The organism is Rhodococcus sp. 06-1460-1B (assembly GCF_002258475.1).
Classification (GTDB): Bacteria; Actinomycetota; Actinomycetes; order Mycobacteriales; family Mycobacteriaceae; genus Rhodococcoides; species Rhodococcoides fascians.
The window spans coordinates 1-57671 of sequence record NZ_NOYS01000036.1 but is presented as its reverse complement, the minus strand read 5'-3'; the positions used below and the strand labels follow the sequence as shown (position 1 = coordinate 57671).

Here is a 57671-nt window from a genome sequence, read left to right as displayed (position 1 = left end):
CCAGTCGCACCCGGTGGCCGGCACCAGCCGGGACACGACCGAAGAACCACCGAGCCGATCAGCGGCGTCGGACACCCCGGCGTTCGGATCCGGGCGATCGATCCACCCGCAGAGTGGGCACAGCCGTGACGACGAGCGCGAACACCAGACCGGCAGCGACGAGGAGCACCACGATGCGCCGGTCGAGAAGTGAGGATCCGACCGCACCGAACGCGAGCACACCGACCCAGAGGTAGATCACCAGGACCACCCGTCGATGCGAGTGGCCGATCTGCAGGAGTCGGTGATGGAGATGCATCTTGTCGGGGCTGAACGGACTTCGCCCGGCCCGAGTGCGGCGAACGACGGCGAGCAATAGATCGAGTATCGGAATGAGCATCACGGCACCGACCAACAGGAGCGGCGACAACAGACCCAGCAGATCGCGTGGACCGTAGGCCGTCAACGGAATGCGCCCCGAGGCACTCGTCGAGATCGTGGCCAGCGTCAGCCCGATCAACATGGACCCCGAATCGCCCATGAAGATGCGCGCCGGTTGGAAATTGTGCGGCAGAAATCCCAGGCAGGCACCGGCCAGCGCCGCCGCGATCAAGGCAGGTGGGTAGACGCCGACGTCGCCCCCCTGTTCCTGCAGCAGGCCCACCGAAAAGATGCAGATCGCGACCGACGAAATGAGGCCGAGTCCGGCTGCGAGCCCGTCGAGGCCGTCGACGAAGTTCATCGCGTTGACGATGACGACGGTGATCAGAACGGTCACCAGTCCGGCCTGAAGCTGGTCGAGCACCAAGGTGCTGCCCGGTTGGCCGGGCTCGCCGCCCCAGGGCTGGTAGAGCACAACCCAGCTCACACCCATGATGACCAGGACGCCGGCCGCCGTCACCTGGCCGACGAACTTCGTCAATGCGTCCAGACCCCAACGGTCGTCGATGACGCCGACCAGCACGATCACGAAGCCTGCGACCAGCGCAGCCGGAATGTCGCGGTTGTAGGCGACATCGAATCCGCGGGCCAACGCGGGCAGCTGCGAGGCGAACAGCAGCGCGGCGAGCATGCCGGCGTAGATGCCCACTCCCCCGAGTCGCGGGGTGGCCTGCACGTGGACGTCACGATCACGAGGAATGGCGACGGCACCGAACTTGATCGCGGCCACTCGAACGCCGCCGGTGGCGAAGAACGTGACGACAGCGGCCGTCAGGAAAACAAGCAGCAGCTCGCGGATCGGAACGCCTGCGCCCAGATTCGACTGGGCAAGCACCTCGACGCTCATGCGGAACGGACGGGCATGTCAGGACGCTCCTGGGACCAGGCTTTCGGCGGTGACACCGAGAACCTCGGCAATCTGCTCCGTGGGAATGGCACCGACCCGCAGGATTCGTGCGTGCTCACCGGTCAGGTCCACGATGGTGGAGGCCACCGCGTGGTCGGCCGGCCCCCCGTCGAGATAAACCGCTGCAGATCCACCGAGTTGTTCTCGCGCCTGCGTCACCGTGGTGGCGGGCGGACTTCCCGAAATATTTGCACTGGACACCGCCAGCGGACCTACTTCACGAAGGAGCTCGAGCGCGACCGGGTGCAGCGGCATCCGCAGCATGACGGTTCCCTGAGCATCACCCAGATCCCACGCCAGCGACGGTGCCTGCTGGACCACGATGCTCAATGCGCCGGGCCAGAAGGCTCGAATCAGATCTCGGGTCCGCGGCCGGACGCTCTGCACCAGGCCGTCGATCGTGTTCCACGAACCGACAAGGACCGGGACTGGCATATCGCGTCCCCGCCCCTTGGCGCGCAGCAGGTCGGTGACCGCGCTGCCGTCGAACGCATCGGCGGCGATCCCGTAGAGCGTGTCGGTGGGCATCACGACGAGTCGACCGGATTTGAGGGCACCGCGCGCTGCGGTCAATCCGGCAGCCCGCGCATCGGCTTCACGGCAGTCGTAGACGGTACTCACTCCGCCTATCCTTCCACCTTCGGTAACGAAGTGATGTCAGGTGCCGCCGGCTTGCCGCCCTGCCGCTCAGGCAGAGGGCGGCGTCGCCCGTGCCGCCACGACGAAGCGGGGTCGGCCGGCCAGGTCCGGATGCTCGGTGACCTGGGTGAAGACTCGTCGCCGAGACAACAGGGCAGCGACGCCCTGCCCGTTCGAGTCGTCGTGTTCGATGGCGACTCCGCCGCCGACACGCAGCCACCGCGCGATGTTGCCGATCATCGGCTCGATGACCGACAACCCGTCCTCGCCGCCGAAGAGCGCGATGTGCGGATCGTGGTCGAGTACCTCCGGATCGAGCTCCGCCCCGTCCGGAATGTACGGCGGGTTCGCGACGATCATGTCCACCGAGCCGTCGAGGTCGGTCAACAGCTCCCGAGAAGTGACGTCTCCGTGATGCAACGTGATCGGCGAATCACCCTGGTCGGCACGCAGATCCGCGTTGCGCCGGGCCCACGCCAACGCCGACGGATCGAGCTCGACGGCGTGCACGACGGCATCCGGGCGTGCGTTCGCGATGGCCAGCGCCAGCGCGCCCGACCCCGTGCACAGGTCCAGCACCACGGGCGGGTGATGGCCGACGTTCTCGAGAAAAGCGAGCGCCCACGCCAACAGCAATTCGGTTTCAGGACGTGGAACGAACACCCCGGGGCCCACCTCGACATCGATATTTCCCAAGGACGTCGTTCCCGTGATGTATTGCAGGGGAATACGTTTCGCGCGCTGCTCGACTGTTCGGAAGTACGCCTCGACGAGCTCGGGCTCCACCAACGGCACCAACCCCAGCCGACCGCGTTCGACTCCGACGAGGTGCGCGGCGAGTAGCTCCGCATCCACCCGAGGGCTCGGCACACCGGCGGCCTCGAGCATCGACGTCGCTTCGAGGATGGCTAGGCGTAACGGCTTGCGGCTCACTTCTACAGACTGCCACGGCGGTCCGACACCGGACTCACAGCCGCCCCAGCAGCTCCGACTTCTTTGCGAAGAACTCGTCGTCGGTCAGAAATCCCTTCGCATGCAGACCGGCGAGCGCCTCGATCGCAGCGGTGATGTCCGAGATGTCGACACCGGTGTGAGCAGGTGAACCCGACTGCGCAGACGCGAAGTTCTGTGCCGCCGGCTGCGGCTGCTGCGAGGAGGGCATGTTCTGCGGTGGCGCGTCGGCGGACCGTTGGTCGACGCGCGGCAGACTTGCCGCGGTGAACGTGCCGTACTGGCTGGTGAACTCCACCGAACCCGGACCCCCACCCTGCTGCTGTTGCACTCCGCCGATGGAGTGATCGAGGGTGTCGTACACCGCCAATTCCCCTCCCACGAGGACAGCGAGGCGACGAGATGCTGGAAACACCGCATACTGCGATCCGTTCTGGCCACCGCTCGAACTCGGCGAACCCAGATCCGACGGCCACCACGATCCCCCGCCGAAGGAAGTGCCGCCGAACGATCCCGTACCGGCATCTCTCGGCGGATAGACCTGATGCTGCGCCAACACCGCGGACAGATCGCGGCACAAACCGTCGACCCGACTCTTGAGGCCGTGATCGAACATGTTGCCCACCATCGTCATACCGCCGCGCATCCACTGCCCACTGCCGCCGAGCTCGGGAATGTTGAACTGCGCCATGGTGCCGCGGCCGTTGTTGACGGCGTCGAGCATGGTGCGGACCGCGTCGGTGGACACCCCGTAGCGGGAAGCGAGCTCGGTGACGGCGTTCTCGCCTGCTGGGGTCAAGGCCTGCTTCATCTCGGGTGTGCCTTTCATGGCGCGCGGGCGGGTCGAATCCGATCGCCAGGGTATCTCGACATTCGTTCGATCAGCAGCGCGAGAACCGAAAACGGTTGGCGCGCAGCTACTCTGCTTGCATACGTGCGTCGCGGTCGGCCTTGGCGAGCGCGTCGAGCAGTGCATCCATGTCACCGTCGAGCAGAGCGTCGAGGTTGTGCGCTTTGAATCCGATGCGGTGATCGGTGATGCGGTTCTCGGGGTAGTTGTACGTCCTGATCCGCTCCGAGCGGTCGACGGTACGCACCTGACTGGCTCGGCCGGCCGAAGCCTCTTCGTTGGCTGCTTCCTCCGCGGCCGCCTGCAGACGCGCCGCGAGCACCTGCATCGCACGCGCCTTGTTCTGCAACTGCGATCGCTCGTTCTGACAGGTGACGACGATGCCGGTGGGCAAATGGGTGATGCGGACAGCGGAGTCGGTGGTGTTGACACCCTGACCGCCCTTGCCGGACGAGCGATAGACGTCGATGCGCAGATCGGTTTCGTCGATCTGCACTTCCTCGACCTCGTCGGGCTCCGGATACACCAGAATGCCGGCCGCGGAGGTATGCACGCGTCCCTGCGATTCGGTGACCGGCACCCGCTGCACGCGATGGACGCCACCCTCGAACTTCAGCCGCGCCCAGACGCCGTCGAGCGGATCCTTGGTCTTGATCGACAACGTCGCGTCCTTGTAGCCACCCAGGTCCGAGACGTTCGCGTCGAGAACCTCGACTCGCCAGCCGCGGCGTTCGGCGTAGCGCACGTACATCCGCGCCAGGTCGGCCGCGAAGAGCGCCGACTCCTCGCCGCCCTCACCCGACTTGACCTCCATCACGATGTCGTCGCCGTCGTGCGGGTCGCGTGGTGCCAGAAGATCGGTCAGCGTCTGTTCCAGGTGCAGAACTGTTGCCTCGAGCTCGGGAATCTCTGCGGCGAACGACGAATCGTCGGCGGCGAGTTCACGTGCGGCTTCGAGGTCGTCCTGAGCGGCGGTCAACTTGGTGTGCGCCGACATGATCGGTGCCAGCTCGGCGAACCTCTTGCCTGCCCTGCGCGCTGCGGACGGGTCGTTGTGCAGGGCGGGGTCGGCCAGTTGCTGCTCGAGGCCGGAGTGTTCGGCGAGGATGTCGTCGATGGCCGAAGGCTTGTCTGTTCTCGCCATGGTGACGACTCACTCTCCGAACGGGTGAAACCGGGTGTGGACACAAAAAAGCCGACGCCCGCCCTGTAGTTCACAGGACGGGCGTCGGCGAAACAGCTAGCTGTCTGCGTCGGCCTTCTTGCCGGCGCGCTTGCCGTAGCGAGCCTCGAAGCGAGCGACGCGGCCGCCGGTGTCGAGAATCTTCTGCTTGCCGGTGTAGAAGGGGTGGCACTGCGAGCAGACCTCGACGCTGATGCGCTCTTTGTCGGTGGTGCTTCGGGTCTCGAAAGTATTGCCGCAACCACAGACGACTGTCGTCAGTGTGTAGTCGGGGTGAATTCCTGCCTTCATGGTGTCCTTACCGTTCTTTGTAATGGTCGCCGGGTCGCCTTCGCTGATCGAAGACGTGAACCGGAACCGGACTCGGCCGTTGATTATGCCAGAGCGTGTATCTGCCCTGCTAATCGTCGGTACTTCTGTGCCGACAGATGCTTACAACGCGGGCACCTGCCCTCTTGTTCCCCGGACCCTCGGACCCGGGGAACAAGGGATCAATCGTTGATGCCGCCGGGAGCGGTCTTCGAAACTTCCATCAGGAATTCGAGGTTGTTCTTGCTCTTCTTCAGGCGATCGACCAGCAGGTCGATGGCCTGATGCGAGTCGAGACCGGACAACACGCGACGCAGCTTGTGCACCACGGCCGCCTCGTCCGGAGCGAGAAGAAGCTCGTCGTGACGGGTGCTGGACGGGTTGATGTCCACCGCGGGGAACACCCGACGCTCGGCGATCTTGCGATCGAGCTTGAGCTCGGCGTTACCGGTGCCCTTGAACTCCTCGAAGATCACGGTGTCGCCGGTGGATCCGGTCTCGACCATGGCCGTGGCGATGATCGTCAGCGAACCACCGTGCTCGATGTTTCGTGCCGCGCCGAGGAATCGCTTGGGCGGGTACAGCGCGGTCGAGTCGACACCACCGGAGAGGATGCGGCCCGAAGCAGGCGAGCTGTTGTTGTACGCGCGGCCCAGACGGGTGATCGAGTCGAGCAGGACAACCACGTCCTGGCCGGCCTCGACCAGACGCTTGGCACGCTCGATCGCCAGCTCGGCGACTGCCGTGTGGTCACCCGGCGGACGGTCGAAGGTCGAGGCGATAACCTCGCCCTTGACCGAGCGCTGCATGTCGGTCACTTCCTCGGGACGCTCGTCGACGAGGATGACCATCAGGTAGCACTCGGGGTTGTTGATGGCGATCGCGTTGGCGATGGCCTGCAGAACGCTCGTCTTACCGGCCTTCGGGGGGCTGACGATCAACGCGCGCTGACCCTTACCGATGGGCATCACCAGGTCGATGATGCGCGTGGTCAGGATGTTCTGCTGGGTCTCGAGGCGCAGCCGCTGGTTGGGGTACAGCGGGGTGAGCTTGCCGAACTCCGGACGCTTGCGCGCGGCCTCGACCTCTCCCCCGTTGACGGTATCCAGACGCACCAGCGGGTTGAACTTCTGACGCTGACCCGACTGCTCACCCTCACGTGCCACCCGAACGGCACCGGTGACGGCGTCGCCGCGGCGAAGGCCGTTCTTGCGCACCAGGTTCATCGACACGTAGACGTCGTTCGGTCCGGCCAGGTAACCCGAGGTCCGAACGAACGCGTAGTTGTCGAGAACGTCGAGAATGCCGGCTACCGGCTGGAGAACATCGTCCTCGCGGATCTCGGTGTCGCGCTCGCGACCGCCGCCGCCCTCGTTGCCCTCGCCGCGGTCGCGTCCACGACGACGCTCACGGAACCGTCGACCCCTGCGACCGCGGCCTTCGCCGTCGTCGTCCTGGTTGTTGTCACGGTTGTCGCGCGGGCCGTTGTTGCGGTCCTCGTTGCGATTGTCGTTTCGGTTGTCGTTGCGGCCGTCGCCTTGATTGCGATTGCGTCCGCCACGATCGTTCTGATTGCGGTTGCCGTTCTCACGGTTGGAGTCGCGGTTCGAGTTGTCCCGGTCGCCCTGGTTGCGGCCCGCATTGTCGCGATTGCCGCCGTCCCGGTCCCCCTGGTTGCGATCGCCCTGGTTGCGATCGTTCTGGTTCCGGTCGTTCTGGTTGCGGTTGCCGTTGTCGGTGTCACGCGGTTCGCGCTCGGCACCGTCCTGGCGGTTCCGCTCGCCGCGGCTACGACGTGGGCGCTCCGCTGCGGCGTTCTCGCCGGAATCGTCCTGCTTGTCGGTGGTCTCCGCTGCAGCGGTCGACTCCGCGGTAGCGGGGGCCGATGCGGACGTGTCGCCGCTGCCGTCCAGTGGCAACTGGTCGGGCGCACCTGCGCGGCGACCCGCGGCGCGGCGGCCCCGGGTGCGACGTCCGGCCTCGGGTGCTGCGTCCGACGTGTCGGCAGCCGTCGCAGGCTCGGGAGCAGTGTCGATTGCGGGTCGTTCGTCGGCAACCGGTGCCGACGCAGCAGCGCGTCGAGCCTTGGGAGCGTCGGCCTTCGGAGCCTCGCTCTTCGGTGCGTCGCTCTTCGGTGCATCGGACTTCGGCGCAGCGGACTTGGCCGGCGCGGTGCCCGATTGGCGCTCGGTGATGGCCGCGATCAGATCGCCCTTGCGCATGCCGGAGATGCTCTTGATGCCGAGTTCGCCAGCGAGGCTGCGTAGCTCGGTGAGAACCATTCCGGACAGGCCGGCGCGACGGCGTGACGTTTCGGGCGCAGAGATGAGTTCCGTATCGGTCACGGAGGTCCTTTCCTTCCCTCGCTCGCTCGATGCGCAGCCGAGGGTTCGTTCCGCAGCTCGGCTTTCTGCCGAACTCGGATATTGCCGTTCATGTTCGACGCACTCCGCCGACGACACCATTGGTCCGAGACCGCAGCGAACTACGGGAAGGACCGAGCCAGGAGCGTCACATCACTCGGACGTTCTGAACTCCCCCGAATACAGTGACCTGATTGCCCTGACGAAACCGGCGTCTGAAGCGCACGATGTACGGACAGGGTTCACCATAGCGTCGTTGTCCTCGCTCGGCAAGAACCCTATTCGGTGTCGGTCATGCGACCGTGACTCCGTCGGCTACCTCGAGGTCGAGAACTCGCCATCCCTCGGCCAGCGCAGCGTCGCGCAGATCGGCCGGGAATTCTTCGGTGCACAGGGCCATGACGGTAGGGCCTGCTCCCGACACCACTGCGGCGATCGAGCGGGCGCGCAACGTCGCGATCCACCGGGTGGTGTCGGGCAGCGCCTGTGCCCGCTGGCCCTGATGCAGTAGATCCTCGGTGGCAGCCATCAGCAGATCCGGACGCTCGGTCAATGCGACGACGGCGAGCGCACTGCGACTGACGTTGAAGGCGGCGTCGCGGTGCGGCACCAACTCCGGCAGCAATCCCCGTGTGTGCGAGGTCGAGGAGCGCTCGGACGGCACGAGCACGACGACCTTGATGCTGGGATGGACGTCCAGGCGCACGGCGGCGTACTTGCGTGCCGTCACACTGGCATTGGGCGGTTCGCTCCACGACACGACGGCACCGCCGAGGCAACTCGCCGACGCGTTGTCGGGGTGCCCCTCGAACTCGGACGACAATTGCACCAACTGACTGTCCGACAACGACAGCGCGGGGTCCACCTTCGACGCGAGTGCATTGGCCGCGGCGAGCCCGCCGACCACGGCCGAGGCCGAGGATCCGAGACCTCTCGAATGCGGAATGACGTTGCGGCAGTGGACATTCAATCCATCTGCCCATACTCCGGCCGCTTCCAGACCCCGTTCGATGGCCCGCACGACGAGGTGCGTCGGTCCCCACGGAACGTCCGCCGACCCCTCACCGTCGACGTGGATCGACAGGCCCGACGCCGTGGTCGTGACCTCGATCTCGTCGTACAGGCCCAAAGCCATTCCGAGACTGTCGAATCCGGGGCCGATGTTGGCACTGGAGGCCGGCACACGCGCGGTCACCGTGAGCCCGATGGGAAGCGTCTTCGTCATTGCCGGAGATTCCGTCAACTCAGGCCAGCTCGAGCGCAGCCGCAACAGCGACGGGATCGACCGAAATCGGTTCCACGACAGGCATTCCCGACAGTGCGGTGTCGGGATCCTTGAGACCGTTGCCGGTCACCGTGCAGACAACGGTCAGGCCCGGCTCCAGCCAGCCTTCCTTTCGAGCCGCCAACAGTCCGGCGACGCTGGCCGCGGAGGCCGGTTCGACGAACACGCCCTCGGTCTTCGCGATCAACCGGTACGCCTCGAGGATCTCCTCGTCGGTCGCGGCCCGGAATGCTCCGTTCGATTCTTCCTTGGCATTGACGGCACCGTTCCAGGATGCGGGTGAGCCGATCCGGATTGCGGTCGCGATCGTTTCCGGGTCCTTCACGGGCGCACCGTGAACCAGAGGAGCGGCACCCGCGGCCTGCACGCCGAGCATCCGCGGCTTGCGGGTGGTGAGGCCGTCGCGGAAGTACTCGGAGTACCCGCGCCAGTACGCGGTGATGTTGCCCGCGTTGCCGACCGGCAGAGCATGGATGTCGGGTGCATCGCCGAGGGCGTCGCAGATCTCGAACGCCGCGGTCTTCTGCCCCTCGATACGCACGGGGTTGACGGAGTTGACCAGACCGATCGTCGGGAACTCGGCCGTGGTCTTGCGCGCCAGTTCGAGGCAGTCGTCGAAGTTGCCCTGGACCTGAATGATTTTCGCGCCGTGCATGACTGCCTGAGCCAGCTTGCCCATCGCGATCTTGCCCTGCGGAACCAGTACGGCACAGGACATGCCGGCCTTGGCCGCGTAGGCCGCAGCGGACGCCGAGGTGTTGCCGGTGGACGCGCACAGCACTGCTTCTTGCCCACGGGCGAGCGCGTCGGTGACGGCCATGGTCATGCCGCGGTCCTTGAACGAGCCGGTGGGGTTGAGTCCCTCGACCTTCAGGTGCACTGTGCAGCCGGTCAATTCGGACAGGTGCCCGGCGGGCAGCAGCGGGGTGCCGCCCTCGCGCAGGGTGACGGTCTTCCAGTCGGGACCGATCGCCAGACGCGACCGGTACGCCTCGATCAGACCGGGCCAGGGGGTGTGGACGCTCATACTGTGGTGCCTTCCAATCTGAGAACGCTGGCGACGTGGACGACCACGTCCAACTGCTCGAGGGATGCAACGGTGTCGGACAGTGCGGAATCGGCCGCGAGGTGCGTGACCACGACGAGCCTGGCCCCGTCACCCGCGCCGTGCTGGCGCACGGTGGAAATGCTGACGTCGCGCTTGGAGAATTCGGCGGCCACGGTAGCGAGAACGCCGGGCTTGTCGGCCACCTGCATGCTGACGTAGTACCGGGTGAGAATGTCACCCATCGGGGCCACCTTGAGCTTGGCGTACTTGGACTCGAGTGGGCCGCGGCCACCGTAGAACTTGTTGCGCGCGGCCATCACCAGGTCGCCGAGCACGGCGGACGCCGTCGGCGCGCCGCCCGCACCCTGGCCGTAGAACATCAACCGGCCTGCAGCCTCGGCCTCGACGACGACGGCGTTGAATGCGCCGTTCACCGATGCCAACGGGTGATCGAGCGGAACGAGTGCCGGGTAGACCCGGGCCGAGATGCGCTCCTTGCCCTTGGGCGTGGTGATGCGCTCGCAGATCGCCAGCAACTTGATGGTGCAGTCCAGAGACTTCGCGGTCTCGAGGTCGTCTGCAGTGATCTTGCTGATGCCCTCGCGGTAGACGTCGCCGGCCGTGACCCGAGTGTGGAACGCGATCGAGGCGAGGATGGCCGCCTTGGACGCGGCGTCGTAGCCCTCGACATCGGCGGTCGGATCGGCCTCGGCGTACCCCAGTCGCCCTGCCTCGGCGAGGGTTTCGGCGTAGTCCGCACCGGTCTCGTCCATGGCCGACAGGATGAAGTTGGTGGTGCCGTTGACGATGCCCGCGACCTTGTTGACGCGGTCGCCTGCCAACGACTGCATCAACGGCCGCACCACCGGAATGGCTCCGGCGACAGCTGCCTCGAAATACAGATCGGCGCGCGACTTCTCGGCCGCGTCGGCCAACTCTCCGGTGTATTCGGCGAGCAGGGCCTTGTTCGCAGTGATGACGGACTTGCCGTTCTCGAGCGCCGACAACACCAGCTTGCGTGGGATGTCGATACCGCCGAGCACCTCGACGACGATGTCGACGTCGTCGCGACCGACCAATTCGGCCGGGTCGTCGGTGAGCAGTTCGGCCGGTACTCCGCGATCTCCGTCGATCCGACGTACCGCGATTCCCCGAATCTCCAGTGGCGCACCGATTCTGGCCTCGAAGTCCGCTGCATTCTCGGTGAGGATCCGGACGACCTCGCTACCGACGTTTCCGAGTCCGAGTACGGCGACGCCTATCGGCTTCGATGTCATGGCTGAACCTCCAAGCTGAGCAGATCTTCGATGGTTTCCCGCCGCAGGATCAGGCGCGCACGCCCGTCCTTGACCGCGACCACAGCGGGCCGCGTCAGCAGGTTGTAGCGGCTGGACATGGAGTAGCAGTAAGCACCGGTGGCTGCGACGGCGAGCAGATCACCGGGCCCGACGTCGGCCGGCATCCACGTGTTCTTGATGACGATATCGCCGCTCTCACAGTGCTTTCCGACCACGCGAGCCATCACGGCGTCGGCGTCGCTGGTACGCGAGACCAAGCGGCAGTCGTACTCGGCCTGATACAGCGACGTACGAATGTTGTCGCTCATCCCGCCGTCGACACTGATGTACCGCCTGCGGGTGGCGTTGTCGACGGTGACGTCCTTGACGGTGCCCACCTCGTAGAGCGTCACGGTGCCCGGACCGGCGATGGCTCGACCCGGCTCGACGGCGATGGTCGGAACCGGCAATCCGGCCGCGGCCGACTCCGTCTCGACGATGCCCGCCAGCTTGGCCGCCAATTGGTCGACGGGCGGCGGATCGTCACTCGGTACGTACGAAATACCCATGCCGCCACCGAGATCGAGCGTCGAGATCTGTGAGGTCTTGTCCACGCCGAACTCGGCAACGATGTCGCGCAGCAGCCCGATGACCTTGTGCGCAGCCAGCTCGAAACCGTCGACCTCGAAGATCTGCGAGCCGATGTGACTGTGCAGCCCCACGAGACGAAGGTTGTCTGCGGCGAACACCCGACGGACGGCTTCGATCGCCGAGCCGTCGGCGAGCGAGAAGCCGAACTTCTGATCCTCGTGAGCGGTCGCGATGAACTCGTGCGTGTGTGCCTCGACGCCGACGGTGATACGAATCAGCACGTCCTGCACCACACCGGCCGAACCGGCCACGGCGTCGAGACGGTCGATCTCGATATTGGAGTCGAGAACGACGTGCTCGACTCCGGCACTCACTCCGGCCTCGAGCTCGGCCACGGATTTGTTGTTGCCGTGCATCGCAATTCGATCCGCCGGGAATCCGGCAGCGAGGGCGATGGCCAGCTCACCGCCCGAGCAGATGTCGAGCGAGAGACCCTCGTCGGCCACCCAACGAGCGATCTCGCCACACAGAAATGCCTTGGAGGCGTAGTGAACTCGTTCGGGTGCCCCGAACGCAGCGGCCATCTCGCGGCAGCGTGCGCGGAAGTCGTCCTCGTCCACGACGAACAGTGGGGTGCCGTACTGCGCCGCGAGGTCGGTGACCGACACCCCAGCGAGCCGAACCGTGCCGTCGTCGCCGCGTGCCGCGTTGCGTGGCCACACCTGTTCGGGAAGCGTCGTCATGTCCGACGCGGCGCTCGGACGCTCGGACATCGACTGCTTGGCTGGGGCATCGGCGTGCTTGGGCCCTGCCGGATGTGCGCTCACATGCGCTCCGGTGCGCTGACACCGAGCAGTTCGAGGCCGTTGGCCAGAACCTGCCGGGTTGCGTTGCCCAATGCCAGTCGTGCGGTGTTCACAGGTCCGGGCTCCTCGTCTCCTTGGGGAAGTACTCGACACGCGCCGTAGAACCGGTGGTAGGCCCCCGCCAGTTCTTCGAGGTAGCGGGCGATCCGGTGTGGTTCGCGTAGTTCGGCGGCACTGGCCACCACCCGCGGGTACTCGCCGATCGTCCTGATCAACTCGCCCTCCTGCTCGTGCGTCAGCAGGCTCAGATCGGGATCGTCGCCCGAGATCCCCATTTCGGCGGCATTACGCGCGAGCGATGCCAACCGGGCGTGGGCGTACTGGACGTAGTACACCGGGTTCTCGTTGCTGGCGCTGGCCCACAGGGCGAGGTCGATGTCGATGCTCGAGTCGACGGACGACCGGATCATGACGTAGCGCGACGCGTCGACGCCGATGGCTTCGACCAGATCGTCGAGCGTGATGACGGTGCCTGCCCGCTTGCTCATCTTCACCGCGACGCCGTCGCGAACGAGGTTGACCATCTGCCCGATCAGAACCTCGACGGTCTCGGGGTCGTCGCCGAATGCAGCGGCGGCGGCCTTAAGTCGACCGATGTAACCGTGGTGGTCTGCTCCGAGCATGTAGATGCACAGGTCGAATCCGCGCTGACGCTTGTTCTGGAAGTACGCGATGTCGCCTGCAATGTAGGCAGCATTACCGTCGCTCTTGATGACGACGCGATCCTTGTCGTCGCCGTACTCGGTGGACCGAAGCCACCATGCACCGTCTTCCTCGTACAGGCTCCCCGAGCTCTTGAGGTAGTCGACCGATTTTTCGACGGCACCGGACTCGAAGAGTGAGTTCTCGTGGAAGTAGACGTCGAAATCGACACCGAATTCGTGCAGGTTCGCCTTGATGCGGTCGAACATCAGCTGGGTACCGATCGACCGGAAGGTCTCGTCCTGCGCCTCGGGTGCCAGCGCCAGCGCTTCGGGCTCCTTCGCCAGCACCTGCTGTGCGATCTCGGCGATGTATTCGCCCGCATAGCCGTTCTCCGGTGCCGGCTCTCCCTTGGCCGCGGCGATGAGCGACCGGCTGAAGCGATCGATCTGAGCGCCGTGATCGTTGAAGTAGTACTCGCGAGTGACCTCGGCTCCGTGCGCGGTCAGGATGCGTCCGAGGGCATCGCCGACGGCAGCCCATCGGGTTCCACCGAGGTGCACCGGTCCGGTGGGGTTGGCCGAGACGAACTCGAGGTTGACCTTCTTGCCTGCCATCGAGGATCCGTTGCCGAACTCGGCACCGGCGGCCAGCACGCGGGCAACGATCTCGCCCTGCGCTGCTGCAGCCAGCCTGATGTTCAGAAAGCCGGGGCCTGCGACGTCGGCACTGGCGATCGCGGCGTCGGCCGCGAGCGCCTCGGCGAGCCAGCCGGCGAAATCACGGGGATTGGCTCCGGCCTTCTTCGCCACCTGCAGCGCCACGTTGGTGGCGTAGTCACCGTGCTCGGGATTGCGGGGACGCTCGACCGTGAGCTTCGCAGGGAGAACGGATGCGTCCAGGCCGCGGTCGGCAAGCACCTTGGCGGCGGTCGCGTGAAGCAATTCGGCAAGATCGGCGGGAGTCACAGGTAGCCATCCTATTGGCTGGTGTGCGGCATACTCGCATCCACTGCCCGTCCGAGCGCGGGGCCACCTGGCCGATGCGGTCCACACGGGCTCTGAGCACGCTCTCAGACAGAGAACGTACAGTAGGGGCGCTCTGCGCGGACGACCGTCGAGTATGGCCGTCACCAGCAGATACGTACCACCAGCGCTACCGACCACCCACTTTTCCTCGACTGAGAGAGCAACCACAGCGATGCCAACGGGTCCCGACAACGGCAGTCAGAACAAGTCGGCTGCGAAGGCAGACAAAGCCATCAGTGCAGCCAACAAGAAGTCAGCTCGCAAGAAGCAGGGCGGTGTCCCCGCCGCCAAGGGCAGACAGATTCCCTGGCTGACGGTTGCCGGTGTCGTTGTGGTCGTCGGACTGGTCGTGGGCCTCGGGGTCAACCTCTACCCCAAGTACCAGGACCGCGCCGAGGCGCAGAAATTCGCGCCCAGCGAGAGCAATCAGGATCCGTCGACGGGAATCGACGGCGTCACCATCAAGGAATACCCGGCAGCCCTGCACGTCGGGCGCGCGCAACGCGTCGCCTACGACCAGACGCCGCCGTTCGGTGGACCGCACGATGCGGTGTGGGCCACTTGCACCGGCATCGTCTACCCCGAGGCCATCCGCACCGAGAACGCTGTGCACTCCCTCGAACACGGAGCGGTCTGGGTGACGTACAACCCCGACGACCTCAACGAAGACCAGATTCAGTCCCTCGCCGACCGCGTCGACGGGGAAACGCAGATGATGATGTCGCCGTACCCGGGCCTCGACACTCCCGTCTCGCTGCAGTCCTGGGGTCACCAGCTCAAGCTCGACAGCGTCGACGACGAGCGCATCGGTCAATTCATCTCGGCTCTGCGCCTCAATCGATTCGCCTACCCGGAGGTCGGTGCCAGCTGCGCATCCGTGCCCGGAGTCGGTGACAACGCGTTCGATCCCGACAACCCGCCGCTGTTCGACGCTTCGGCCCCGGGTGCGGACGCCGTTCCGATGGACGGCGCAGGCATCACTCCCGACGCCAGCGAGACCAGCGGCGCAGGCGGAATGCCGAGCGGCCTGCCCGGCGGAGCACAGTTGCCCGGCGGAGCACAGCTGCCCAGCGATCTCCAGGTGCCCGCGAGCTGATGACCGAATCGACAGTCGACTCGGTCAACGGCGTCCCCGAGACCAAGCGGAGCCAGCGCACTGCGCTGGTCGCTTTGGCCGTGATCGCCGTACTGGCGATCGGATTCGCGCTGGGCTTCCTGGCGCAGAATCCGTTCCGCAACGGTGACAACTCCCCCGCAGCAGATTCTGTCGACGTCGGATTTGCCCAGGACATGACGGTGCACCACAACCAGGCCATCGAAATGGCCGCGGTCGCGTTGACCAACGCGCCCGATCAGGCCGTCAAGAGCCTGGCGTTCGACATGCTCACCTCGCAACAGAATCAGGTGGGCCAGATGCAGGGCTGGCTCGCGTTGTGGGACCGCGCGCCGATATCGACCGACGGCTACATGACCTGGATGACGGCCGACGACTCTCACGGCCATTCGATGGGCGGCATGTCGATGGAACCGGGATCCTCCGATCCCACCAGGGCCATGCCCGGCATGGCCAGCTCCACGGAGCTCGCCGCACTACGCCAAGCCACCGGAACCGACGTCGACGTCATGTTCTTGCAGCTGATGCTGCGTCACCACGAGGGCGGCCTGGCGATGATGGAATACGCCCAGACACACGCGCAGTCTCCTGCGGTGATCAACCTGGCGAAGTCCATGGTGGCAACGCAGACGAATGAGTCGACGCTGATGAAGCAGATGCTCGCGGCGAAGGGTGCGCAGCCGCTGCCCGAGGGGTGATTTCGACTCGCGTCGCACATGCGCTAGTCTTTCGTACAGCCCAACAGGCACGCCGGCTGAAGCCGGTGCGCCCCCGTAGCTCAGGGGATAGAGCGTTCGCCTCCGGAGCGAAAGGCCGCAGGTTCGAATCCTGCCGGGGGCACACATCTTTCACGCATGTCACTTCTCCGAGGTGACTGCTCGAACGAGACGGACTGTTCACATGTCCGAGGATCTCCCCGATATCGACACCGTCATCGACGACCTGTATTCACTGGCACCCGCCGACTTCGTGTCGCACCGATCGGCGTATGTGACCCGGTTCAAGAAGGCCGGAGACAAGTCCGGTGCCACTCGTATCGGCGGACTCCGTAAACCCACTGTCGTGGCCTGGTTGGTGAACACACTCGCTCGTCAGGACGAATCCGCGGTCGCCGAGTTGTTCGACCTCGGTGCCGAACTCGAACGGGCTCAGCAACGCGGCGACGGTCATCGACTGCGTGAGTTGTCCACCGCTCGAAGCGCTTCGATACGCGCGCTCACCGATCGAGCCGTGGCATTGGGTCGCGAACGTGGCGTGACCGTCGGCGACAACGCGGCGCGCGAGGTTTCCAACACCCTCAATGCCGCAATGGCCGATCCGGAGATCCGCGACCGGGTTCGTGCGGGCCGAACGGTGGTGGCCGAGACATACAGCGGCTTCGGCCCCGCGCTTCTCTCGCTCGTTCCGGATCCTCCTGAGACCGAGACCGAGACCGAGACCGAGGACGACGGCGAACCGGACATTGCCGATGACGCGCCCGAGTCCGCAGCGGAATCCGATGCCGAGAACGAAGCCGAGCGGCTGCGCCAGGCCGAACACGATCGCCTGGTTGCCGAACTCGACTCTGCCGAAACCGCATTCGATGCCGCACGTGATGCGGCCGACGCTGCCGACCAGGGCACGGAGCGCGCTGCGTCCGAACGACGCAGCGCGACAGCAGAAGTCGAGAGACTCGAAGCCGAGCTGGAGGCCGCGAGAGCCACAGCGAAGGCAGCGCGGGCCGCGGAGAGAAAAAGCGTCGAACAGGCAGAGTCGACGGCGGAGGCGCTCGAGGCGGCCCGGGCACGCGTGGCCGAAGCCCGGTCGGCCCTCGACGAACCGAGCTGACCTACCCTGGCGGTATGACCACGCGCTGGCAAGCCGAAAACTCCGCCGACGACTCCGCCCGGTACATCGAGCGATTCGATCGTCTGGCCGAACGCGGCGTGGATCTGCACGGTGAGGCCCGCATGGTCGACGCGGTGGTCTCCCCCGCGTCGGACATTCTCGACGCCGGCTGCGGTACGGGCAGACTCGGTGCCGAACTGGCGCGACGTGGCCACCACGTCACCGCTGTGGATCTCGATCCGATTCTGGTCGAGAAGGCGCGTAGTCACCCCGAACTCGACGTGCATCTCGCGGATCTGACCACGCTCGAGTTGAATCGCACGTTCGACGCGGTCGTCGCGGCCGGCAACGTGTTGGTCTTTCTGGAGCCCGGCACCGAACGTGCTGCGCTCGAACGCATCTGGGCACATCTGAACGACGGCGGAGTGTTCGTCACCGGCTTCGCCACCGACCGGGCATACACAGCCGACGAACTCCACGAGGATCTCACTGCCGTCGGATTTTTCGTCGAACATCGGTTCTCCACCTGGGACCTGCGGCCCTGGCGCGCCGACGCGGACTGGGCCGTCACCGTGGCACGAAAGCCTGCTCTGCTCGCTTGAGACGAAACGAGACCGGCCTGTGTCGGCAGGCCTCGGTCGAACGAAGCGAGCGCCGCGATTCCAAGTGCGGGTGTCGATTCGTTCCCGGGCGGGAAGACTGTCGCTCATGAAGGAACACATAGCGCGGTTGCGGGAGTCGTTCTGGTTCATTCCCGCCGTCCTCGGAGTTCTCGCACTCCTACTGGCGCAGGCGCTCGTCAGCCTCGATCGCTACCTACTCGACACCCGCGTGGACCTGACGGGTTCGTTGCTCTATCACGTCGGGGCGAGTGGCAGCCGGGACATCCTCGGGGCGATCGGTGGCTCGATGCTGGGGGTGGCTGCCACGTCGTTCTCTATCACCATCTCCGTCCTCGCCACGGCCAGTTCCTCGTACGGCCCCCGCCTGGTGCGAAACTTCATGGCGGACCGCGGGAATCAGGTGGTTCTGGGTATCTTCGGGGCGACGTTCCTGTACTCGCTGATGGTGCTGCGGTCGATTCGTTCGATCGAGTCCGATGGTTCGGTGTTCGTCCCGGACATCGCCGTCAATGTCGCCGTGGCGCTCGCGGTGGTCGATGTAGGCGTACTCGTCTACTTCATCCATCACATCGCGCAGTCGATTCAAGTGGCCACCCTGTCCGCGAGAGTCCGCGACGAGTTGTCGGAATCCGTCGACTCCCTCTACCCGACGGATCTTCCCGACGACGCCGCTTCGATCGACGGCATCTCGAAACCACCTGTCTACGTGACAGTCCTGGCCGAGACATCCGGGGTGATCATCGACATCGACGAGGACGCACTGCTGGGCATCGCGACCGACAACGGCACGCTGATCGAGATTCATCGGGTCCCGGGCGAGCACATCGTCTCCGGCGAGCCGCTCGTCGACATTCTCGCCGATCGCTCGGCCGACATCTCCGACGCATCGATCGACCGAGTCCGCTCTTCTTTCGACATCGGTACCAGTAGGACGCCGCGCCACGACATCGCGTTCGCCGTCGAGCAGATGACGGAAATGGCGGTCCGGGCGCTGTCCACCGGGGTCAACGATCCCTACACGGCACGTAACGCCATCGACGATCTCTCCGTCGGACTCGTTGCCCTGGTCCAACGGCCGGCACCGTCACGCGGACGGCGCGGAACCGACGGAGAGGTGCGACTGATCGTGCGGCGGGTGGCCGTCTCGATCCTGATCGACCATGCGCTCGATGCGGTGCGCATCTACGGGACCGGCAGTCCCATGGTGGTCCAGGCCGGAATTCGTCTCGCCGAGAGGGTCGGCCGCGCGGCGCGCTCCACCGACGATGTCGACGCCGTGCTGGCGCAATTGAGCCTGTTGGACGCCGCCCTGACCGTCGACGAGACCGACAGCGCGCGCACAGTCGATGCCCGCGAGCAGATTTCGCGGACTCGAGCAGCGATCACCGATCGGGTACCACTCGCGGTACTTCGCACCGTCATTCGGTAGACGCTCGAACCGGGCACCGTGGGAGGATGGTGTGTATGCCAGCACCGTCGCCGCTTCCCCTCGACCCCATTGCAGAGGCCCACCGTCAGTGGACCAAGCACGGGTGGTCCGATGCCGCCGACGGTATGGCCGCGGTCACCTCGCTGATGCGCGCGCAGCAGATCATGCTGGCCCGGGTCGAGGAAGCGCTCAAGCCGACGGGACTGACCTTTTCGCGCTACGAGTTGCTGACGTTGTTGACGTTCACCAAGAACGGCGCGTTACCTATGGCGAAGGCCAGTGCCCGACTGCAAGTGCACCCCACCAGTGTGACCAACGCGGTGGACCGCCTCGAATCGGTCGGCTACGTGCGCCGCATTCCCCATCCCAGCGATCGACGGACAACCCTGGTCGAAATCACCGAGCAGGGGCGCACGTTGGCGGTCGAAGCCACCGAGCGCCTGAACACTCTGGTGTTCGCCAAGCCCGGGCTCGCGCGCGACAAGCTCATGGCACTGGTGCGCATCCTCGCGGAACTGCGTTCGGATGCAGGCGATTTCGACAGTGATGACATCACCACATCGTTCTGAGTTCGATGGTGACTCGTCACAAGACAATGGCACAGCCGTACCGTTCGTGGTCCAATTGCACCGGGAACAGGTCGGAGTCGGTCTGCTGAAGGGCGGGGCGGGGTGCTGGTGTTGGGGGTCGGAGCGGGTGCGCACGGTGCACGCGCAATTCTGACGTATCTGGACAGCCCCCACCGCACACCCATCGTGTCGCGGACGGTGCGCCGCGCCCCCGGGCAGTCGCTGGCCACCACGATCGCCACCGGCGTCGACGCCATCCATTCCATCGCCGCGACGATGTCGCTCCCGGTCCAGTTCTCTGCCATTGCCTACCGGGTGGCCACCGATCCCGGCACGGTCGCCACCCGAGGTACCGCTCGCACGGCCTCACTCGTTCCGGAAACTGCTGCGCAAGTGAGGTTTCTACGATTCATCGGGCTGGTCCCCAATCACGGCGTCACCGTGCTGTGCGACATCGGTAGTACCGGGACCACGGTCACCGTCATCGATCTCGCGTCCACTCGCACCCTCATGACGCGGCGCACTGCCACGTTCTGCGGCGACGATCTCGATCACTCGGTGCGCCGGCTGCTCTCGTCCAACGGCGTTCGCGTCGGAATCGACGCCAGCCGGTCCATCAAGGAGCAACTGAGTGTCGATTCCGTCGTCAGCACCACGGACCCAGCCGGCACTGCACGGCATGTGCTGACACGGCGCGACTTCGACGATCTGATCGCGGGACCCGTCCGTTACGCGGGCATGCTGGTGGAGCAGACCATCGAACTGTCCGGTGCCAGACCGCAGTCCATCGTCGTGGTCGGCGGCGGCGCGAACATCACCTCGATAGCGCGGTCACTCGAACTGCGGACCGGCCTGACGACCCTGGTGCCGACGATGCCCGAGCTGGTCTCGGCCCGCGGGGCCGCCCTCCTGTCCCCCGACAGGTAGGACGGCCCCGCGAGTGGAGCCCGCGGAACGACCCGAAAGCACGAGTGGAGCCCGCGGAACGACCCGAAAGCACGCGAGTGGAACCCGCGGAACGACCCGAAAGAGCGGCCAGCACTACCGGTGCTGGAAGTTGGGCGTGCGCTTCTCGATGAAAGCCGACATGCCTTCCTTCTGATCCTCTGTGGCGAACGTCGAATGAAACACGCGGCGCTCGAACAGAACTCCCTCACGAAGGCTCGACTCGAACGATCGGTTCACTGCTTCCTTCGCCATCATGGCAACCGGTAGCGACATCTCGGCGATCGTGGTCGCGGTTGCGATGGCGTCGTCGAGGAGATCCGCGACCGGCACGATGCGCGAGACCAATCCAGCTCGCTCGGCTTCCTCGACCTTCATGTTCCGGCCGGTCAGGCACATCTCCATGGCCTTGGCCTTGCCCACCGCACGCGTCAGGCGCTGCGAGCCACCGATTCCCGGAATGACGCCGAGCTTGATCTCGGGTTGTCCGAATACCGCGGTGTCCGAGGCGATCAGAACATCGCACAGCATCGCGAGTTCGCAGCCGCCACCGAGTGCATAACCGGAGACCGCGGCGATGAGGGGCGTCCGCGCCGCGGCCAGTCGATCCCACGCCGCGAAGAAGTCGTCGAGGTACACGTCCATGTAGGACTTGGGCTGCATTTCCTTGATGTCGGCCCCGGCCGCGAAGGCCCGTTCGGATCCGGTGATCAGAATGGCACCGATCTCGGAATCTGCATCGAGTTCCTCGACCACCGACACGACCTCACGCATCAACTGAGAGTTCAGCGCGTTCAATGCTTTCGGACGGTTCAGCGTGATGATGCCGACGCGTCCCCGGCGTTCGAGCAGGATGGTTTCGTAGTCGGTCACTGAGCAGCTCCGTTCGAGCGTTCGCGGATGTCGTTGATGATGCCGGAGAAGTCCACGTCGGTTCCGCCGCCGGACGTTTCCTTGAACCGAGCGTAGAGCTCGGCTGCCCGAAGTCCGAGTACTCCCTCGACCCCGTTGTCGCGCAGTGCATTCGCAGCCAGACCCAGATCCTTGTCCATGAGGGCCGCCGCGAATCCGGGCTTGTACTCGTTGTTCGCCGGGCTCGTCGGAACCGGACCGGGCACCGGGCAATTGGTCGTCAACGCCCAGCATTGGCCGGACGCAGTCGATGCCACGTCGAAGAGCGCCTGATTGCTCAAGCCGAGCTTCTCGCCCAACACGAAGGCCTCGCTGATGGCGATCATCGATACGCCGAGAATCATGTTGTTGCAGATCTTGGCGGCCTGACCGTTGCCCGCCGGCCCGCAGTGCACGACCTTGCGGCCCATGACGTCGAGAACGGCAGCGGCGGAGGCGAAATCGTCCTCCGAACCACCGACCATGAACGTGAGCGTGCCTGCGGCCGCTCCCCCGACACCGCCCGAGACCGGAGCGTCGAGGCTACGGTGTCCGGCCTCGTGCACCACCCGGTGCGCGGCATGCGCGTCGGCGACGTCGATGGTCGACGAATCGATGAACAACGTCCCCGGTGCCGCGGCCGGAAGCAGGTCCCCGTACAGCCCGAGTACCAGTTTTCCGTTCGGCAACATCGTGATCACGATGTCGGCTCCGGCGACGGCCGCAACCGCGGACTCCACCACAGTGACGCCGTCCTTCGTGGCCTGCTCCAGCGCCGCGGGAACAAGATCGAAGCCCTGCACCGTGTACCCGGCCGCAGCCAGGTTGGCGGCCATCGGTCCACCCATGTGCCCGAGGCCGATGAATCCGATCGTCTTCTCGCTCATGACTGCTCACCTTCTGTAAGTGCTTTCGACAGACCGAGTTCGGCGTCGCCCAGGGGCGCGAAGTATCGGTCGACATCCTCGGCAGTGACATCCGCCGACGTGGCCGGCTGCCACTGGGGGTTGCGGTCCTTGTCGACGACCTGCGCCCGAATTCCCTCGACCAGATCGTGACTGCTCAGCGACGCGACCGACACGCGGTACTCCTCGTCGAGCACGGCCTCGAGGGAGGGCAGGGTCGCCGCCCGTCGCAGCGACCGCAGCGTCACCGCAAGAGACACCGGCGATTTGGACGCGATGTCCTGTGCGGCCTGCTGCGCCTCCGGCACCGGCGATGCAGCCAGAGCGTCGACGATGCCCTGAATGTCGTCACCTGCGTAGCACTCGTCGATCCATTCTTGCTGAGTCGCGACGGTGGATTCCGGAGCCGACTCGCTGAACGTGTCGACGGCCTCCCCGACGCTGACCGTCTCGAGGGCGGTGTAGAACTCCTCGAGCTTGTCCGACGGAATGTAGTGATCGGCGAATCCGACCGCGATGGCGTCGGCCGCATTCATCCGCGCCGTGGTGAGCGCGAAGTGGGTACCGGTTTCGCCGGGCGCACGCGAAAGAAGGTAGGTGCCACCGACATCGGGAATGAATCCGATGCCGACCTCGGGCATCGCGATCTTCGAACGTTCGGTCACGATGCGGGTGTTCGCGTGGGCCGAGAGCCCGACGCCACCGCCCATGACGATGCCGTCCATGATCGCGACGAAGGGCTTGGGGAAGCGGGCGATCGCGGCGTTGAGCACGTACTCGTCGCGCCAGAAGTCCTTGCTCCCGCTGCCGCCGTCCTTGGCGTCATGGTAGATCGAGACTATGTCGCCGCCCGCGCACAATCCTCGCTCGCCGGCTCCGGTCAACAGGACGACGTCGACGCTGTCGTCGGTTGCCCACTGCGCCAACGCCGGAGCTATCTGCTGCACCATCGCATGCGAGAGTGCGTTGATCGCTTTGGGGCGGTTCAGAGTGATGCGACCGATCCCGCCCGAAACCTCCAGTAGGACATCGCTCATGCTGCACCCACGATGGAGCGAGCTACGACCACGCGCATGATCTCGTTGGTACCTTCCAGAATCTGGTGGACCCGAAGGTCGCGAACGATTTTCTCGACACCGTACTCGGCGAGATAACCGTATCCGCCGAGCAATTGCAGCGCCCCGTTGGCGACCTCGAAGCCGGTATCGGTACCGAAACGTTTGGCCATCGCACACATCTCGACCTTGTCGGCTGCATTGTTCTGCAACCCGTCCGCTGCTCGCCACAGCAGAGTTCGGGCAGCTTCGAGCTCGGTCTTGAAATCCGCCAGTCGAAACTGCAGGGCCTGCGAGTCGAGCAACCTGGCGCCGAATGCGTTGCGGTCGGCGAGGTAGGACACGGCCTTGTCGAGAGCGGACTGGGCGCCGCCGATCGAGCACGCGGCGATGTTGATGCGTCCGCCGTTGAGCCCGTTCATCGCGATCCGAAATCCGTCGCCCTCGCCGCCGAGCAAGTAGGCAGCAGGAACGCGGGCACCTTCGAAGATCACCTGGCGGGTGGGTTGAGCGTTCCACCCCATCTTCTTCTCGTTCGCTCCGAACGACAGTCCCGCCGTGTCCTTCGGCACAATGAACGCCGAGATGCCGCGGGGACCCGGCGCTCCGGTGCGGGCCATGACGACGTACACCTCGGAAGTGCCTGCGCCGGAGATGAACTGCTTGACGCCGTCCAGCACGTACTCGTCACCGTCGCGGACGGCCTTGGTACCGAGCTTTGCCGCATCGGATCCAGCGCCGGGTTCGGTGAGGCAGTAGCTACCGAGCTGGTCCATCGAGCACAGCCCCGGAAGCCAGCGCTGCCGTTGCTCGTCGTCGCCGTACGTGTCGATCATCCAGGCGACCATGTTGTGGATCGAGATGTAGGCCGCGATGGACGGGTCACCGGTGGCGAGTTGCTCGAAAATGCGCACCGCGTCGACGCGGGTCAGGCCCGATCCGCCCACGTCTTCGCGAGTGTAGATGCCGCCCATCCCGAGAGCAGCAGCCTTGCGCAGCACGTCCACCGGAAAGTGCTTCTGCTGATCCCATTCGACGGCGTTCGGTGCGAGGAACTCGTCCGCGAAATCACGAGCAGTGTCGTTGATGGCACGCTCGTCCTCGTTCAACGTGAACATCGTCGATCAGTCCATGTTCGGAATGACGAAGTGATTCTGCGCAGCTGCTTCCTTGGTGCCCGACGGCCAACGCTGAGTGACGGTCTTGGTCTTGGTGTAGAAGCGGATGGAATCCGGTCCGTGCTGGTTGAGATCGCCGAATCCCGAACGCTTCCAACCACCGAACGTGTGGTACGCGATCGGCACCGGAATCGGCACGTTGACTCCCACCATGCCCACCTGGACGCGGGAGCAGAAATCGCGAGCGGTGTCGCCGTCGCGGGTGAAGATCGAGACGCCGTTGCCGTACTCGTGCTCGGACGGCAGACGCAGTGCGTCCTCGTAGTCCTTCGCGCGCACGACGATCAGGACCGGACCGAAGATCTCTTCCTTGTAGATGCGCATGTCGGTGGTCACCTTGTCGAACAGCGTTGCGCCGGCGAAGAATCCGCCCTCGTGGCCCTCGAGACTGAATCCGCGTCCATCGACGACCAACTCGGCACCCTCGTCCACACCGATCTGGGTGTAATCGTTGACGCGCTTCAACGCATCGCTACCGACGAGCGGGCCGAAGTCCGCGTTCTCGTCGTCGCTGCGGCCGATCTTCAGTTTCGCCACCCGCTCGGTCAGTTTGGCGACCAACGCGTCGGCGGTCTCCTCACCGACGGGAACCGCGACGGAAATCGCCATGCATCGCTCGCCGGCCGAACCGTATGCGGCTCCGAGCAGAGCGTCGGCGACCTCGTCGAGATCGGCATCGGGCATCACCAATGCGTGGTTCTTCGCTCCACCGAAGCACTGTGCGCGCTTGCCGTGCTGCGCCGCCGTCTCGTAGATGTACTGCGCGATGGGCGTCGATCCGACGAAGCCGATCGCCTTGACGCGATCGTCGGTGAGCAGCACGTCGACGGCGTCCTTGCCGCCGTTGACGACGTTGAAGACGCCCGGCGGCAGACCTGCCTCGAGGAACAGCTCGGCGAGCTTGAGGGGCACGGACGGATCTCGCTCGGACGGCTTGAGAATGAAGGCGTTACCGCAGGCGATGGCCGGGCCGGCCTTCCACAGCGGAATCATGGCCGGGAAGTTGAACGGGGTGATGCCGGCAACGACACCGAGCGGCTGACGCATCGAATAGACGTCGATACCGCCGCCCGCACCCTCGGTGTACTCACCCTTGAGCAGGTGCGGAACACCGACGGCGAACTCGACGACCTCGACGCCACGCTGGATGTCGCCCTTGGCGTCGGCGATGGTCTTGCCGTGCTCCGACGAGAGCAGCCGAGCGAGTTCTTCGGTGTCGCGGGTGACGAGCGCGAGGAACTTCATCAGCACCCGAGCGCGCCGCTGCGGGTTCCACTTCGCCCACTCACGCTGCGCCTGCTCGGCGTCGGCGATGGCAGCCTCGACCTCGGATACGTCGGCCAGGGGCACCCGGGCCTGCACCTCACCGGTATTGGGATCGAACACATCCCCGAACTGTCCGGAGGTGCCGGCGACATGCTTGCCGCCGATGAAGTGCGTGAGTTCGCGAGCCATGGGTGTCCGTCCTCGAGCGTGGAATTAAGTACGCTCATCCTATAGTCGGATGTCCATGTAAGTCCAGGAGCGGTCACATCCGGTCGTAGAACGCGCGCAGATCAGCGCAGGCCCGGCTGACGTCCGCCTCCGTCGAACCGTCGGAGCGAAAGATTTTGCGCAGGATCAGCGGATCGAGATCGTCCGTCGCCGGAGCGAACGACACTTTCGGAAGTTCGGGGAACGCCGCACGATCGCCAAACCAGTCGTCAGGGTCGAACTCCTCATCGCTGTCGCCGACCCCCTCGATCAACTGATCCAGATCGACACCGCGCAGTGTCAGGATCGTCCCCGCGGACGCGTCGATGTGCTCGGCGGCGATGTACATCAGCGCTGCCGCGTGTTTGCACGGCCACCCGTCGTCGGGGCACGAACAGTCGAAATCCAATTGGCCCTTGTCGTGGGGAAGCAGCACCGACGCCAGCGCCTGAGGAATCGCGTTGGACGCGAGTTCCGCCAGCATGCCGGGGTTGGATCGCACTCGGCCGACGAGCGCGGCCACCTCGCCTTCGGTGAGCGGCTCGACGCTGATCGACGCCGAGAACGGCTCGAGCTGACTGCCCTGCACCTCGCCGTAGATCTGCCCGCGTTCGACGCCGAGAGTGAGCACCTGACCCTGGCGGGCATAGGTTCGGCCCCGTGCGATCCGGCCCGGGTCGGCGAGATCTTCCATCGCGGCGACGAAGTGCCTGCCCCACCACGTCTGTCCGAAGGCACCCCGCTTGTTACGAGACTCGATGCCGCCCTTGGCTTGTCGACGCTTACCGTACTGCGAGAAGTCGGCCATCACTCCCCCACCGCATCTTCGCTGAGACGAAACAGTTCCTGCAGTTCCGCAGTGTCCATCTCGGTCACCCAGCTCTCACCGGTGCCCACCGCCAGATCCGCCAGATCCTGCTTCGACACCAGCATCGAATCGATGCGTTCCTCCACGGTGCCCACACACAGCAGCTTGCGCACCATCACATTCTTGCGCTGGCCGATACGGAAGGCGCGGTCGGTCGCCTGGTTCTCCACCGCCGGATTCCACCAACGATCGAGGTGCACAACATGATTGGCGGCAGTGAGGTTGAGTCCGGTACCACCGGCCTTGAGCGAGAGCATCATGATCGGCGGACCGTCGTCGCTCTGGAACTTCTCGACCATCTCATCGCGCTTGCCCTTGCTCACGCCGCCGTGCAGGAACGGCACCTGAACTCCGAAACGCTCGGCGAAATACGGTGCCACGAGCTCACCGAACTCTCGAAACTGCGTGAACAACAATGCCTTCTCGTTGTCACCGAGAACGGAATCGAGCATGTCCTCCACCAATCCGATCTTTCCGGAACGGTGCTGACCTCGCTTGAGTACCGCCGAACCGTCGGACAGGAAATGCGCGGGATGGTTGCACACCTGTTTGAGGCGGGTGAGGGCCGAGAGCACCGCACCTTTGCGCTTCATGCCCTTCGCGTCGGCGATCTGCGCCATCATCTCGTCGACGACCGCCTTGTACAACGCCGCCTGCTCGGCAGTGAGGTTGGCGCGCACGGTCATTTCGTTCTTCTCCGGCAGATCCGAGATGACCGTGGGATCGGTTTTGACGCGACGCAGAATGAACGGAGACGTGATGGCACGCAGCCGCGAGACCGCGTTCTCGTCGTTCTCCCGCTCGATCGGCACCGAGAACCGCTTCCTGAAGTCCGACGGCCGCCCCAGCATGCCGGGGTTCGCGAAATCCAGAATGGACCTCAGCTCGTCCAGCCGGTTCTCCACCGGCGTCCCGGTGAGCGCCAGTTTGTGATCGGCCGGAATGGCCAGTGCCGCCTTCGCCTGCACTGTGCCTGCATTCTTGATGTGCTGCGCCTCGTCGAGAACCACACGGCGCCACGTCTGTGCGGCCAACTGCGCGCGGTCCTTGGCCATCAATGCGTACGTGGTGACGATCAGGTCGTGCTCCGCGATCGCTCGATCGAGCTCCTCGTCGCGTAACCGCGTCGGACCGTGGTGCACCAGAACACGCAGTGCAGGAGTGAATTTCGCGGCCTCACGTTGCCAGTTACCGACCACCGACATCGGGGCCACCAACAGCGTCGGAGTCGCACTGTTCTCGTGAGCGAGCAGCGTGAGCACCTGCAGTGTCTTGCCCAGGCCCATGTCGTCGGCGAGCACGGCACCGAGACCGAGCCGGCTCATGAACGCGAGCCAGTCGAGACCGCGTTGCTGGTAGGGCCGCAGAGTCGCTCGGACACCGTCGGGCACCGGGATGGTTTCCGGAACCGCCCCGGGTTCGAGCAACGTTGCCGCCCAGCCGGTGGCGCGGATGTCCTGGACCGGAGCCGGAGGCGGATCGGCCAACGTCATCTCACGCATCAACGTGCTGAGCGCAGTCCCGTCACCGTGATGCTCGGCGACGTACTTCGCGGCCCGCGCCAGCTGTCCCCCGTCGGCGAGCACCCATTGCCCGCGCAGCCGGACGAGGTCGCCCTTCGAGACGGCAAGCCGGTTCATCTCCGCTTCGGTGAGCACCATGTCGCCCAGCTGCAGTTGCCAGTCGTACGACACCAGCTCGTCCATACCGACGGCACGATCGGCCGCAGCTTTGGTCACCGCGGGTGACTCGACCCGCAATCGCATCGACGGATCCAACCTGGTCCAGGCCCTCGGCAGCAGGACCGTCGTGCCGGTGGCCTGCAATGCAGTGGCACCGTGTTCGACGAGATCGATGACCACCGACGTCGGCAACAACAGGTCGAGGGTGCCCTCCTGGGTGGGCAGATCACGCAGCCTCGGGTAGGCAGCGACGGCCTCGCCGAGTTTGCGCACTGCCGTCGACAGCAAGGTCGCGTCGACCTTGCGGCTCATCGGGACCGGACGCGGCGCCTCCCCGTCCGCGCGCAGGCACACCTGAAGTGTCCAGAACGACTCGACGGCATCGTCCGGGGCACCGTCGGCATCACCGGTCTCGTCGTCCCGGTCGTCGTCCGGTTCGAGCAGGCGCAGCACCAACGCCGGTTCGTCGACGGTGAGGCTGGCGCGCCAATTGTCGAACAGCGTCGAAATCTTCTGCGTCCCATCGAGATACGGATCGTCACGCACGAGGGCCGACAGCAACGGATGTTCGGAGTCGGGCTTGCCGAGCACCGATCTGACGATCGGGTCGGTGAGCTCCTCGACCATGTCGTCCAGAAGCTTCTTCGGCCGTTCGTTCGCCCGCTGCACCGACGGCATCGCAACAGCGAGCTCGCTGAGCCAGGCGCGTTGACGCTCGCCGCCGACCAGCCGCCAGCGCGGCCACCACTGGCCGTCCATCAACTTCAGTGCCGGCACCACTCGTCCGGCCCGGACCCACCGTTCGATGCCCTGGGCGACGTGGCCCAGGAACCGAAGGTCGCCGGAGATCAGCGGGTGGGCCGACGGGGTGCGGAGCAACAGGTCGGCCGCATCGTGCGGAGCCAGCGCGATCGCCGGAAGTTCGACCGGATCCCGAGGGGTGGCGCGTCGAGTGGAGTCGGGAATCGTCACGCGGGCGCGATGCCGGAACGTGCGGGTGAGCACGTGCGAGTGTGTCGCCGGTAGGTCGGGTTCGTCTCCGGTGCTGATCTCGTCGTCCCAGAGCAGCAATCCGGCACCGGGAGACCAGAGACCGTGCAGCATCGGTCCATCCAACCAGCACGCACCGACATACCCGGCGCCGATGTGTCTTCGATGAGGCACCGATGTCTCATCGATGAGGCACAGTGGTCCCATGATCGCGTACGGCTTCGACGAATACGGCGGCCCCGACACCGAGACATTTCTGGACCTCCCCGTGGCGGAACCGGGATCGGGGCAGCTTCTCGTGGCGGTACATGCCGCGGGGGTGAATCCCGCAGATTGGAAGGTGCGGGCGGGTAATCGCAAGGACACCGTGCAGATCACTTTGCCTGCGGTGCTGGGGCGGGAGGTGTCGGGCACTGTTGTGGGCGTCGGCGCGGGAGTGGACGGGTTCTCGGTCGGTGACGAGGTCTTCGGGGCAACGGCGTCGGGTCACGGCGGCTATGCGCAGTACACGCTGCTCAACGCGGCCGGCACGGCACACAAGCCCGAGGCCGTGTCCTGGTCGGTCGCGGCGACACTGCCGGTGGCGCCCGGGACCGCCTTCGACGCACTGCGAGGGTTGGCGCTGACTGCAGGCAACACGGTTCTCGTTCTCGGCGCAGGCGGCGGTGTGGGTTCTTCGGTTCTGCAGCTGGCGCGTGCCGACGGTATCGACGTTCTCGGGGTGGCGAGCTCGGGCAAGCGGGAGTGGATCGAGAGCCTCGGTGCGGAGTTCGTCGAGTCCGGACCCGAGTACGTCGGTTCGATATCGCGGTCGGTACACGGCATCGTCGATCTGGTCGGCGGCGACACTCTTCGCGCGGCCGCTGTGAAGACCGGCGCTCCGATCGTCAGCGTGGCCGACCCGGTGCTCGCCGCCCAGTGGGGTGGGTCTGGAGCAGTGCGCGAGCGCACCACGGCGGCGTTCACCCGATTGGCCGATCTGGTCGTGACCGGCGTCCTTCGCCCACGCATCGATCACACGTTTCCACTCGACCGCGCAGGCGAGGCTCTTGCGCTCGTGGAGAACGGGCACGCACTCGGCAAGGTCGTCATCGAGGTTCGCTGACACCCGACCGTGTCGGGCGGTGTCGGTACCGTCCGGCACACTGCTGTCGCGAGGTACGAGAGTCGGCAAGATCGAAGTTTCACGATGGGGCGTGTGTGAAGAAGCTGTGGGTAGCGGCCGCGTTGGTGATCGCCGCGATCGTCATGGCGACGTTCGAATCCTGTGACCGGTCCGACATACCGGGATTGGCTCCCCCGCCCCCGGCTCCGGGCAGCCCCACCCGCGCCCAGATCGAAACGCTGTTGGATCGGGTGGCCGTCGTCGCCGCACGACCCGATCCCCGTGGGTACGAGCGCGGATGCAAGAGCGGTGAAGGGTGCGTGTTCGGACCGGCGTGGACGGACGACTACGACGGACCGGGCGGGCACGACGGGTGTGGAACTCGCGACAACGTGCTGGCACTGTCGATGACCGAAGTCGAGTTCAAGGCCGGCACCCGAGACTGCGTGGTGCTCGCGGGTTCCCTGGACGACCCCTACTCCGGTGAACGGTTGCAGTTCACCAAGTCCGACGCCGGCAAGATTCAGATCGATCACGTCTATCCGTTGTCTGCCGCCTGGGACATGGGTGCCGACGGCTGGGCAGCGGACAAGCGCATTCGATTCGCGAACGACATCGCGTTCAATCTGCTGGCGGTCAACGGGCCGGACAACCAGAGCAAGAGCGACAAGACGCCGTCGCAGTGGATGCCGCCGAACGCGGCGTACCACTGTTTCTACGCGGGCAAATATCTGTCGGTGGCGGCCCAGTACGAGCTGCCGATCACCGAGGCCGACCGCCGCGCCCTTGCCTCGGTGGCCCCCGGCTGCTGATCCGGCGATGCGAACGCGGGCGGTAAAGTCTGGCCAATGGCAACGACGTCGTCGCGCAGCTTTCTCGACCGTGACACCCAGCTCTGCATGTCTCTGTCGGGAAGGCCGAGCAATATCGGAACCCGCTTCCACAACTACCTGTACGACGAACTGGGATTGAACTTCGTCTACAAGGCGTTCACCACCACCGATCTCGCGGCCGCGGTCGGTGGAGTCCGTGCACTCGGTATCAGGGGATGCGCGGTCTCCATGCCGTTCAAGGAAGACGTGATCGAGCTGGTCGACGTCATGCACGAATCTGCGAGCGCGATCGCATCGGTCAACACCATCGTCAACGAGGCGGGCGTGCTGCACGCCTACAACACCGATTACCAGGCTGTGGCCGATCTGCTCGCGTCCAGCGGTATCTCGACCGATTGTTCGGTGGCCGTGACCGGCAGCGGCGGTATGGCCAAGGCAGTCGTTGCCGCACTGCGGGATTCGGGTTTCACCCGCGGCACCGTGGTTGCTCGCAACACGTCGACCGGTCCGGCTCTCGCCGAGGCGTACGGATACGACTGGTCGGCCGAGTCCGTCGGAGCCGACTTGCTGGTGAACGTCACCCCGGTGGGAATGGCGGGCGGCCCCGCTGCCGATTCGACACCCTTCACCGAGTCGCAGATCCATGCGGCACAGGCAGTGTTCGACGTGGTCGCGATGCCGTCGGAGACACCGCTGATCACCGCGGCGCGTGCGGCGAACAAACCGGTGATCACCGGCGCTCAGGTCATTGCCCTGCAGGCAGCAGAACAGTTCGTTCTCTACACCGGAGTTCGCCCGTCCGACGATCAGATCCAGCGGGCGTCGGAATTCTCCCGTCGCTGACTCACAGGCGTTGCCACGCGGGCTTGTTCGCGTGGGCGTGGCGGTAGTAGTCCGTGAGAGCGAGGGACGCAGCAGCTGCCTCGTCCACCAGTACCGTCACGTGCGGATGCCACTGAATCGCGGACGCAGGACAGCGTGCCGACAACGGCCCCTCGACGGCCGCGGCCACCGCGTCTGCCTTGGATTCTCCGGTAGCGATGAGCACGAGATGACGCGCCTCGTCGATGGTGCCGAGGCCTTGCGTCAGCACGTGGTGCGGCACCTCCTCCGGCGAGGGGAAGAAGCGCGCATTGTCGACCCGAGTCTGTTCGGTGAGCGTCTTGACCCGGGTTCTCGACCGAAGTGACGATCCGGGCTCGTTGAAGCCGATGTGTCCGTCGGTGCCGATGCCCAGAATCTGCACATCGATACCACCGGCCTCCGCGATCGCGGCGTCGTATCGTCGCGCTTCGGCAGCGATGTCGACGGCTTCACCGTCCGGCGAGAACACCGCGGAATCGTCCAGATCGACGAGGTCCACGAAGTTCTCGCGAATGAACGAAAAGTACGACTGCTCAGCAGTTCTGGGTAGCCCTATGTATTCGTCGAGCAGAAACGCTCGACACCCAGCGAAGGACAGCCCTTCCTCGCGATGTCGGCGGGCCAGCTCGCGATACGTGCCGACGGGACTCGACCCGGTCGCCAACCCGAGGACGGGGCCCGATCCCGGGACCGAGTCGGTTCGCACGACGCGCTCGACGACGTCGGCCGCGGTTCGGTCCACGTCGGTAGCTGTAGGGAGTACGACGATCTCCATCTAACTTTCCTCCTCGATCGCGCGTCCGCCGCGAATGACCTGCACCGGCTCGAAGGATGCGTCGACCACCAGCACGTCCGCTCTCGATCCGGCGACGAGAGAACCGGTTTCGGCCCCGATCCCGATCAATGCTGCCGGGGTGGTTGCCCCGGCACGCACTGCGTCGAGCAACGGCACGCCGGCGTCGAGCACTGCGCGGCGTACCAGGTCGAGCACACTCGACGTGCCGCCCGCGATCGGGGCCGACTCGGGATCGTTCTCCCGCGACAGGCGGGCGACCGAATCGTGCACGGTGACATCCAGCGGCCCGAGCCGGTAGCGGCCGTCGGCCATTCCCGCCGCGGCCATCGCGTCGGACACCAACGCGATGTTCCCACCGCCGACGAGATCGAACACCGCTCGCACGGTCTCGTCGGCGAGATGTACTCCGTCGCCGATCAATTCGAGCACCATCGACCCTCGCGCCGCGGCGGCCAAGCACTCGCTGACCGGCCCCGGCGACCGATGGTGCCAGGTGGGCATCCCGTTGAACAGGTGCGTGGCACCGATGGCACCCTCTCCGAGGGCGTCGATTGCGCTGCGAGTGGTGCGTGCGTCGGCGTCGGTGTGCCCGATGCTGGGGACGATGCCGTTCTCTCGCAACATGTGTCCGACGGCCGTGAAGCCGTCGACTTCGGGAGCAAGTGTCATCGACCGTACCGATCCCCGCCCGGCGTCGATGATGTCTGCCAGCAGACCGGTGTCGCCGCCACGGAGTGACGCGGGGTCCTGCGCCCCGCAGCGGGCAACAGACAGGAACGGCCCTTCGAGGTGGACCCCGGCGATGTCCCCCGACTCGTACAGATCGGCGAGCATCGACGTCTGCTCGACCAGTCGCCCAGGGGATGCCGACACCAGCGATGCGAGCATCGTGGTGGTGCCGCGGCCACGGTGGTGCCGTACCGCGGTCATCAGATCGGCACGGGCAGAATCCGGGAACGACGCCCCGCCGCCGCCGTGGCAGTGCACATCGACCAAGCCCGGCAGGATGGTCGAATTCGATTGCGGTGGAGCCTCGTTGGGCCACGCCACTACCGGACCCACCCAGGAGATTCGATCGCCGGACAACGCCACGACGGCATCCTCGATGACCGCGTCGGGTGTGACGACCCGCCCCCTGAGCGTCGTCGTGATCGATTCACTCATGCCCGGTCGGGTTCGAGCACCGCGTCGTCCTCGCGGCCGGGGGTGCGCAGGTTCCACTTCTTGATGACGAAGCTGAACAGGAAGTAGTAGATCACCGCATACACCAGGCCGATAGGAATGAGAAGCCATGCCTTCGTGGCGATTCCATAGTTCAACAGATAGTCGATACCGCCCGCAGAGAAGAAGAAGCCGTCATGGATTCCCAGGGCATTGGTCAGTGCCATGGAGGTTCCGGTCAGCACGGCGTGGATGATGTAGAGCGGCCAGGCGACGAACATGAACGAGTACTCGAGCGGTTCGGTGATGCCGGTGACGAACGCAGTCAGACCGGTGGACAACATGATTCCGCCGACGATCTTCTTCTGCGACGGCTTGGCGTTGCGATAGATCGCGAATGCGGCGGCAGGCAGAGCGAACATCATGATGGGGAAGAAGCCGGTCATGAAGACTCCCGCGGACGGATCTCCCGCGAAGAATCGGTTGAGATCGCCACGCACCAATTGACCACTCGCGTCCTGATAATCACCGACGAGGAACCAGACGACCGAATTGAGAATGTGGTGCAGTCCCGTCGGAATCAGCATGCGATTGGCGAAACCGTAGATTCCGCTACCCACCACACTGTGATCGGCAACGGTGTTTCCGACCCAGTTCAGTGCGCTGTAGAAGAGCGGGTAGACGAACGACATGACGACGGCGACGACGAGGCCGGTGACAGCGGTCAGGATGGGAACCAGACGTCGTCCGCTGAAGAAGCCGAGGTAATCCGGCAGTTTCTGGCGGTAGAACCGCTGCCACAGAATGGCGGAGAGCAGGCCGATGACGATGCCGGCCAACACGCCGTAGTCGATCACGGCCGGATCGCCGTTCGCGTCGACTTTGCCTTCCAGTACCACCGGTGACATCGCGGTGAAGACACCGTTCATCACCATGTAGCCGACGACGGCGGCGAGGGCGGTCGAGCCGTCCGACTTCTTGGCCCAGCCGATGGCGATGCCCACGGCAAATATCAAGGGCAACCAGGTGAAGACCGCCTGTCCTGCAGCGGAGATGACGGCCGCCGCGGTGCCCAGAGCACTGAATCTGCCGAGGAGGTCGTCCTGGCCCAGCCGCAACAGGATTCCCGCCGCGGGAAGAACCGCAATGGGCAGCATGAGACTGCGCCCGAATCGCTGCAACCCGGCGAGAGATCTGGATTCCTTCTTCGGTTCGGCTTCGGCCGAGTCCGTCTTCTTCAGGGTCATGGCGACCTTCTCTTCGAGGCTGGTCCGGCAAGGGAGTTCTACTGTTGTGACCGGATGACATCAGGGGTACTGTCCGGTCATTACCAGTTGTAGTTTGGCCAGGTGACGACCACATGTCAACCCGGAGATGTGACCTCGCCGACACCACTGCACACGAGAAGGAAGCGGGAACAGAACATGGCCAAGGCGGACGCGATCGTGAAGGGCCTCGGCGGTGCCGACAACATCGTAGAGATCGAAGCGTGCATCACCCGGCTCCGTACCGAGGTCAAGGACGGGTCGCTGGTGGACGAGGCTGCGCTCAAGGCAGCCGGTGCGCACGGAGTGTTCCACAAGGGGACCGCCGTGCAGGTCATCGTCGGCCCGGAGGCCGACACCCTCGCCGAGGACATCGGCGACATTCTGTGAGCGGGACCTCGACGATCTCCAGTCCTGTTGCCGGTCAGGTCATCTCGCTCGCCGACGTCCCCGACCCGGTCTTCTCTTCGCAGATGGTGGGCTCCGGGGTCGCCGTGCGCCCGGCGGCCGGTAGCGGGCCCGTCGAGGTGCGGTCTCCGATAGCCGGCAAGATCCTCAAACTCCACCCACATGCGTTCGTCGTGTTCACCGACGACAAGGCGGGAGTGCTGGTGCACATCGGCATCGACACCGTGAAGATGAAGGGCCAGGGTTTCGAACTCGTTGCAGCAGAGGGCGATCGGGTTCAGTCCGGCGATCTTGTGATCACCTACGACCCTGCGGCGATCGCGGAGGCCGGATACTCCGACGTGATTCCCGTGGTCCTGATGGACTCCGAGCCCGATGCCGTCACGAGCGCGGCCGTCGGAACCTCGGTGGCACAGGGTGACTCGCTGTTCGTGTTGCCCTGAGCCTAGCGGCGCTGCGTGGTGCGCCGCTCCCCCTGCACCTCCATCGAGAGTTGGTACCGGTCGCACCGGTACCAACTCTCCGTGTGCTCGATCGGTTCGTCGCCGCTGAACGACACTCGGTCGAAGTACAGCACCGGTGCGCCGCGTTTGGTCCCCAGCAGCGTGGAGGTGTCGCTGTCGGCGGCTGTCGCTTTGACGGTCTGCTCGGCTCGATCGATGGTCAGGCCGTAGTGGTTGCGCACGGCCTCGTACACCGACTGACTCAGATCGTGGTCGATCAGCCCCGGAAGGAGTTCGGCCCGGTACCACCCGTCGTCGACACTGACCGGCTCGGCATCGGCCAGCCGTAGCCGTTTGATGTGGTACGTCCGATCACCGTCGACCAGGCCCAGAGCACGAATCGTTGCTGCCGAGGGCTTTTCGAGTCGCGCGAACAGGACCACCGTCGTCGGCGTCAGCCCCTGGGCACGCATCTCCTCGGAGAACGACGCCAGGTGCAACCGCGACTGCACGGTACGAGAAGCAACGAACGTCCCTTTCCCACGTACCCGAACCAGATGTCCGTCGTTGACGAGCTGCCCTATCGCCTCGCGTACCGTGATGCGACTGACGCCGTAGTCCTCCATCAACCGACGCTCGCTCGGCATCAGATCCCCCGGCGAAAGCTCCTTGGTGCAGCGGTGCAACAGAATTGCGCGTAGCTGTTCATGCTTCGGGATCTGACTGTCCCTCAGGTGTATGGGCATCACCACTGCGCCGGCCTTTCGATCACTCGCAGAACCAGCGGTACGGACTGGTCCGGTCCAACCAAAGACTACGTCACGACGGCGATACCGAGGAAGCATTCGCCCGGACTCAGCTCTCCGATGCCTCGAATCCGGTCGCGTTTGTTGCCGACGTGGCGACGGGTTAGCGTCGTGCCATGACGGAGTCGCCGAAGGACAGCGTGGAATTGTCGAATGCGTCGGATTTCCCGGCACTGTGGCCGGTGTCGACCCGATGGGACGACAACGACCACTACGGCCACGTCAACAACGTGACGTATTACGCATACTTCGACACCGCAGTGAACGGGTGGCTCATGGAAACGACGGGTGTGGACATCAGGACTCTGCCCGCGATCGGCGTCGTGGCCGAAACCTCGTGCCGCTATCTGTCCGAGCTCAGTTTTCCCGATCGCCTCCAGGTCGGTCTGGCGGTGGAGAAGCTGGGCACCCGCAGCATCGTCTACTCGCTGGCTCTGTTCCGCGAAGCCGAGGACGACGCAATGACATTGGCCGCTCGGGGACGGTTCGTTCACGTCTACGTCGACGCGAACTCCCGTCGCCCCGTCCCCATTCCCTCCGAAATCGAAACTGCAGCACGCACTTTGGTGATCGGAACGTCAGTAGACGCCTGAATCTAGAGCCCGATTTCGTCGGCGCGCTGCAGCGCTCGGGTGACGATGTCGTCGATCAGCGTGGTGGTCGGCGCACCGCCCACGGCGCGGTTGCGTGAATCGGCTTCCATCCGGCGCATGACGCCTTCGGCGATGATCGACAACTTCCACAGCGCCAGCACTTCCCAGAATCCGGCATCGGTCACATCGCGGCCCGTGTTGTGTGCGTAGGACTCGACCAGCTCCGCCCGAGTAGGGAAACCGGGCAGAGTCGATGCCATGAAAGGACCGGCAACCCCGTCATCCGCCTGAGGCCAGTAGGCGAGCAGACCACCCAGATCCGCCAACGGGTCTCCGAGCGTGCACAACTCCCAGTCGACGACGGCAACCACGCGGCCGTCGTTTCGAGCGGTGATGACGTTGCTCAGATGGAAGTCGCCGTGAACCAGCGTCACCTCGTGCTGCTCGGGGATCTTGGCCGTCAATCGTGCTGCGAGCGAGTCGATTCCAGGAACCTCCCGGGTTCGGGAGGAGTCCCACTGCGTGGTCCACCGCGCGATCTGACGCGCAGCGTACGGTTTGCGGCCGGCGAGGTCGGCAAGACCCGACGACTCGAGGTCGACACGGTGTATGTCGGACAACGCCGCGGTCAGACCGAGTCCGACACGTCGACGCTGATCGGGGTCCAACTGTTCGGCAGCCGACACCGAGTCGACGACGACCCCGTCGACGAAACTCATCAGGACCAACGGAACCTCGGAAATGGCTGGATCCTGCGTGATCGCAATCATTTTCGGCACAGGGACCGGCGAATTCTGCAGACCGGAGAGAATCCGGTGCTCGCGCACGACGTCGTGAGCCGACGCCAACAATTTGCCCAACGGCGGCCGGCGAAGGACCCACGCACTGCCACCGGCGTCGCGAACCGCATACGTGAGGTTGGACTGGCCGTTACCGATGCGCTGAAACGAGAGCGGCGATGTTGCGCCTATCCCCAGCTCCGCGATCCACGTCGACACTGCATCTTCGTCCAAGCCCACCACGCCCATACAAAACCCTCACTTCGTTGTGCGGCACCGTTGCCGACGGACATCACCGGTTCGGGTGATCGTAACGAAGCGGTGCCAACGGATGCCGGTGGCACGAGCACAGACGGTCAGCTGGCGCGACCGAACGCGGAGATCAGCGCCGGAGTAGCAACGGCAGCGGCCTCGTGCCGCTTGACAGCAATTTCGTCGATTTCGCCGACGAGCAGTGCGGTCATCGACTCGGGCTCGGCACACCAGACGGACGAGATGTTGTGCACCTCCGCGGGTGCGAACAGTCCACTGGCGGACAGCGCGTCGATCCATTCGGCAACGGCATCGGCCGTGGGCTCCGGCATCACCGTACGGTCCAGCGAGTCCGCTTGGAACTCGTTGCAAAAGAACGCGCGGACCATATCGAGCTGCCCCTGCGACATTGTGGTCATGTTCTTCTCCTTCGAGTTTCCGACTTCTGTTGGTGCCGAATGCCCGTTCACGAGTTGCGATGAGCCGACCAGACCGTGTTCAGATCGTTACCAACTTGGCCGTAACGGGGGAATACGGTTTTCCGATGCGGCTGAAACTACGCCCTTTTCGACGGTCTCGCCCAGGGTGAACTGGACTATGTGACCATAGTCACACAGATCGGCCCATCCGATCAACGACTTGCAACGAATTCATAGTTCGCATTTCAAAATACTGTGACAGGAGACAAACTCCGCACAAAAGTCCAGGTAGGCGAGGTGCGACACTCGAGAGCAACTACTCGGAGCCGCAGTCGAGTAGCCTCCTCTGCACCGCACTGGACCGCACACTCCGACCGATCGGTTGGTTGCAGGGTCGAATTCTACTTTCGGCTCGGTTTTTCGGCTGTTTGCAGACTCCAGGAATTTGACAGATCGCCATTACTAGGTTGCGGCTACAACAAGGAATCGACGCTTCTTCGTCGTGATCCGACCGTTACCGCAGATGCTCAGCCGGTTCCCACGATGCTCACACCTCACGCTCAGCCGACTGCGGCAGTCTGGCGTCCATGCGATCACCGAGTCTCGACAGCGGACCGATCCGGTCACCCCGTGGAGCCGGCAACGAGAGCCGTTCGGCGAACACGAGCGAGCGAGCGCACCGACGGGCGATCCGTACCCGGCTGACGGTGTCGGGCCTCTGCGCGGTGCTGTTGTCGGTACTACTGATGTGGGTGCCGAACATGGCACCGGTGTGGCCCGTCTCCACGAGCCCGGCCGCCGCCCTGGCCTCGCGAGCACTGAGCACTATCGACGTCACCGCAGTGCTGACCGTCCTCGCCGCCCTCACCGTTGTCGCCCTGGTCCGAAAACTGCCGTACGGCATCGGAGTGGCGATTGCCTGCGTCGTCGGCGCGGAAGTGACCACAGCTCTGGTGCGTCACCTCGCGGCGTCGTCGACAACGGCCACCGACCTTCCGAGCGGGCAGCTCGTCGCTGTCACAGCGCTCGTGGGGGCCGCGTGGATGGTGGCATCGGCCACGTGGCGGCCGATGATCCTCGGGCTCGGAACCGTCGCCGCCCTCGCTGTCGGAGCGGCACAACTGGTCGTCGGGTCCGTCTCCCCCGTCGGGATTGTCAGCGCACTGCTGATCACGGGCGTGTGGTGGCCGGCGTGCTCGGTGGTGATGCTCTTCTCACCCGCAGCCGCTGCCCGCGAGGCTCGAAACCCGTTCGATACCGCTGCCCTCGTCGCCCAACGCAGAATGGGACGCTTCCGTTGACACGGAAGCGTCCCATCCGGGCCGAGAAGGCGACCGACTAGAGGGCCTTGAGCTCCTCGGTCACCTCGGACACCGACTTCTTTGCGTCGCCGAACAGCATCGACGTGCCCTCCGCGAAGAACAGTGGGTTCTCGATTCCGGCGAAGCCGGACGACATCGACCGCTTGAGGACGATGACCGACTTCGACTGATCGACGTTGAGAATCGGCATCCCGTGAATCGGGCTCGACGGATCGTTGCGCGCCGCCGGGTTGGTCACGTCGTTCGCTCCGATGACCAACGTGACGTCGGTGCGAGAGAACTCGTCGTTGATGTCGTCCATTTCCTTCATCGCGTCGTACGCGACGTCGGCCTCGGCGAGCAGCACGTTCATATGTCCCGGCATGCGACCGGCGACCGGGTGAATGGCGTACTTGACCTCGACACCCTTGGACTCCAGCAACTTGGCCATGTCCTTGACGGCATGCTGCGCCTGAGCGACGGCAAGGCCGTAGCCGGGCACGACGATGACCTGGTTGGCGTAGGCCATCTGGATCGCTGCGTCTGCCGCCGAGGTCGCCTTGGCGGTTCCCCCGCCTGCACCGGCCGGGCCTGCAGCCGCGTCGCCGCCGCCGAATCCACCTGCGACGATCGCCGGAATGGACCTGTTCATGGCCTTGGCCATGAGGTTGGTCAAGATCGTGCCGGACGCGCCGACGATCATGCCCGCCACGATCATCGCGGTGTTGTTGAGCGCCAGACCCGCAGCCGCAGCAGACAGACCGGTCAGAGCATTGAGCAGCGAAATGACGACCGGCATGTCCGCGCCGCCGATGGGCAGTACCACCGTGAGACCGAGGATGCCTGCCAGTACGAGAACCGCGACGATCCACCACTGCGACACGCCGCCGCCCGGAGTGGCGTTGATGCCGATGACCACTGCAGCGGCCACAGCGCCGATCAGCAGCAGAGCGTTGAGCGGCTGCTGCAACTTACCGATGGTGATCGGCGAGCCGGGCAGAGTTTCCTGCAGCTTCAAGAAGGCGATGAGCGAGCCCCAGAACGAGATGGAACCGATGATCGCCGCAAAGAGTGAGCCGATGACGATATGCACCGTCGGCGACTCTCCGTGGTTGAAGTTCGAGAATCCGGACGTGTCGAGGAACTCGGCCCACGCGATCAGTGCGACCGTGCCACCGCCGACGCCGTTGAACAGAGCCACCAGCTGCGGCATCGCCGTCATCTTCACCCGTCGCGCAGGCGGGATTCCCAGTGCCACGCCGACGACGAGTCCGACGATGATCAGGATCCAGTTACCGGTGTCGCGAATGGATATCAGCGTGGCCACCACGGCGATGAACATGCCGACGGCGGCGATCTGGTTGCCCCGCACGGCTGTCTTCGGTCCGGTCAGACCCATCAGACCGTAGATGAACATGCCGAAGGCGACGATGTAGAGAATGTTGACGAGATTGTCCATCAGGAGTCAGCACCCTTCGAGGTCTTGGCGGGCACCGGCTTGGACTTGAACATGCCGAGCATGCGGTCGGTGACCACGAAGCCACCGATGACGTTGACGGTTCCGAACACCAGCGCGACGAACAGGATGACCTGCAGTCCGATGGACGGGTCGTGCACCTTTCCGAGGACGACCAACGCGCCCAACACGACGATGCCGTGGATGGCGTTGGTTCCCGACATCAGCGGGGTGTGCAAGGTGTTCGGCACCTTGGAGATCACCGCGAAACCGACGAACCCGGACAACACCAGGATCGCGATGTTCGCGAGAAGCGGGGTGTACATCAGTTCTCCTTCTCACGTGTCACGCAGGCACCGGCGAGCACTTCGTCGGAGAAATCCGGAGCGAGTGCGCCGTCGACCAGCATGAGCTCGAGCAATGCCGAGATGTTCTTCGAGTACAGCTCGCTGGCGTGCTCGGGCATCGTGGCAGGCAGGTTCAACGGCGAGCAGATGGTGACGTCGTGCTTGACGACGGTCTGGCCGGGCTCGGTGAGTTCGCAGTTTCCGCCGGTCTCACCGGCCAGGTCGACCACGACGCTGCCGGGCTTCATACCCTCGACTGCGGCGGCCGTCACCAGACGCGGCGCGGGACGGCCGGGCACCAACGCCGTGGTGATCACGACGTCGAATCCCTTGATCGCCTCTTCCAGGGCACGCTGCTGCTGGACGCGTTCGTCCTCGGTCAGCTCACGCGCGTAGCCGCCTTCGCCGGCAGCATCGATCCCCAGATCGAGCCACTGCGCGCCGACGGAACGGACCTGGTCGGCTACCTCCGGTCGCACGTCGTAGCCGGTGGGTCGACCACCGAGACGCTTCGCGGTGGCCAGGGCTTGCAGGCCGGCCACACCGACACCGAGAACGAGCACGGTCGCCGGCTTGACCGTTCCGGCGGCGGTGGTCAGCATCGGGAAGAACCTCGTGGACTCCGACGCGGCCAACAGAACGGCCTTGTACCCGGCGACGTTCGCCTGAGAAGACAAGGCGTCCATCACCTGAGCGCGGGAGATACGCGGAATGGCTTCGACCGCGAACGCCTGTACTCCGGCGGCCTTCAGCGCGCCGATGCTGTTCTCGGCATTGCGTGGGGCGAGGAAACCGATGAGCGTCGAGCCCGACTTCAGCCTCGAGATCTCTGCGTCGGTGGGCGGCGCGACCTTGACCACGACCTCCGAGCCCCAGGGATCGCCGATCGTGGCCCCGGCTGCGACATAGAGCTCGTCCGGGATCAGAGCGCCGAGTCCGGCACCCGATTCCACGACGACCTCGACACCCTTGCCCGTGAGCGCGGCAACGATCTTCGGGACCAGAGCGACACGTCGCTCACCTTCCCCCGATTCGCGGACCACACCGACGACCGTCGTGGATCCCGAACCCTTTTCAGTGCTCTGCGATGTATCCAAATCTCCGTCTTCCTGCGTTGAATGGTGCCCACCGATCGGCCAATGGCTCGAAATCTGCGACGAGTGGACGAACCCATGCGACAAGGCACGAGGTTCCTGATAGTAGCCACAGGTAATGGAGCGCGGGTAACCCAGAACACAGTCCGATTCGTTCTGAATCGAGTCCGTTTCGACATTTCGCGACTACAGGGCGAGCAATTGTGATGCACGCCATACAGGTCTAACCGTGATGATCGGACCTTACAGTGACAATCGTGGAATCTTGCATCTTCTGTGCCATCGTCGCCGGCGACGCGCCTGCCCACCGCGTGTTCGAGAACGAGCACACCGTCGCCTTTCTCGATATTCGACCGATCAGCAGGGGCCACCTTCTGGTGGTTCCGCGCGAGCATTCCGCAGACCTGACCTCCACCGGACCGGACACAGCTGCCGAGGTTTTCCGCGTCGGGCACACGCTGGCGCGCGCAGTGCGCGAGTCCGACCTCCGCGCCCACGGTGCGAACCTGGTGATCAACGACGGCGTCGCCGCATTCCAAACCGTCTTTCACCTGCATCTGCACGTGGTGCCGCGCTGGGACCGCGACCGACTGAAGTTCGCGGCGGGGTTCGTCACCCGTCGCCTGCGTGAACCCGAGCGGGTGGCCGAGGCAATCCGATCCGGAATGGCCAGGGTCGCCGGGGAGCAGACCTCGTGAGGTTGTTCTTGTCTTCGTATCGATTCGGCGGCCATTCCGACGAGTTCGCCCGCCTCACCGGCCCGCCTGCCGATCTCGCGGTCATCGCCAATGCGGCCGATGCCTGGCCCGCCACCGCCCGCGAATCCTCGCTCCGCAGCGAGTTCGGGCCCTTACGCGCCTTGGGATACCGGCCGTCGGAGTTGGATCTGCGCGATTTCGCCGGGAGACCGGCCGCATTCGAGCGCGCCCTGGCAGCGTTCGACGCAGTCTGGGTCCGCGGTGGCAACACGTTCGTGTTGCGCGCTCAGATGGCTCGTTCCGGTGCGGACGAGGTCATCCGCGGGCGCGTTCGGGCCGACACCATCGCCTACGGCGGATACAGCGCGGGAGCGTGTGTCGCTGCGCCGTCGCTGGCCGGGGTCGAGGATGCCGACGACCCGAACGAGGTACGGCCGATCGCAGGCATCGATCCGGTGTGGAGCGGGCTCGGTCTCGTCGACTTCTCCGTCGTCCCGCATCTCGATTCCGTGCTGGACGAGAGGGATTCGGGATGGGCGACGCTGCGCCGTCTGCGACGCGAGGGAATCGAAACTCACGGACTGACCGACAGCCAGGCAATCGTGGTCGACGACTCCGGGACGACAATTCTGGGTGCGTGACCCGTGATTTGTGACTGTGCGACCCGTGATCAGCCCAGCCGAGCGAGCGGCGCGAGCCGGTCGAGAGACGACCACGCGAGAGAGCAACGGCGAGCAGTCATTTCGTCGGCATCGAGGACGAGCATGTCGAACAGTCGGCGGGGTGCTGCACGCCACGAGTCGGCGATGGCCGCGACGGTCGCGCTCTCGAACATCCCGGATTTCAGCAACGCGTGCACCCACTCGTCGACCTCGCCGCGGTGAATGCGCTCGATGGTGTCGTATTCGACTCCGCCCCCGAGGAATTCGTACGAGAACATCGCCGCCACATAGTTCCAGGAGTCACTTCCGGGATCGATCATCGTGCAGCCTCCTTGTCGACCCGCACCGCATGGGGTGCGAGATGCGCTGCGCTGGACGCTAGCGCTGCGAACTACAACATTGCGTGTCGACGACGCATCGATCTGGTAACGCCTGAGGCTGGTGTTACTGATGTGACTCGGACATTCTCGGAGTCGTCCTCGTTCACGCCCCACTGCGAGTCGTGACAGACTCGAGTGGCGACGGTCACATGTACGACGTGAGGAGAACCGGATGTCGGTGACTACCGATGCAGATGCCCACCTGAGCGAGCTCGAAGCGCTGCTTCCCGCCGGTGCCGTGGTCACCGACCCCGACATCACCGAGGGATACCGACGCGACTGGGCCAAGGACCCCGACGCGGGTATCCCATTGGCCGTGGTCCGCGCGCAGTCCACCGACGACGTCAGAGCCGTCATGCGGTGGGCCACCGAACACGCGGTGGCGGTCGTCCCGCGCGGGGCCGGCTCGGGCCTGTCCGGTGGTGCCACGGCCGTCGACGGCGGGATAGTGCTCACCACCGAGCTGATGCGCGAGATCACCGTCGACCCGGTGACCCGCATAGCCGTCGTACAACCCGGACTGCTCAACGCCGAAGTCAAGAAGGCAGTCGCCGAACACGGTCTGTGGTACCCACCGGATCCGTCGTCGTTCGAGATGTGCTCCATCGGCGGCAATGCGGCCACCAATGCCGGCGGGCTGTGCTGCGTGAAATACGGCGTCACCACCGATTACGTTCTCGGACTCGAGGTCGTCCTCGCCGACGGGACTGCCGTCCGACTCGGCGGACCACGCCTGAAAGATGTTGCCGGACTGTCCCTTGCGAAGCTCTTCGTGGGATCCGAGGGCACCCTGGGCATCATCACCGAGATCACTCTTCGATTGATCCCGGCCCAACCTCCGGCCAGCACCGTGGTTGCCTCGTTCGCCTCCGTGCACGATGCGACGACTGCCATTCTGGCCATCACCCGCACCCTGCGGCCGTCGATGCTCGAGTTCATGGACCGTGCGTCCATCGGTGCCGTCGAAGATGCCATGAACATGGGACTCGACCGCGAGGCAGCAGCGATGCTGATCGCTCGGTCCGACTCCCCCGGCGCCGACCGAGGACGTGAAATCGAGATCATGGCCGCAGCATGCACCGAGGCCGGTGCCTCGGATGTCTTCACCACCGACGACCCCGACGAGGGTGAGGCCTTCGCAGCCGCACGGCGATTCGCCATTCCGGCGGTCGAACGACTCGGCAGCCTGCTGCTCGAGGATGTCGGTGTTCCGCTCCCTGCCCTCCCGGCTCTCGTCGACGGGATCGCCGAACTGTCGAAGAAGTACGACGTGTTGGTCGCCGTCATCGCGCACGCGGGCGACGGCAACACCCACCCGCTGATCGTGTTCGATCCCGAGGACGCCGACATGACCCGTCGCGCCAACGTCGCATTCGGAGCCATCATGGATCTGGCAATTTCGTTGGGCGGCACCATCACCGGGGAACACGGCGTCGGTCGCCTCAAGAAGGCCTGGCTACCCGATCAAGTCGGCGAAGACGTCATGGAACTGACCCGGCGAATCAAGACCGCTCTCGATCCGGCCGGAATCCTCAACCCCGGTGCTGTGCTCTGATCAGAGCGGCTGACGCCGCACGTGCGCGCAGTGTTTTCGGGTCGTTCCGCAGGCTCCACTCCTGCCTCGTAGCAGGGGTCGAGTTTCCGCGCACGACCCCGAGTCAGACGGTGAACCCGTCCGCCACCGTCAATACCTCGTCGAGGATTTCCAGTCCCTGACGAATCTCGTCCCCGGTCGTCGTCAGTGGCGGTGCGATCTGCAGACGGTTGCCTGCGACGAAGGGCCACAGACCCCGTGACTTCGCCGCGGCGGTGACGGTGCCCATCGCCGCCGCATCCTTGCCCGACGCGGCGAAGGGCACCAGCGGCTCCCGCGTCGTGCCGTCCTTGACCAGCTCGACGGCCCAGAAGAATCCCTTGCCGCGCACCTCGCCCACGCTGGGATGAGATTCGGCCAGCTTGGACAGGCCCGCACCGAGTACGTCCTCGCCGACGTGACGCACGTGCGGAAGGATCTTGTCGCGCTCGAACACTCCGATGGATGCCACACCCGCGGCGCACCCGAGGACGTGGCCGGAGTAGGTCAACCCGCCCGGGTAGGCTTTGTGGTCGAACTGCGAGGCGATCTTCTCCGAGATCACGACCCCGCCGAGGGGCACGTATCCGGAGTTGACGCCCTTGGCGAACGTGATCAGATCCGGTGTCACATCCCAGGCCTGGCACGCGAACCATTCGCCGATTCGCCCGAACCCGACCATCACTTCGTCGGCGATGTAGACGATCCCGTACTTGTCGCACAGTGCCCGAACACCGGCCAGATATCCGGGCGGCGGAATCAGCACACCGTTGGTGCCGATGACCGATTCCAAGATCAGTCCGGCGATGTTCTGCGCGCCTTCGAGCACGATGACCTGTTCGAGGTGTGCCAGCGCTGCGGCTGTCTCGTCCTCGGGAGTCGTTGTGCCCCAGGGTGACCGGTACGGGTACGGTCCGAAGAAGCGTACGACGTCGACGTTGGTCGGCTCGGTACCCCATCGCCGCGGCTCGCCGGTGAGACCGATAGCGACTCCGGTTCCGCCGTGGTACGAGCGGTAGGCGGCAAGCATCTTCGTGCGTCCGGTGTGCTGGCGCGCCAGCCGCACCGCGTGCTCGACGGCTTCGGCACCGCCCGTCGTGAAGAACACCCGGTTCAGATCACCCGGAGCGCGTTCGGCGATCAGAGCAGCGAGTTCACTGCGCTTGTTGTTGGCCACGGTCGGAGAGATGGTCGTCAGAACCTGGGCCTGTACGATGATGGCGGCCACCACGTCGGGGTGTTGATGCCCGAGATTGACGTTGACCAACTGGGACGAGAAGTCCAGGTACCGATTGCCCTTGTCGTCCCAGAACCACGACCCCTCGGCACCCTCGACGGTGATCGGGTTCAGTTCGGCCTGCGCCGACCAGGAGTAGAACACGTGATCCATCTACTTGCCGCCTTTCTTCGGTGTGACACTCACCGGAGCGTACGACTGGCCGACGGCAACAGTCCCGTCGCCCGTCACGACGTAGCCGTCACTGATGTACGAATCTGCGGAATGATGCTCTCTCCGTACGCTTCGAGCGTCGCTGCCTTGGCGTCGTGCTGCAGGTACACCGAGAACTGGTCGACGCCGAGTGTCTCCAGCGCCTTCAGCTTGACGATGTGATCGGCCGGGGTACCGAGCAGGCAGAACCTGTCGATCACCTCGTTCGGAACGAATTCTGCGTGCGAGTTTCCGGCTCGACCGTGCTCGTTGTAGTCATACCCTTTGCGCGCCGCGATGTAGTCGGTGAGTGCCTGCGGAACACCGCCGCCGTCACCGCCGTAGCGTGCGACGATATCGGCGACGTGATTGCCGACCATCCCACCGAACCAACGACATTGGTCGCGGGCATGTTCGAGCCCGGCCTCGGTACCGTCGGTGACGTAGGCGGGAGCTGCCACGCAGATCGAGATCGAATCCGGATCTCGGCCCGCCTGCTCGGCCGCAGCACGCACTCGGCCGATCGTCCACGCAGCGATATCCGGATCTGCCAATTGCAGAATGAATCCGTCCGCTACCTGCCCGGTGAGCTCGAGGGCTTTCGGTCCGTACGCCGCGACCCACACCTCCAGCGTCGAATGCTCCGCCCACGGGAACTGCACCGTCGTCTCACCCACCCGGGCGCTGCGCCCGTTGGCCAGATTTCGGATCACCTCGATCGAGTCTCGAAGCGAGGCAAGCGTTGTCGGCTTCCCTCCGAGAGCGCGGACCGCGGAATCACCACGACCGATGCCGCAGACGGTTCGATTGCCGAACATGTCGTTGAGTGTCGCGAACGTCGACGCCGTTACGGTCCAATCGCGGGTAGCCGGATTGGTGACCATCGGACCCACGGTCACACGCCTGGTCGCGGCCAGAATCTGACTGTAGATGACGTACGGTTCCTGCCACAGCAGATGCGAATCGAACGTCCATACGTGCGAAAACCCATGTGTCTCGGCCTGTCTGGCCAGATCGATCACCCGCGACGCCGGCGGATTGCACTGCAGCACCACCCCGATGTCCATGGCTCAGATCAGATTCTGTGACAGGTCGCGGCGAACGAAGCGGCCGTGTCCCGCAGTGCCGGAATAGGATCCACTGTCGACGATGACGCGCCCGCGAGACATCACGGTGTCCACGTGGCCGTCGATCTCGAAACCCTCGTACGCCGAATAGTCCATGTTCATGTGGTGGGTCTTCTCGACCCCGATGCTGGTGTGCCCGTTCGGGTCGTAGATCACGATGTCGGCATCTGCTCCGGGGCTGATGACGCCCTTTCTCGGATACATACCGAACATCCGGGCCGGGGTGGTGCAACAGACGTCGACCCACTTCTCGAGGGTGATCTTGCCGCTCTTGACCCCCTGGAACATCAAGTCGATGCGATGTTCCACCGAACCGATTCCGTTGGGAATCTTGGAGAAATCGCCGATTCCCATTTCTTTCTGGTCCTTCATGCAGAACGGGCAGTGGTCGGTACTGACGGTTGCCACGTCACCGGTGCGCAGGTAGCGCCACAGTTCGTCCTGATGGCCCTCGGCCCGCGACCGCAGGGGCGTCGAGCAGACCCATTTGGCCCCCTCGAAGCCGGGTGCACCGAGTTGTTCTTCGAGCGAGAGATAGAGGTACTGCGGACACGTCTCGGCAAACACGTTCTGCCCGTTGCCCCGAGCCTGCGCAATCTGTTCGAGAGCCTGTTTTGCCGATACGTGCACGACGTACAGCGGCGCTCCGGTGACGTCGGCCAGCATGATCGCTCGATGCGTCGCCTCTTCCTCCAGCTGCCACGGACGCGATGTCCCGTGGAAGTACGGGGCCGTGTCGCCGCGTGCGATGGACTGGGCCACGAGGACATCGATGGCAATCCCGTTCTCCGCGTGCATCATCAACAGCGCACCCGTTTCCGCCGCCGACTGCATGGCGCGCAGGATCTTGCCGTCGTCGGAGTAGAAGACCCCCGGGTACGCCATGAAGAGTTTGAAGCTGGTGACACCCTCGGAGACCAACTCGCTCATGGCTTTCAGCGAATCATCGGTGACGTCGCCGATGATCTGATGAAACCCGTAATCGATCGCGCACCGACCGGCGGCCTTGTCGTGCCACTGTGCCAAAGTGTCCTGGACGCGTTGGCCGGGAGTCTGGATGGCGAAATCCACGATGGTCGTCGTACCACCCCACGCCGCTGCGCGCGTCCCGGTTTCGAAGGTATCGGAGGCGAACGTGCCACCGAACGGCATCTCCATGTGCGTGTGTCCGTCCACGCCGCCCGGAATCACGTACTTCCCGGTGGCATCGATGACGACGTCCGCCGATGTCGTCAGATCTGCGGCCAGGGACACCGAGCCGGGTGCCAGCACTGCGACGATGGTCTCACCGTCGATGAGCACATCCAGTTCCTGTGCGCCGGTGGTGGATACGACAGTGCCGCCGTGCACGAAGGTGGTGGCCATCAGGGTTGCACCAGTGGGCCGTAGGCGTCGGGTCTGCGATCACGATAGAACGCCCATCGGTCGCGAACCACTTTGATCAGGTCCATGTCCAGGTCCCGAACGACGATCTCGGACTCCGAATCCGACGCCAGCTCGCCGACGAATTTGCCCTCGGGGTCCACGAAATAGCTGGTGCCGTAGAAATCGTCGTCGCCGTACTCGGATTCGATTCCGACGCGGTTGATCGCACCCACGTAGTACTCGTTCGCGACGGCGGACGCGGGTTGCTCGAGCTTCCACAGATAATTCGACAGACCCCGTGAGGTCGCCGAGGGATTGAAGACGATCTCGGCACCGGCGAGTCCGAGAGCACGCCAGCCTTCGGGAAAGTGCCGGTCGTAACAGATATAGACACCGATGCGGCCGACGGCGGTATCGAACACCGGCCACCCCAGGTTGCCGGGGCGAAAATAGAACTTCTCCCAGAATCCGTTGACGTGGGGAATGTGATGCTTGCGGTATTTACCGAGATACGTGCCGTCCGCGTCGACCACAGCAGCGGTGTTGTAGAGCAACCCGGGCTGTTCCTGCTCGTAGACGGGCAGGATCATGACGATCCCGAGCTCTTTCGCCAACGCCGCGAACCGGTCGACCGTCGGGCCCGGTACGGATTCGGCGTACTCGTAGAATTTCGCATCCTGGAGCTGGCAGAAGTACGGACCGTAGAAAAGCTCTTGAAAGCAGACAACTTTCGCGCCCTGCTCGGCGACTGACCGAGCGAACCCCTCGTGTGCCTCGATCATCGATTCTTTGTCACCGGTCCACGTGCTCTGGACCAACGCAGCTCGAACTGTGGACATCATCGGCACTCCATCTCTCGCTGGCTTGCACCCTCAAGGTATTTTGCGCCGTGTTACGGGATCGTTCGTCCGGTTTCGTATGTATTAATCGTGCACAGTTCTCGGTGCACTCACGAGTTCGCGTTGGGCAACAACGCGCGGACGGCATCGATGGTGTCCGCGGTGGCAAGGTTCTTGTCCGGTCGGTATCGCAATACTCGGGCGAAACGCAGCGCCACCCCGCCCGGATAGCGCGAGCTGACCTGCACTCCGTCGAGTTCGATTTCGACTATCAACTCGGGCCGCAGGTACACGGTGTGCTGATCTCGCTCGCGTTCGTGCTTCGGGAATTCCTCCGTCTGCCACTGCAGCAGCACATCGGTCAGGCCTTTGAACGTCTTGCCGACCATGATCGGTTCACCGCCGTCGGGATCGCGGGCCCCCAGATGCAGGTTGGACAGAAAGCCCGTCCGTCGACCGTATCCCCACTCAGCGCCGAGAACAACGAGATCGAGAGTGTGTTCGGGTTTGACCTTCTGCCAACTCTTTCCGCGCCGGCCTGCCGCATACGGGGCGCTCAGGGCCTTGAGCATGACTCCCTCGTGCCCGGCATCGAGCGCAGCATCGAAGTGGGCAGCCGCCCCGTCGGCGTCGGGCCGTACGGCACTCGGAATCCGATGTCCCGGCGCCACCTTGTCGAGCGCTGCGAGACGCTCTTCGAGTGGAGCGTCGAGCAGATCGACGCCGTCGAGATGCAGACAGTCGAAGAAGTAGGGCTGCAGCAGCAATTCGTGTGCGCTCTCGGCACCGAACCGGCTCATCGTCTCCTGGAACGGACGCGGCCTGCCACTGTCGTCCAGTGCGAGTGTTTCGCCATCGAGGACCACCGACTCGCAGGGAAGTGCACGGACCAGTTCCACCAGCTCGGGCACACTGGCGGTGATATCGCGCAGGGTGCGCGTGTAGATGCTCACGTCGGATCCCGAGCGATGCACCTGAATTCGGGCACCGTCCAGCTTGTACTCGACCGTCACATCCCCCGCCAGCTGCTCCCAGGCACCCCGAAGAGACTCCGCCGGCGACGCCAGCATCGGGCGAACCGGCCGACCGACTTCGAGTCGAAAGGCGTTCAATGCCTCGACACCACCGGTCATGGCGGCGACGGCAGTGGCAGACAATCGACCGGACAGCATGAACGCCCGCCGCACCGACGCCTGCGGCAGAGCTGTGGCAGCCGCGACAGCGTCGACCATGATGCCCTCGAGCGCACCTTGCCTCAGCTCGCCCGTGACCAACCTGATGACGAACGCACGCTCGTCGGCCGTGGTCCGCGAGAACAAGTCCAGCAGCAGGGCCGAACGTCGCGCAGCCGAACCAGCGCCCGACGTCGCCGCCACCTCGGACAACTTCTCGTCCACCTCGGCAACGGTCAGCGTCGACTCCGAGGCGGACGGGACATCCAGATCTGCGAGTGTGCGCCAGCCGACCCCGATCCGTCCCTGCGGCAATTCGCCCGACAACCACGACACCGCCGGTTCGATGTCACCCGCCTGTGCCTCGGACAGCACAGCACCGAGCTCCTCGATCTTGACCTTGCGCGAACGCGTCGCGGCCACGGCCCGAGAGGTTTCGACAATCCTGGACATCAGCACTCATCGAACATAACCGCACCCACCGACTGGCCTACCCAACCGGGTCATTCCGCAGGCTCCACTCCTGCCTGACATTCAATTGTTACCGCTGTGACTCCAGCGGCCGGTGTTCTTGCTGTTACGTTCGATGCATGCCTGTGACGTCCCGAGCAGGAGTGAAGCCTGCGGAACGACCCGGCGGCCGGCCGGCGACGGGTCAGCTGAATCCCACCACCCGGTCGCCCCAGGCAGCGCGCATGTCTCCGTCGGGATCGTCGACGAGAGTGTCGGACGTATCGATCACCAGAGTCCATCGATTCTTCTCGGTGTACGGGGCCCAGTGCTTGGACGCGTCCAGCGCGGCCGGTACTCCGTACCGCGCGAAGGCCAGCCACCGCCGCTGCATCCGGGCCGACACCGCCATCGCCGGTTTGCGACCCCCCAGCCAGAAGGTGGGATCTCGGTTGAGAGTACCGAAATTGCCGAACACGTACGGCAGTTCGGTCGCGTGGCCGGCCCCTACTCGCGCGGCCTTGAGCATCGGCGTCGCGTGATCGAAACGGTACATCCAGGTCGGCGAATGTCTACTGTGCCCGTCGGCGATCCACAGACTCGGCATGACGAAGCCTGCATCACGCGAGATCGCCTGCGCCCCAGCGGGTTTGTTCCTGTCCGGGTAGGCGGCCATGATCTCCGCGATGCGCGAGGCGGGCATGTCCGCGTGATCGTGCGCGATGGCCTTGAACATCTCCGAGACGGTGTCGGATGTGATCGGCATCAACGGGGACTTCATGAACCGGAAGATCGAGGGCTCGTCGTGGTTGGTGCCGATGATCAACGGAATTCTGTGCGACAGACCTTTCTGGAAGGCCGCGACCGGATAGCGGGGCACGACGTCTCCGTCGACGACAGGCGAAAGCCCCAGCGTCCCAGGCACTGTGGTCGGAATCTCGTAGCAGAGGGTGTCCCCCGCGGTGACCAGTCTGCTGAAGTGCATCTCGAGCAACTCGCCGACGTCCTCGCGGTCGACCCCCACGAGCTCGAGGAACCGGGCGGCCACCGCAGCGCCGCGTTCGGGACCGTACACGGACGTGGCCGGGGCACTTTGCACGATCGCTCGATGGAAGAGCCCCTCGGCCTTGGGCGAGGTCATCAGAGTGGTGACCGACGCGCCCCCGGAGGACTCGCCGAAGACGGTGATCTCGTCGGGGTCCCCACCGAAGGCGGAGATGCACTCCCGGACCCAGTGCAGCGCCGCAATCTGGTCGCGCAAGCCAAGATTGGTCTCGAAAACGTGCTCGTCGGTGGAGAAGGACGACAGATCGAGAAAGCCGAATGCGCCGAGACGAAAATTGATCGAGACTACGACCACGTCGCCGTTCTCGCTCAGATGTCGCCCGTCGTACACCTGTTGCGCAGACGAACCGAGCGAATACGCGCCGCCGTGGATCCACACCAGCACCGGACGCAGTTCGCCGTCCGGCCGTGGTGCCCACACGTTGAGCGACAGGCAATCCTCGGAGATCGACAACGACGGATCGATCGGGACCGGGCTGTCGCGGCCCTGCGGTGCCATCGCACCGAAGTGCAGACCGTCGAGCACGCCGTTCCACGGCTGCAGGGGACGCGGTGCTCGAAACCGCAACTGACCCACCGGCGGCGTCGCGTACGGAATACCCCTCCAGGCGACGGTCGGCGATGCATCGCCCGCAACCGGGTAGCCGAGAACGTCGCCGTACGGCGTGCTCACACGCACGGTGGAGTCGGACGTGTCCATCGCACCTCCCTTTGGGTCGTTGCTCAACGTACCAACTCCATCCCCGACGCCGGCCTCCTCGAAACCCCCGCCAGCGCTCCCATCGAACCGAGGAACGAGTCATGAAGAGAATTGGATCCGCCCTGGCGGCGGTCGTCGGAGTGTGCCTGTTGTCTGCCTGCGGTTCGGGCGGCGGAGGTGACGGACCCATGGCGACGGTCATCACCGACCGCCCTCAGCCGATCACCGCGGTTCCGACCACCGACCGTGGCCTGCCGTCGAGCAGTGTGCCTGCCACGCCGTCCTCCACGACACCGTCCTCCACGACACCGTCCAGCACCACGAAGACCACGCCGAGTGCGGCTGCCCAGCAAGCGAACCCGACGCAATACGCGGGCAAGGCTCCGGGCTGGTACTACTTCACGAGCCCCAGCGGCAAGTTCGAGTGCGGTATAGCCGTACAAGAGACGTCGATCGCCGGTTGCCACGGCTCGCTGCCCGACTCGGCCCCCGAGGTGACCGACAGTGCATCCTCCGACCGGGTGAAACCCAATTCCGTGCAGATCATCGCCGGCTCCCCCGCGAAGTTCGAGAGCCTGGGCGATCCCAAGTTCCACCGATTCGACGGACCCGCGGCGGCACTCCCGTACGGCGAAGAACTCACCGTGGCGGGTAGTGGATCCACCAACGGGCTTCGATGCAGCGTCGACGAGCAGACCGGAGTCACCTGCACCGATCAGGTCGGCCACGGTTTCACCGTCTCGGACGACGATTTCGACCTTCGCTGACGGCGTCGTTCGCGCGGCGAAAGACCAGGCGTAATGTCCCAGGACGGTACGACAATCCCTGCCGTACGGTCTCCCCAGCGGCCGGCGCCCGCGCGCGGCCAGAAGGTGCATCACACATGAATCAGACCTCGGACCGTCACACAGCGAAGGTCATCGGCGTCAGCGTCGCCGCCGCTGTAGGCGGCTTCCTGTTCGGCTTCGACAGTTCGGTCATCAACGGAGCTGTCGATTCGATCGAAGACCACTTCTCTCTCGGCTCGTTCACCACCGGCTTCGTGGTTGCGATCGCCCTGATCGGCTGCGCGATCGGTGCCTGGTTCGCCGGTAGCCTCGCCGATCGCTGGGGCCGCAAGAAGGTGATGCTGCTCGGCTCGGCCCTGTTCGTCATTTCCTCGGTCGGCTCCGGGCTCGCGTTCAGCGTTCCCGATCTCATGCTCTGGCGTGTGCTCGGCGGTCTCGGCATCGGCATCGCGTCGGTCATCGCACCGGCCTACATCGCCGAAATCGCGCCCGCCAAGTGGCGTGGCGCGCTGGCCTCGCTGCAGCAATTGGCGATCACCATCGGTATCTTCGCGGCCCTGCTGTCCGACGCCCTTCTCGCAGGTGCGGCCGACGGAGCCTCCAACGACCTGTGGTTCGGTGTCGAAGCGTGGCGCTGGATGTTCCTCGTCGGTGTGGTCCCCGCTCTGGTCTACGGAATCCTGGCCACCCTGATCCCGGAGTCACCCCGCTACCTGGTGGGTCAGCATCTGGACGAGGAAGCCGCCGCGGTTCTGGCGAACATCACCGGCGAGCTGCATCCCGACGAGCGAGTGCACGAGATCAGGCTGACGCTGCGCAAGGAGGCCCGATCGTCGTTCGCCGACATCCGTGGCCCCAAGTTCGGTCTGCAGCCGATCGTCTGGGTGGGCATCACGATGGCCGTCCTGCAGCAGCTGGTCGGCATCAATGCGATCTTCTACTACTCGACGACGCTGTGGCGGTCGGTCGGGTTCACCGAGGACCAGTCTTTCACCACCTCGGTCATCACCGCGGTCATCAACGTGGCCATGACGTTCGTGGCGATTCTGTTCGTCGATCGCATCGGCAGGCGCAAGCTGCTGATGGCGGGGTCCATCGGAATGTTCGTCGGACTCGTCATGGCGTCCGTCGCCTTCTCGCAGGCGACCGGCAGCGGCGACGAGGTCAGTCTGCCGTCGCCGTGGGGTGCGATCGCGTTGGTCGGGGCGAATCTGTTCGTCATCTTCTTCGCATCGACCTGGGGACCGATCATGTGGGTCATGCTCGGCGAGATGTTCCCCAACCGGATGCGCGCCATGGCTCTCGGTATCGGCACGGCTGCGAACTGGATCGCCAACTTCGCTGTCACGCTTGCTTTCCCACCACTGACGTCGTCCGTCGGACTGTGGGTCATCTACGCCGGCTTCGCGCTCTTCGCTGCGCTGTCGTTCCTCTTCGTCAAGTCCAACATCCGCGAGACCAAGGGCATGGAGCTCGAGGACATGCTGGGCTAGATGTAATGAGCAGGGACGTTGTGGACGGCGTGGCAGCGACAGATAGGTGAGGACCTCCGGTATCGGTGTGGTTACCACAACTGCACCGACAACCGAGAGG

54 protein-coding genes and 1 tRNA gene are annotated in these 57671 nt (G+C 64.9%); 20 read left to right on the top strand and 35 right to left on the bottom strand.

Annotated elements, in window-relative coordinates; all coding sequences use genetic code 11:
- Positions 1–58: 58 nt before the first annotated feature.
- From CH268_RS21640 to argS, 12 genes are all read right to left on the bottom strand, one after another.
- A complete protein-coding gene (locus tag CH268_RS21640; protein ID WP_027497907.1) occupies positions 59–1267 on the bottom strand; it encodes a glycosyltransferase family 4 protein in 1209 nt (402 codons plus the stop codon).
- Between the two features lie 18 nt (positions 1268–1285).
- Positions 1286–1948: an L-threonylcarbamoyladenylate synthase gene (locus CH268_RS21635; RefSeq protein WP_027497908.1), complete on the bottom strand. Its 663-nt coding sequence runs from the start codon at positions 1946–1948 to the stop codon at positions 1286–1288.
- Between the two features lie 66 nt (positions 1949–2014).
- Positions 2015–2899, bottom strand: a complete 885-nt coding sequence (prmC, locus tag CH268_RS21630) for a peptide chain release factor N(5)-glutamine methyltransferase (RefSeq protein ID WP_094665861.1) — start codon at positions 2897–2899, stop codon at positions 2015–2017.
- Positions 2900–2933: 34 nt separating this feature from the next.
- Positions 2934–3728, bottom strand: a complete 795-nt coding sequence (locus CH268_RS21625; protein ID WP_094665867.1) for an SHOCT domain-containing protein — start codon at positions 3726–3728, stop codon at positions 2934–2936.
- 106 nt (positions 3729–3834) lie between these two features.
- Complete coding sequence (gene prfA, locus CH268_RS21620) at positions 3835–4911, bottom strand: peptide chain release factor 1 (RefSeq protein ID WP_027497911.1); 1077 nt, start codon at positions 4909–4911, stop codon at positions 3835–3837.
- 96 nt (positions 4912–5007) lie between these two features.
- Entirely contained in the window at positions 5008–5241 is a 234-nt protein-coding gene (rpmE, locus tag CH268_RS21615) for a 50S ribosomal protein L31 (RefSeq protein ID WP_008715081.1), read from the bottom strand.
- 200 nt (positions 5242–5441) lie between these two features.
- Positions 5442–7604 carry a transcription termination factor Rho gene (gene rho, locus CH268_RS21610; RefSeq protein WP_255182469.1) on the bottom strand — a complete coding sequence of 721 codons (2163 nt, stop codon included), beginning with the start codon at positions 7602–7604 and terminating at the stop codon, positions 5442–5444.
- Between the two features lie 310 nt (positions 7605–7914).
- Positions 7915–8847, bottom strand: a complete 933-nt coding sequence (thrB, locus tag CH268_RS21605) for a homoserine kinase (RefSeq protein ID WP_032365577.1) — start codon at positions 8845–8847, stop codon at positions 7915–7917.
- A gap of 19 nt (positions 8848–8866) precedes the next feature.
- Entirely contained in the window at positions 8867–9934 is a 1068-nt protein-coding gene (gene thrC, locus CH268_RS21600) for a threonine synthase (RefSeq protein ID WP_027497914.1), read from the bottom strand.
- Entirely contained in the window at positions 9931–11232 is a 1302-nt protein-coding gene (locus CH268_RS21595) for a homoserine dehydrogenase (protein ID WP_032368776.1), read from the bottom strand. The genes thrC and CH268_RS21595 overlap by 4 nt, the downstream gene beginning before the upstream one ends.
- Positions 11229–12650, bottom strand: a complete 1422-nt coding sequence (gene lysA / locus CH268_RS21590; protein ID WP_094665859.1) for a diaminopimelate decarboxylase — start codon at positions 12648–12650, stop codon at positions 11229–11231. The genes CH268_RS21595 and lysA overlap by 4 nt, the downstream gene beginning before the upstream one ends.
- Positions 12647–14299 (bottom strand): arginine--tRNA ligase, encoded by a 1653-nt coding sequence (gene argS, locus CH268_RS21585; RefSeq protein WP_094665858.1) that lies wholly within the window; start codon positions 14297–14299, stop codon positions 12647–12649. The genes lysA and argS overlap by 4 nt, the downstream gene beginning before the upstream one ends.
- A 232-nt stretch (positions 14300–14531) precedes the next feature.
- On the opposite strand from argS, the gene CH268_RS21580 reads away from it, so the two are divergent.
- From CH268_RS21580 to CH268_RS21545, 8 genes are all read left to right on the top strand, one after another.
- A complete protein-coding gene (locus tag CH268_RS21580; protein WP_094665857.1) occupies positions 14532–15455 on the top strand; it encodes a DUF3105 domain-containing protein in 924 nt (307 codons plus the stop codon).
- A complete protein-coding gene (locus tag CH268_RS21575) occupies positions 15455–16171 on the top strand; it encodes a DUF305 domain-containing protein (RefSeq protein WP_094665856.1) in 717 nt (238 codons plus the stop codon). Before CH268_RS21580 ends, CH268_RS21575 begins: the two co-directional genes overlap by 1 nt.
- Before the next feature lie 69 nt (positions 16172–16240).
- Positions 16241–16313 (top strand) — tRNA-Arg (locus tag CH268_RS21570).
- 60 nt (positions 16314–16373) lie between these two features.
- Entirely contained in the window at positions 16374–17300 is a 927-nt protein-coding gene (locus tag CH268_RS21565) for a hypothetical protein (RefSeq protein ID WP_094665855.1), read from the top strand.
- Positions 17301–17314: 14 nt separating this feature from the next.
- Positions 17315–17902: a class I SAM-dependent DNA methyltransferase gene (locus CH268_RS21560; protein WP_032365574.1), complete on the top strand. Its 588-nt coding sequence runs from the start codon at positions 17315–17317 to the stop codon at positions 17900–17902.
- Positions 17903–18008: 106 nt separating this feature from the next.
- On the top strand, positions 18009–19352 hold the full coding sequence (locus tag CH268_RS21555; protein WP_094665854.1) for a DUF2254 domain-containing protein: 1344 nt from the start codon (positions 18009–18011) through the stop codon (positions 19350–19352).
- A gap of 35 nt (positions 19353–19387) precedes the next feature.
- Positions 19388–19921: a MarR family winged helix-turn-helix transcriptional regulator gene (locus tag CH268_RS21550; protein ID WP_032365573.1), complete on the top strand. Its 534-nt coding sequence runs from the start codon at positions 19388–19390 to the stop codon at positions 19919–19921.
- 102 nt (positions 19922–20023) lie between these two features.
- Entirely contained in the window at positions 20024–20848 is an 825-nt protein-coding gene (locus CH268_RS21545) for a hypothetical protein (protein WP_027497923.1), read from the top strand.
- A gap of 114 nt (positions 20849–20962) precedes the next feature.
- On the opposite strand, the gene CH268_RS21540 is transcribed toward CH268_RS21545, so the two are convergent.
- The 7 genes from CH268_RS21540 to CH268_RS21510 form a co-directional block, all read right to left on the bottom strand.
- Positions 20963–21739, bottom strand: coding sequence for an enoyl-CoA hydratase (locus tag CH268_RS21540; RefSeq protein ID WP_027497924.1), 777 nt, complete (start codon positions 21737–21739; stop codon positions 20963–20965).
- Positions 21736–22644, bottom strand: coding sequence for a 3-hydroxyisobutyrate dehydrogenase (gene mmsB, locus CH268_RS21535; protein ID WP_094665853.1), 909 nt, complete (start codon positions 22642–22644; stop codon positions 21736–21738). Before mmsB ends, CH268_RS21540 begins: the two co-directional genes overlap by 4 nt.
- Positions 22641–23699, bottom strand: a complete 1059-nt coding sequence (locus CH268_RS21530; RefSeq protein ID WP_094665852.1) for an enoyl-CoA hydratase/isomerase family protein — start codon at positions 23697–23699, stop codon at positions 22641–22643. Before CH268_RS21530 ends, mmsB begins: the two co-directional genes overlap by 4 nt.
- A complete protein-coding gene (locus CH268_RS21525) occupies positions 23696–24835 on the bottom strand; it encodes an isobutyryl-CoA dehydrogenase (protein WP_094665851.1) in 1140 nt (379 codons plus the stop codon). The genes CH268_RS21530 and CH268_RS21525 overlap by 4 nt, the downstream gene beginning before the upstream one ends.
- Positions 24836–24841: 6 nt before the next feature.
- Positions 24842–26350 (bottom strand): CoA-acylating methylmalonate-semialdehyde dehydrogenase, encoded by a 1509-nt coding sequence (locus CH268_RS21520; RefSeq protein WP_032365569.1) that lies wholly within the window; start codon positions 26348–26350, stop codon positions 24842–24844.
- A gap of 73 nt (positions 26351–26423) precedes the next feature.
- Positions 26424–27176: an SWIM zinc finger family protein gene (locus CH268_RS21515; RefSeq protein WP_094665850.1), complete on the bottom strand. Its 753-nt coding sequence runs from the start codon at positions 27174–27176 to the stop codon at positions 26424–26426.
- Positions 27176–30022, bottom strand: coding sequence for a DEAD/DEAH box helicase (locus tag CH268_RS21510; RefSeq protein WP_094665866.1), 2847 nt, complete (start codon positions 30020–30022; stop codon positions 27176–27178). The genes CH268_RS21515 and CH268_RS21510 overlap by 1 nt, the downstream gene beginning before the upstream one ends.
- Positions 30023–30113: 91 nt before the next feature.
- On the opposite strand from CH268_RS21510, the gene CH268_RS21505 reads away from it, so the two are divergent.
- The 3 genes from CH268_RS21505 to CH268_RS21495 all read left to right on the top strand — a co-directional run bounded on the left by CH268_RS21505 (position 30114) and on the right by CH268_RS21495 (position 32689).
- Positions 30114–31013 (top strand): NADP-dependent oxidoreductase, encoded by a 900-nt coding sequence (locus CH268_RS21505; RefSeq protein WP_094665849.1) that lies wholly within the window; start codon positions 30114–30116, stop codon positions 31011–31013.
- 95 nt (positions 31014–31108) lie between these two features.
- Entirely contained in the window at positions 31109–31825 is a 717-nt protein-coding gene (locus CH268_RS21500; RefSeq protein WP_441346993.1) for an HNH endonuclease family protein, read from the top strand.
- A gap of 36 nt (positions 31826–31861) precedes the next feature.
- A complete protein-coding gene (locus CH268_RS21495) occupies positions 31862–32689 on the top strand; it encodes a shikimate 5-dehydrogenase (RefSeq protein ID WP_032365564.1) in 828 nt (275 codons plus the stop codon).
- Position 32690: 1 nt separating this feature from the next.
- Here the strand turns inward: CH268_RS21495 and nagB are convergent, their stop codons facing one another.
- From nagB to CH268_RS21480, 3 genes are read right to left on the bottom strand one after another with little or no spacing between them, the layout of a single operon-like run.
- Positions 32691–33485 (bottom strand): glucosamine-6-phosphate deaminase, encoded by a 795-nt coding sequence (nagB, locus tag CH268_RS21490; RefSeq protein WP_094665848.1) that lies wholly within the window; start codon positions 33483–33485, stop codon positions 32691–32693.
- Entirely contained in the window at positions 33486–34670 is a 1185-nt protein-coding gene (locus CH268_RS21485; protein ID WP_032385070.1) for an N-acetylglucosamine-6-phosphate deacetylase, read from the bottom strand. It abuts the gene before it with no gap.
- Entirely contained in the window at positions 34667–35914 is a 1248-nt protein-coding gene (locus tag CH268_RS21480; protein ID WP_032365561.1) for a PTS transporter subunit EIIC, read from the bottom strand. Before CH268_RS21480 ends, CH268_RS21485 begins: the two co-directional genes overlap by 4 nt.
- Positions 35915–36091: 177 nt before the next feature.
- Here CH268_RS21480 and CH268_RS21475 point away from each other — a divergent pair, with 177 nt between their 5' ends.
- Entirely contained in the window at positions 36092–36322 is a 231-nt protein-coding gene (locus CH268_RS21475) for a glucose PTS transporter subunit EIIB (RefSeq protein ID WP_027497937.1), read from the top strand.
- Positions 36319–36783, top strand: coding sequence for a PTS sugar transporter subunit IIA (locus CH268_RS21470; protein ID WP_045840903.1), 465 nt, complete (start codon positions 36319–36321; stop codon positions 36781–36783). Before CH268_RS21475 ends, CH268_RS21470 begins: the two co-directional genes overlap by 4 nt.
- 2 nt (positions 36784–36785) lie before the next feature.
- On the opposite strand, the gene CH268_RS21465 is transcribed toward CH268_RS21470, so the two are convergent.
- Complete coding sequence (locus CH268_RS21465) at positions 36786–37532, bottom strand: GntR family transcriptional regulator (protein WP_094665864.1); 747 nt, start codon at positions 37530–37532, stop codon at positions 36786–36788.
- Positions 37533–37705: 173 nt separating this feature from the next.
- Here CH268_RS21465 and CH268_RS21460 point away from each other — a divergent pair, with 173 nt between their 5' ends.
- Positions 37706–38182, top strand: a complete 477-nt coding sequence (locus tag CH268_RS21460; RefSeq protein ID WP_094665847.1) for an acyl-CoA thioesterase — start codon at positions 37706–37708, stop codon at positions 38180–38182.
- A gap of 2 nt (positions 38183–38184) precedes the next feature.
- Here the strand turns inward: CH268_RS21460 and CH268_RS21455 are convergent, their stop codons facing one another.
- Positions 38185–39210 (bottom strand): phosphotransferase family protein, encoded by a 1026-nt coding sequence (locus CH268_RS21455; RefSeq protein ID WP_032373990.1) that lies wholly within the window; start codon positions 39208–39210, stop codon positions 38185–38187.
- Positions 39211–39317: 107 nt separating this feature from the next.
- On the bottom strand, positions 39318–39632 hold the full coding sequence (locus CH268_RS21450) for a hypothetical protein (protein WP_141215178.1): 315 nt from the start codon (positions 39630–39632) through the stop codon (positions 39318–39320).
- 587 nt (positions 39633–40219) lie between these two features.
- On the opposite strand from CH268_RS21450, the gene CH268_RS21440 reads away from it, so the two are divergent.
- A complete protein-coding gene (locus tag CH268_RS21440) occupies positions 40220–40933 on the top strand; it encodes a hypothetical protein (protein ID WP_141215177.1) in 714 nt (237 codons plus the stop codon).
- Positions 40934–40970: 37 nt separating this feature from the next.
- Here CH268_RS21440 and CH268_RS21435 read toward each other — a convergent pair whose 3' ends face one another.
- Genes CH268_RS21435 through CH268_RS21425 form a run of 3 tightly spaced genes read right to left on the bottom strand, consistent with a single transcriptional unit; the run spans position 40971 to position 43833 of the window.
- Positions 40971–42392, bottom strand: a complete 1422-nt coding sequence (locus CH268_RS21435; RefSeq protein WP_027497942.1) for an NAD(P)(+) transhydrogenase (Re/Si-specific) subunit beta — start codon at positions 42390–42392, stop codon at positions 40971–40973.
- Positions 42392–42715, bottom strand: coding sequence for an NAD(P) transhydrogenase subunit alpha (locus tag CH268_RS21430; protein ID WP_027497943.1), 324 nt, complete (start codon positions 42713–42715; stop codon positions 42392–42394). The genes CH268_RS21435 and CH268_RS21430 overlap by 1 nt, the downstream gene beginning before the upstream one ends.
- Positions 42715–43833 (bottom strand): Re/Si-specific NAD(P)(+) transhydrogenase subunit alpha, encoded by a 1119-nt coding sequence (locus tag CH268_RS21425; RefSeq protein ID WP_032365557.1) that lies wholly within the window; start codon positions 43831–43833, stop codon positions 42715–42717. The genes CH268_RS21430 and CH268_RS21425 overlap by 1 nt, the downstream gene beginning before the upstream one ends.
- A 254-nt stretch (positions 43834–44087) precedes the next feature.
- Here CH268_RS21425 and CH268_RS21420 point away from each other — a divergent pair, with 254 nt between their 5' ends.
- Together CH268_RS21420 and CH268_RS21415 are read left to right on the top strand one after the other, a co-directional pair.
- A complete protein-coding gene (locus tag CH268_RS21420) occupies positions 44088–44528 on the top strand; it encodes an HIT family protein (RefSeq protein WP_094665844.1) in 441 nt (146 codons plus the stop codon).
- Positions 44525–45169, top strand: a complete 645-nt coding sequence (locus CH268_RS21415; protein WP_094665843.1) for a Type 1 glutamine amidotransferase-like domain-containing protein — start codon at positions 44525–44527, stop codon at positions 45167–45169. The genes CH268_RS21420 and CH268_RS21415 overlap by 4 nt, the downstream gene beginning before the upstream one ends.
- Before the next feature lie 29 nt (positions 45170–45198).
- On the opposite strand, the gene CH268_RS21410 is transcribed toward CH268_RS21415, so the two are convergent.
- Complete coding sequence (locus CH268_RS21410; protein ID WP_027497947.1) at positions 45199–45510, bottom strand: hypothetical protein; 312 nt, start codon at positions 45508–45510, stop codon at positions 45199–45201.
- Between the two features lie 232 nt (positions 45511–45742).
- Here CH268_RS21410 and CH268_RS21405 point away from each other — a divergent pair, with 232 nt between their 5' ends.
- The gene (locus CH268_RS21405) at positions 45743–47125 is read left to right on the top strand and encodes an FAD-binding oxidoreductase (RefSeq protein ID WP_057473191.1); all 1383 of its coding nucleotides are present in this window, start codon (positions 45743–45745) and stop codon (positions 47123–47125) included.
- A gap of 103 nt (positions 47126–47228) precedes the next feature.
- On the opposite strand, the gene CH268_RS21400 is transcribed toward CH268_RS21405, so the two are convergent.
- The 6 genes from CH268_RS21400 to CH268_RS21375 form a co-directional block, all read right to left on the bottom strand.
- Complete coding sequence (locus tag CH268_RS21400; protein WP_094665842.1) at positions 47229–48533, bottom strand: aspartate aminotransferase family protein; 1305 nt, start codon at positions 48531–48533, stop codon at positions 47229–47231.
- A gap of 74 nt (positions 48534–48607) precedes the next feature.
- Positions 48608–49639: a TIGR03842 family LLM class F420-dependent oxidoreductase gene (locus CH268_RS21395; protein WP_094665841.1), complete on the bottom strand. Its 1032-nt coding sequence runs from the start codon at positions 49637–49639 to the stop codon at positions 48608–48610.
- 3 nt (positions 49640–49642) lie between these two features.
- Complete coding sequence (gene hydA / locus CH268_RS21390) at positions 49643–51064, bottom strand: dihydropyrimidinase (RefSeq protein WP_094652246.1); 1422 nt, start codon at positions 51062–51064, stop codon at positions 49643–49645.
- Positions 51064–51903 carry a nitrilase-related carbon-nitrogen hydrolase gene (locus tag CH268_RS21385; RefSeq protein WP_217900929.1) on the bottom strand — a complete coding sequence of 280 codons (840 nt, stop codon included), beginning with the start codon at positions 51901–51903 and terminating at the stop codon, positions 51064–51066. Before CH268_RS21385 ends, hydA begins: the two co-directional genes overlap by 1 nt.
- A 110-nt stretch (positions 51904–52013) precedes the next feature.
- On the bottom strand, positions 52014–53534 hold the full coding sequence (locus CH268_RS21380; RefSeq protein ID WP_094665839.1) for an ATP-dependent DNA ligase: 1521 nt from the start codon (positions 53532–53534) through the stop codon (positions 52014–52016).
- 196 nt (positions 53535–53730) lie between these two features.
- A complete protein-coding gene (locus CH268_RS21375; protein WP_094665838.1) occupies positions 53731–55290 on the bottom strand; it encodes a carboxylesterase/lipase family protein in 1560 nt (519 codons plus the stop codon).
- 101 nt (positions 55291–55391) lie between these two features.
- Here CH268_RS21375 and CH268_RS27975 point away from each other — a divergent pair, with 101 nt between their 5' ends.
- Together CH268_RS27975 and CH268_RS21365 are read left to right on the top strand one after the other, a co-directional pair.
- Positions 55392–56057, top strand: a complete 666-nt coding sequence (locus CH268_RS27975; protein ID WP_032383716.1) for a hypothetical protein — start codon at positions 55392–55394, stop codon at positions 56055–56057.
- 116 nt (positions 56058–56173) lie between these two features.
- The gene (locus CH268_RS21365; RefSeq protein ID WP_027497956.1) at positions 56174–57571 is read left to right on the top strand and encodes a sugar porter family MFS transporter; all 1398 of its coding nucleotides are present in this window, start codon (positions 56174–56176) and stop codon (positions 57569–57571) included.
- Positions 57572–57671 lie beyond the last annotated feature (100 nt).

Bases quoted from the DNA above. Each gene is read 5' to 3' on its own strand.
- CH268_RS21640 (WP_027497907.1), bottom strand. From the start codon at position 1,267: ATGAGCGTCGAGGTGCTTGCCCAGTCGAATCTGGGCGCAGGCGTTCCG.
- CH268_RS21625 (WP_094665867.1), bottom strand. From the start codon at position 3,728: ATGAAGCAGGCCTTGACCCCAGCAGGCGAGAACGCCGTCACCGAGCTC.
- prfA (WP_027497911.1), bottom strand. From the start codon at position 4,911: ATGGCGAGAACAGACAAGCCTTCGGCCATCGACGACATCCTCGCCGAA.
- rpmE (WP_008715081.1), bottom strand. From the start codon at position 5,241: ATGAAGGCAGGAATTCACCCCGACTACACACTGACGACAGTCGTCTGT.
- thrB (WP_032365577.1), bottom strand. From the start codon at position 8,847: ATGACGAAGACGCTTCCCATCGGGCTCACGGTGACCGCGCGTGTGCCG.
- thrC (WP_027497914.1), bottom strand. From the start codon at position 9,934: ATGAGCGTCCACACCCCCTGGCCCGGTCTGATCGAGGCGTACCGGTCG.
- CH268_RS21595 (WP_032368776.1), bottom strand. From the start codon at position 11,232: ATGACATCGAAGCCGATAGGCGTCGCCGTACTCGGACTCGGAAACGTC.
- CH268_RS21580 (WP_094665857.1), top strand. From the start codon at position 14,532: ATGCCAACGGGTCCCGACAACGGCAGTCAGAACAAGTCGGCTGCGAAG.
- CH268_RS21575 (WP_094665856.1), top strand. From the start codon at position 15,455: ATGACCGAATCGACAGTCGACTCGGTCAACGGCGTCCCCGAGACCAAG.
- CH268_RS21565 (WP_094665855.1), top strand. From the start codon at position 16,374: ATGTCCGAGGATCTCCCCGATATCGACACCGTCATCGACGACCTGTAT.
- CH268_RS21560 (WP_032365574.1), top strand. From the start codon at position 17,315: ATGACCACGCGCTGGCAAGCCGAAAACTCCGCCGACGACTCCGCCCGG.
- CH268_RS21555 (WP_094665854.1), top strand. From the start codon at position 18,009: ATGAAGGAACACATAGCGCGGTTGCGGGAGTCGTTCTGGTTCATTCCC.
- CH268_RS21550 (WP_032365573.1), top strand. From the start codon at position 19,388: ATGCCAGCACCGTCGCCGCTTCCCCTCGACCCCATTGCAGAGGCCCAC.
- mmsB (WP_094665853.1), bottom strand. From the start codon at position 22,644: ATGAGCGAGAAGACGATCGGATTCATCGGCCTCGGGCACATGGGTGGA.
- CH268_RS21530 (WP_094665852.1), bottom strand. From the start codon at position 23,699: ATGAGCGATGTCCTACTGGAGGTTTCGGGCGGGATCGGTCGCATCACT.
- CH268_RS21525 (WP_094665851.1), bottom strand. From the start codon at position 24,835: ATGTTCACGTTGAACGAGGACGAGCGTGCCATCAACGACACTGCTCGT.
- CH268_RS21520 (WP_032365569.1), bottom strand. From the start codon at position 26,350: ATGGCTCGCGAACTCACGCACTTCATCGGCGGCAAGCATGTCGCCGGC.
- CH268_RS21515 (WP_094665850.1), bottom strand. From the start codon at position 27,176: ATGGCCGACTTCTCGCAGTACGGTAAGCGTCGACAAGCCAAGGGCGGC.
- CH268_RS21510 (WP_094665866.1), bottom strand. From the start codon at position 30,022: ATGCTGCACGGTCTCTGGTCTCCCGGTGCCGGATTGCTGCTCTGGGAC.
- CH268_RS21505 (WP_094665849.1), top strand. From the start codon at position 30,114: ATGATCGCGTACGGCTTCGACGAATACGGCGGCCCCGACACCGAGACA.
- CH268_RS21495 (WP_032365564.1), top strand. From the start codon at position 31,862: ATGGCAACGACGTCGTCGCGCAGCTTTCTCGACCGTGACACCCAGCTC.
- nagB (WP_094665848.1), bottom strand. From the start codon at position 33,485: ATGGAGATCGTCGTACTCCCTACAGCTACCGACGTGGACCGAACCGCG.
- CH268_RS21485 (WP_032385070.1), bottom strand. From the start codon at position 34,670: ATGAGTGAATCGATCACGACGACGCTCAGGGGGCGGGTCGTCACACCC.
- CH268_RS21480 (WP_032365561.1), bottom strand. From the start codon at position 35,914: ATGACCCTGAAGAAGACGGACTCGGCCGAAGCCGAACCGAAGAAGGAA.
- CH268_RS21475 (WP_027497937.1), top strand. From the start codon at position 36,092: ATGGCCAAGGCGGACGCGATCGTGAAGGGCCTCGGCGGTGCCGACAAC.
- CH268_RS21460 (WP_094665847.1), top strand. From the start codon at position 37,706: ATGACGGAGTCGCCGAAGGACAGCGTGGAATTGTCGAATGCGTCGGAT.
- CH268_RS21455 (WP_032373990.1), bottom strand. From the start codon at position 39,210: ATGGGCGTGGTGGGCTTGGACGAAGATGCAGTGTCGACGTGGATCGCG.
- CH268_RS21450 (WP_141215178.1), bottom strand. From the start codon at position 39,632: ATGACCACAATGTCGCAGGGGCAGCTCGATATGGTCCGCGCGTTCTTT.
- CH268_RS21440 (WP_141215177.1), top strand. From the start codon at position 40,220: ATGCGATCACCGAGTCTCGACAGCGGACCGATCCGGTCACCCCGTGGA.
- CH268_RS21435 (WP_027497942.1), bottom strand. From the start codon at position 42,392: ATGGACAATCTCGTCAACATTCTCTACATCGTCGCCTTCGGCATGTTC.
- CH268_RS21430 (WP_027497943.1), bottom strand. From the start codon at position 42,715: ATGTACACCCCGCTTCTCGCGAACATCGCGATCCTGGTGTTGTCCGGG.
- CH268_RS21410 (WP_027497947.1), bottom strand. From the start codon at position 45,510: ATGATCGATCCCGGAAGTGACTCCTGGAACTATGTGGCGGCGATGTTC.
- CH268_RS21405 (WP_057473191.1), top strand. From the start codon at position 45,743: ATGTCGGTGACTACCGATGCAGATGCCCACCTGAGCGAGCTCGAAGCG.
- CH268_RS21400 (WP_094665842.1), bottom strand. From the start codon at position 48,533: ATGGATCACGTGTTCTACTCCTGGTCGGCGCAGGCCGAACTGAACCCG.
- CH268_RS21395 (WP_094665841.1), bottom strand. From the start codon at position 49,639: ATGGACATCGGGGTGGTGCTGCAGTGCAATCCGCCGGCGTCGCGGGTG.
- hydA (WP_094652246.1), bottom strand. From the start codon at position 51,064: ATGGCCACCACCTTCGTGCACGGCGGCACTGTCGTATCCACCACCGGC.
- CH268_RS21385 (WP_217900929.1), bottom strand. From the start codon at position 51,903: ATGTCCACAGTTCGAGCTGCGTTGGTCCAGAGCACGTGGACCGGTGAC.
- CH268_RS21375 (WP_094665838.1), bottom strand. From the start codon at position 55,290: ATGGACACGTCCGACTCCACCGTGCGTGTGAGCACGCCGTACGGCGAC.
- CH268_RS27975 (WP_032383716.1), top strand. From the start codon at position 55,392: ATGAAGAGAATTGGATCCGCCCTGGCGGCGGTCGTCGGAGTGTGCCTG.
- CH268_RS21365 (WP_027497956.1), top strand. From the start codon at position 56,174: ATGAATCAGACCTCGGACCGTCACACAGCGAAGGTCATCGGCGTCAGC.